This is a genomic window from Saccharomonospora sp. NPDC046836 (assembly GCF_040645195.1).
Classification (GTDB): Bacteria; Actinomycetota; Actinomycetes; order Mycobacteriales; family Pseudonocardiaceae; genus Prauserella_A.
Window position 1 is genome coordinate 487,116 of record NZ_JBEYXW010000001.1, and the last position, 57,671, is coordinate 544,786.

The following is a 57,671-nucleotide window of genomic DNA, read 5'->3' on the forward strand; positions in this document are numbered from 1 at the left end:
CTCGCGCACCCGAGCGGGGGACTCGCGCACCTGGGCGGGGGACTCGCGCACCTGGGCGGGGGACTCGCGCGCGGTCAGCGGGTGGCGCCTATCGGGCGGGGGCGACGGGAGAGTTCGGGCGCACCGGTCACCTTCACGACGCGCATCGGCCGCAGCCGGCGGGTGTCCAGCGGCGCCAGCAGACGGGTGACGTGCCGCACCACCTGTGCGGTGACCAGCGCGAGCGCGGCCGCCGACAGATCGGTCAGCCCGCTGAGAACCACCCCGTCGGCGTCGGCCTGCACGCCGTCGCGCATCCGCCACACCACGGTGAGCGCGAGCAGCACGGCGTTGAGGACCCACACGGCCCACCAGGCGAGCACCAGCCGGGACGGTCGGGGCCTGGCGTCCACGGGACGCCGCATGGCCGCATGTTCCAGCTCGGCCACGATCGAGCCGGCCAGCACCAGGTTCGGTCCCGGCACCAGCGTGCCGACCAGCACCTGCCACGTGGGCCGCGGCGGCTCCTGACCTGCCTCGTCGGCAGCAGCCGACCGCGCCACGAACAACCACCACACTGTGCCGGCGATCGCGAACAGCGCCATCACGAAGGACAGCAGCGAGAACGCCAGCACGAACGCATCGGAGGCACCGACCACGCCCGGGCTCAGCGCCGAATCACGGCTGCGCACCAGCAGCGCATATCGCCAGAACTCGGCAGCCCCGGCGATGGTGGCCAGCGCCGCCATCGTCCAGAGCACGGTCAGTGCGTTGCGCGCGATCATCCGCAGCCGCTGCAGTGGGACGAGCACCCCGGACGCGGTGCCCGGCACGGCTGTCGGCCAGCGCCACACCACGTTCGGGAAGCCCCAGCGCGGTGGCGTCGAGTACGACGGCGGCCCCGCGTAGTGCCCGTCCGGCCTCGCCCGCCGTCGCGGCACGCCACCACCCGGCACTGTCGCGACCCAGCGCACCCGCATCTGGCCACCGGTCTGCCCCGGCTGCATGGTTCAGAGCACCTCGGGCGGCACACCCTCGCGGTCGCCGACCATCGCGCGGCCCTCGGTGTGCCAGGACCTCATGCCACCGGCGACGTTCACGGCGTCGACAACGCCCGCGGCGTTGAGCCACGCGGCGGCCCGCGCGGAACGGCCACCCGAGCGGCAGATCACGTACACGGGCCGGTCGGCGGCGAGCTCGGCGAGCTCACCGGCGCGGGCGGGCAGGTCACCGAGCGAGATGTGCACGGCCTCAGGGGCGTGCCCGGCCACCCACTCGTCCGGCTCGCGTACGTCGAGGAGCACATAGCCCTGCGACGGCAGCTCGGAGATGGAGGCCGTCGGCACTTCGGCAGGATTCACCACGAATCCATCGTTGCACGAGGCTCCGTTACCCGCCGGTGAGAGATCCCTATTTGCGGTGCCGACCACGGCCGGTGCGCGCTCGCGCCTCCGCGCGGCCGAACCGGGCCACCGTGCGGTCCCGCATGAACCCGAGCGGGTCCGGCGCGTGCAGCCGCAGCATCACGGCATTGACGTCCTCGGGCACGCGCCGCGCGGTACCGAGGCTGACCACGATCGTCACCAGGAACGCCGCGGGCACGGTGAACAGCCCAGGCTGTTCGAGGAACCACGGTGCCCAGGCACCGGTCCGCGCGCTGATGGAGTTGAGCACGACGGCCGCGAGCACCAGCCCGCCGCCGGTGCACATGCCTGCCATCGCGCCGAGCCAGGTCAGCCTGCGCCACCAGATGCCGAGGACGAGCAGCGGGGCGAACGTGGACGCGGCGAGCGCGAACGACATGCCGACGCTCAGCGAGAGGTCCTCGACAGGCAGCAAAACGGCGAGCAGGGCGGGCACCGCCGCCACGAAGAGTGTCGCCGTGCGGAAGTCCCTTGCCTTACCTGCCAGCAGGTCGGTCGCGATCACCCCTGCCACGGTCACCAGCAGCCCGGACGCCGTCGCCAGGAACGCCGCGAACGCCCCCGCCGCCGTCACGGCTGTGAGGAGCTGGCCGAGGACGCCGGGCACCATCGCGCCGGGTACCTCCAGCACAGCCGCGTCAGTATTGCCCGTGACCAGCAGCTGCGGCACGTACATTCGGGACAGCGCGCCGATCATCACCGGGAACAGGTAGAACAACCCCAGCAGGAGCAGCACCTGCACGGTGGTGCGCCGGGCCGACCTACCGTCCGGGTTGGTGTAGAAGCGCACGAGTACGTGCGGCAGGCCCATCGTGCCGAAGAACGTCGCGAGTATCAGCGAGTACGTGCCGAGCAGTTCACTCGCCGTCTCGGTCGGCCGCAGCCAGCTCGCGTTGTCGAGCTCGCCGTCGCTCACCACCGGCACCTTGGCGTCCGCTGGGAACACGAGGGTGGTGCCGGGTTCGATGTCGTAGTCGGTGCCGGGCAGCCACACCGTCGTCTCGCGGTTGCCATCGCCGATGCGCACGGGGGTGGGCTCGCCGACGCGCAGCGTCGCCTCCGTCCTGATCGCGACCCGCGTCTCCTCTGTGAACCGCGGTGGCGCCGGATCGCCGAGCGAGCCCGCCGACCCGGCTCCATCGCTACCGAAGAACACCACGGCCAGCACGAAGGTCGGCACCGCCAGCGCGAAGAGCTTGAGCCAGTACTGGAACGCCTGCACCAGCGTGATCGCCCGCATCCCGCCCGCCATGACGTTGACCGCGACGACGACCGTCACGAGGACCGAACCCACCCACGCGGGCGCGGGCATGATCGCGGTCAGCGCGATGCCGGCGCCCTGCAGCTGCGGCAGCATGTAGAGGACGCCGATGAAGACCACGAACCACGTCGACATCGTGCGCAGGGACACCGAGCCCAGCCGGGCTTCGAGGAAGTCGGGCAGCGTGTAGGCGCCAGAACGCCGTAGCGGCGCCGCGACGAAGAGCATGAGCGCGAGGTAGCCCGCGGTGAAGCCGATCGGGTACCACAGCGCGTCGGCACCGTCCTTGAGGACCAGTCCGGCTACACCGAGGAAGGACGCGGCGGAGAGGTACTCACCGGAGATGGCGGCGGCGTTGCGCCGGGACCGCACAGTGCGGCGGGCCACCAGGAAGTCGTGGGTGCTGCGCGCGAACCGGGACGTGCGGTGACCGAGGTAGAAGGTCACCAGCATGACCAGCCCCACGCTGGTCAGAGCCCACGGGTTCCACACGGGCAGTTCCTCGCAAATGTCCGGTGCCGCTGGCTCAGTTCTCGATCATGTCGACGAAGTCGCGTTCGTGGCGCTCCGCCAGCCGGTTGTACCACAGGCCCACCCCGAACAAGAGCGGAAAGGGCGCCACGCCGAGCAGCAGCCAGGGCAGGGGGATGCCGACGAAACGAAGTTCGGTGAAGGCAGGCACGAAGTACGACAGCGCCGGCAGCGCGCCGAGCACCAGCACGACCAGCCCGCCCAGTGCGATCGCGGTACGCAGCTGAATCTTGATCAGGTCGTTGATGAGCAGTTCACCCCAGCTGGTCTGCTGCTCCAGCTCGACCCTGGCACGCAGCGAGCTCGGCGTGCGGCTCGGCTCGGCGAGCACGACCCGCTTCCGGCGGATCTTGGGCGGCGGTTCGGGGGCAACCTGTTCGTCGGGAACGGGCTCCGGTTCGGGCTCGGGTCTGACGTTCTTCCCGAGCGTCGGGTCCGGCACCCGGATGCCGTCGACGCTGCGGTAGAAGTCGTCGGTCATCGTGGGCTACCCGGGGCGGGACGAGCCGACCAGCCTGTCCTTGAGCTCGCGGGTGTGCCGTCTGCTGACGGGCAGGATCTTCTCCTCGTTGCCGATCACCACCTGGTAGCCGCCCTGGCCCATGCGCAGCTCGGTGATCAGCGGCAACGCCACCAGGAAGGAACGGTGGATACGCACGAAGCCTGCCTTGCCCCAACGCTCCTCGAGCTGCGCGAGCGGGATGCGGACGAGATGGCTGCCGTCGTTGGTGAACAGCCGGGCGTAGTCGCCCTGCGCCTCGACCCAGCGCACCGACGAGCGTGGGATGAGCTTGGTGGTGCCGGCGAGCTCCACCGGGATCACCTCGTCGTCGGTCTTGACCGACTCGGCGGCTCCACCCGCCTGCTGGCCCTGGCTGCTGCGCAGCTTTTCGACGACCCGGCTGACCGCCTTGTCGATGCGGTCCTGCCTCGCCGGTTTGAGCACGTAGTCCACCGCGCCGAGGTCGAACGCGTTGACCGCCTCTGTCGCGTGCCCGGTCACGAACACCAGCACCGGCGCCGGGTTCAGTGAGGCGAACACGCGCGACATCTCCATTCCGGAAAGGCCGGGCATGTTGATGTCGGCGAACACGGCATCGACAGGAGGCAGGCCGTGTTCCTTGCGCACCCTGATCTCGTCGTCTTCGGAGCCGAGCAGCCGCAGCGCCTCCGAGGCGTCGACCGCGGGGATCACGCGACCGACATGCGAGTTCGACTCAAGGCAGTGCCGCAACTGGTCCAGTCCGTGCAGCTCGTCGTCCACCGCAAGGACGAGGAGCCTACGGGTGTCGTCCTGAGTACTCACAGTGAACGCAATCCTGCCGGGCGGAGCGTCCAATGTCTACACCGCTAGCGGGGGATACGACCGCTACAGGCCGAAACGTGACCAAGCCACCCTGGTCTCGACCGCGTCCAGGAGCGCCGCCGCAGGCGCGCCAATGCCGAGCCGCGCGAGAAACGGCTTCTTCGGTTCGGCGAACACGATCTCGGCGTCGGGGTAGCGGGTACGCAGTACGTCACGCAGGTTGCCGAGCCCGTCGATCAGCCCGAGCTCGATGGCCTTGGCACCGAGCCACACGTCGCCGGTGAACAGGTCGTCGCCACCGGTGAGGCGATCGCCGCGCCGCTCCCGCACCCAGTCGACGAAGATCTCGTGGAGCTGGTTGTGCAGCTTGCCGAGCCACTCGACGTCCTCGGGCTTCTCGGGGCTGAACGGGTCGAGGCGTGACTTGTTCCTGCCAGCGGTGTGGAGCCTGCGCTCGATGCCGAACCGTTCGAGCAGACCGGTGAACCCGAACCCGCCGGTGATGACACCGATCGAGCCGACCAGCGACGTGCGGTGGGCGTAGATCTCGTCGGCAGCGCAGGCCAGCCAGTAACCGCCGGAGGCGGCGACGTCCTCGGCGAACGCGATGACCGGAACCTTCTTCTCGTCGGCGAGCTGCCGGATACGCTCCGCGATCAGGCCCGACTGAGTCGGCGCGCCGCCCGGCGAGTTGATCTGCAACGCGACGGCCTTGAGCTTGTCGTGGTCGAACGCGCGCGTCAGCGCCGACTCGACCGCGCCGAGGCTGATCACGCCCCTGGCCAGCGGCGAGGCCTGCGGGTTGATCACGCCATGCAGCTTCACGACCGCGACGACGTCCTTGCGGTCGGTCCGGTCGCCGATCTTCGGAATTCGCGAGGTCAGCCGCTGCGCGGTCGTGGTCTTCATGGCCTCAACCCTAGCCTGGATTCGCGACCCCGTTCGGCAGCGCGGAACGGGGGGCGCCGCCGTTGCGGCGGGCCGTCTGCTCGGGCACCTCGGCGGCGAACTTCAGCATGTCAGGGCGGACGCCGCGTACGAACTTGGGCACCCGCATGGTGACCTTCATCCCGGCACCCGGCGCCGTCTCGACCATGAGCGAGTACTTGTTGCCGAACACCTGGTGCATACGGCGGTTGATGCCGGTGAGTCCGATGTGCGCGCTGCTGCTCGAGTCGCGCATCCCGTCGAGCAGCTCGGGGTCCATGCCGACACCGTCGTCCTCGACGCTGATCTCGGCCTCGGTGCCGTAGTCCTGCGCGGTCACGGTGACCGTGCCGCCACCGGGCTTGGTCGCGATGCCGTGCTTGACGGCGTTCTCGACCAGCGGCTGGATGAGCAGGAACGGCACCACCACCGACTGCACCTCGGGTGCGATCTTGAGGCGAACGTTGAGCCTGCCGCCGTAGCGCGCGCTCTCGATGGTCAGGTAGCGGTCGATGTTGCGCAGCTCATCGGACAGTGTCGTGAACGTGCCCTCGGTCCGGAAGCAGTACCGGGTGAAGTCGGCGAAGTCCTGCAGCAGCTCGCGCGCCTCCTCCGGGTCGGTCCGGATGAGCGAGGAGATCGTGTTGAGCGCGTTGTAGACGAAGTGCGGGGAGATCTGCGCGCGCAGTGCCTTGATCTCGGCCTGGTGCAGCTGGTGTTTGGTCTCCTCGAGCCGGGCCGATTCGAGCTGGGTGCCGACGAAGCTGGCGACGGCGTCGGCCATCTGCACGATGCGCTTGCCGCGGGTGCGGCCGACGACGATCAGTACCGCCTCGGTCTTGCCCTCGACGATCAGCGGCACGATCACGGCCGTCCGCATCCGGCAGGTGCCGCGGTGGTTGCACGGCATCTTGTCGTGCGACACGACCTCGCGGCGGTGCTTGCGGATCGACGTCCCGACCGTGTCGACGAGGTCGACGTAGTGGTCGTTGGCCTCGCCGTCCCACGACAGGAGCGTGCCCTCGCCATCGGTGATGCCGACCGCAATGCACTTGAGTAGCTGGAGCAGACGGGTCGCGACCTTGTCGGCGACCATCTGGTCGAGGCCCTCCCGCAGCTCGACCGGTGCCGTGGACATCAGGTACACGGCTTCGAGGACCGCGTCGTCGATGGCGCCGCTGGGCTTGCGGTTACGGACGTACACGGCGACGAATGCGACGACCGCGACCGTGGCAACACCCCATGGGATGACTTGCGTGGTCAACAGCCCGGACACGGCGTCAATGCTCTGCGCTCCGCGTGCCCGGTGCAAGGGCTATCCGAGCACTTTCTGTGCGTATTTCGCGACGAAGGGTCGTCACGCGGTGTTTCCGGCTCTCATTTGAGCAGGCGTGACATGCGACGATCGGCCAGCGGCTTGCCCCCGGTCTGGCACGTCGGGCAGTACTGGAACGCCCGGTCGGCGAAGGAGACCTCACGCACGGTGTCACCGCACACGGGGCACGGGAGACCCGTCCTGCCGTGTACCCGCAGGCCGGAGCGCTTCTCGCCCTTCAGCCGGGCCGCGTCCTGGCCGACCGACCGCTCCACCGCGCTGGTGAGCACGTCGTGCATCGCCGCGGCGAGCCGGTCGATGGCGTCGTCGGTGAGCTTGGCAGGCGTCGCATAGGGAGACAGCCGCGCGGTGTGCAGAATCTCGTCGGAGTAGGCGTTGCCGATGCCGGCCATGATCCGCTGATCCGTCAGCACGGTCTTGAGCCTGGCCGTCTGCCCACCGAGGAGCCGGGCCAGCCCATCCCGGTCGAGCGCGAGCGCGTCCGGGCCGAGCCGCGCGATGCTCGGCACCTCGGCCGGATCCCGGACGATCCACACTGCGAGGCCCTTCTTCGTCCCGGCTTCGGTGAGGTCGAAGCCGGGACCGCCGGCCGCGAAGGCGCTCTCCCCTGCCGTGGCCGACAAATGCACCCGCAGGGCGATCGGGCCCTTACCGCCTGGCCGTGGCGGTGCCGGCGAGAGCGAGTCGGACCAGCGCAGCCAGCCCGCCCTTGCCAGGTGGACGATCAGGTGCAGGTCCCCGCATTCGAGGTCGAGATGCTTACCGTGGCGCCCCGCCCCGGTCACCTCGCGGCCGTGTAGCTCGGTCCACTGCGGAGTCACCGTCTTGAGCACGCTCAGCGAGGCCACGTCCACCCTGGTCACCGTCCGGCCGACCGCGTGCTCGCGCAGGTGGTACGCGAGGGCTTCGACTTCCGGTAACTCGGGCATCGGCTACTCCACGGGATGCAGCGGACCTTCGAAGTCCGGCAGGTCGTGGCGCTGGATGGATTTGGCGATGCGGTTGACCTCGCCCCGCACGTTGAAGATGCCGCGGATCGTGCCCACCCAGCGCTCGGAAGGGCGCTCGCCGGTGACGTCGCCCTCGGTCTCGGCGACAACCGTCCACGGCCTGCGCAGCACCCACCGCAGCGGGAAGAACAGCGCGATCAACAGGACCGCCAACGGCACCCAGCTAGGCACCACGACATCGTCGGGCATCCACACGATGAGCACAACAGCCAGCACGGTCGCCACGGTGGCCATCACGATGCCGGGCGCGTAGCTCGCGGCGACATCGTGCTCGAAATCGTCCGCCGTGGCCGGCTTGCGCCATTCCATCTGGCCGCGAATGACCCACTCCCGGCCGTCGGAACCCTGGACCAGCCGGTTCATTGCTTTCCTCCGCAGGCCTGTCCGAGCACGTTCCGTGACAAGTTACCGTGATCTTCAACCGGGCGGGAAGCCCGCATCCGGCTGCAACCCATGGCCCTGTTCGGGGGCCGGATCGGCAGCGCTCTCCCCGGTCGAGGTAGTCGAGGCGACCAACGCAGCCATGGTCGTCGGCTCCGGGCTCGGCGAGCCACGCCAGGTCGGCGTGGTGGGCTCGATGGACTGTGCCGGCTCGCTCGTCGTCGTCATCGCCGCCGTGCTGCTGTACGCCGGAATGGTGCTCTCGCTGAGCTCCGACGGATCACTACGCGGCGCGCCGTTCCCATTGCCGTTGCCGTTGTTGCCCTTGCCGTTGCCTTGGCCATTGGTCTTGCCGTTGTTCCCGTTGTTGCCGTACCCGTTCTGGCCCTTGGCTTCCCCGTTGTTGCCGTTGCCTTGGCCGTTGTTGCCATTGCCGTTGTTGCCACTGTTTCCCTTGGCCTGCCCTGGCGGCACATGCGTGCCCGGCAGCTGCGTCCCGGCCGCGGGCGTGCCAGCACGTGCCTCGCCTGCGATCTGCAGCCCGCCCGGGATCGTGTACTCCGTGGCCTCCAAATGCCCCGCGGGCTCAGCGCCGCTGGCGACCGAGACGTGTTCGCGCTCGGAGTAGCGGGCCCCCGGCACCAGGCCACCTGCCTCGAACGCCGACGACTCCAGCTCGGCCTGCGGTGTCGGTTCGGCGATCTGCAGTTCGACGCCGGCGCCCTCCCCCGGCAGGCCGACGATGTGCTCGTCCATCAGGTTCAGTGGGCCAACGGCGACCCCGACCGCGCCGACCGCAGCCGTGGAAGCGAGCGCCAGCCCGAGCTTGACGTGCGCACCGGCGGCCGCGAGAACACCGCCGCCTGCCCCGCCTACGGCAGCGCCGCCGGCCCCGGCCGCACTGGCGACGCCGCCTGCCGTGCCCACACCCGACATCGTGCCCACCGCCAGCCCCGCGGCTGGGACGAGCAGCACGACTACCCCGGCGTGAGCGCGCAGCGTCGAGCACACTTCGCGCAGCTCGTCGTGGGTGGACCGGCAGGAAGAGCAACTGCCGAGGTGTGCCTTGATCTTGCGCGCTTCGGCCCCGGTGACGCTGCCGGCCGTATAGCCGCCGAGCTTCTCCATCACCGTGCGGCAGCCGTCGGAGCTGCGGTTGACGGCCAGATGCGCCTGCAGGTAAGCGGCCCGCAGGCCGAGCCGGGCACGGCGGGCGAGCGCGGCGGTGGCGTTGGCGCTGAGCCCGAAGTGTTGTGCGGCGCTGGCCGGTTGCACACCTTCGACCTCGGTCTGCCAGAGCACGGTCCGCCAGCGTTCGGGGAGGCTGGAGAAGGCGCGGGTGATGAGCGTGGCCTCGGCGGTGCGGTTCTGCGCATCGCCACCGGCGCCGACCCGGTTGGTGAGCTCGTCGTCGGTGACCGGAACGTCGCGGCGGGCACCATGCCACTCCCACGACACGCGCCGCGCGACGGTCAGCAGGTAGGCCCGCACGTTGTCACGAGGACCGTTACCCCTGCGGACGGCCTGCAGGACACGGAAGAACGTCTCCGCCGTGATGTCCTCGGCTTCCGAACTGTCGGACGCGAGGCTTCGGGAAAGGCGACGCACGGCGGGCGCGTGGTGTTCGAAGAGCTCGCTGAATGCCGCGTCTTCGCCCAACCGCAACCGTTCGAGCAGTGCCGGCTCATCGGACCCGGGGACCGCACGATCCATCCAGCCTGGCACCCCCTCCGGGCCGTAGCCCTTTCGGTTGAACGTTGAACACCATACGGAGCCCCGCCACCCTCGTCACCCCCTGTACCACGGACGTGACCTACCGCCCACACTCCGGCATCGGCGGGTGCCTCGCAACCCCGGGCGACGATCGGTATAGACTCTCTCATGCACAGCGCGAACAATGCGGTGCATGCGGACGTAGCGCAGCTGGTAGCGCATCACCTTGCCAAGGTGAGGGTCGCGGGTTCGAGTCCCGTCGTCCGCTCTCGAATCCTGAAAAGGCCCCCAATCGGGGGCCTTTTTCGTTACTCCCCGCTGACCGTCAGCTCGGACCGGCGCCGCGGTCTTCGCGTCGCATGTCCCCGGTGCCCGGGGTCCCCGCACCCAGGCCGTAACGCAGGAGCACAGCGCCTGTGGCCGAGGCGACGGGCGGCTCGAGGAGCTCCAGATTGGCAGGCATCGCACCGCCGTCGAACACCTTCTTGCCCACGCCGAGCACGATGGGGAAGACCCACAGGTCGAGCCGGTCGAAGAGGCGCTCACGCAGGAGGGTCTGCACCAGGTTCAGACTTCCGATCACGTGGACGTGCTCATGCCTGTCACGCAGCTCGCGCACGGCGCTCGCCAGATCGGGTCCCAGCTGCGTCGAGCCTGCCCAGCGCAGATCCGGGTTGCCGCGCGAGGCGACGTACTTCGGGAGGCTGTTGAACAGCGTGGCGATCCCACCGTCGACGCCGTCGACCTGGTTCGGCCAGAACGCGGCGAAGATGTCGTAGGTCCTGCGGCCCAGCAGCAGGGCGTCCATGCCCTCCATTCCGGCACCGACGTGCTGGCCGACCGTCTCGTCGAACAAGGGCGCCTGCCATCCCCCGAACGGAAAGCCGTCGGGGTCCTCGTCGGGCTCACCCGGCGACTGGCCAACCAGGTCGAGCGTCGCGAACAGGTCGATGTGGATCAAGCCCATGGTGCCCCCATCGTCGGAAGCGAACTGAACTCGTCAGTCAGCCTGCGTCAGACCTACCGGACAGGCGACACCGGTCCCACCCAAGCCGCAGTAGCCGTTGGGCACCTTGTAGAGGTACTGCTGGTGGTAGTCCTCGGCGTAGTAGAAGGGTCCGAGCGGGGCGATCTCCGTCGTGATCCGGCCGTGTCCGGCACGGTCTAAGGCCGGTTGGAACGCGTCGCGGGAGGCCTCTGCCTCGGCGCGCTGTGAGTCGTCGGCGTAGTAGATCGCCGAGCGGTACTGGGTGCCGACGTCATTGCCCTGCCGCATGCCCTGCGTGGGGTCGTGCCCCTCCCAGAACACCTTCAGCAGCTTCTCGTACGACACCTGCCGCGGGTCGTAGACAACGAGCACGGCCTCCGTGTGACCGGTCAGGCCGGTGCAGACCTCCTCATAGGTCGGATTGGGTGTGTGCCCGCCCGAATAGCCGACCGCCGTCGAGTAGACGCCCGGCGTCTGCCAGAACAGCCGCTCCGCACCCCAGAAACAGCCGAGGCCGAAGACGGCAGTACGCATGCCGTCGGGAAATGGCGGCTTGATCCGCCGTTCGGGGTACACCGCGTGCACATCAGGGGTCACCAGCGGCTCCGTGCGGCCGGGGAGTGTCTCCTCAGCCGACACGAGCCGGGTCTTGTCTCGGCCAAACCACGACATGAGTCAATGGTAGGCGACACAATGTCCCTCCAAGAGGTGACGAAGTACTGTGCGAGTGCTCGCTCGTAGGCCAGGGGGTTGTGGATGACGTGGCAGGAACGGTTGCGCCGCCTCGACGCCGAGCTCGCCGCAGGAACCATCAGTCATGATCAGCACCGCCGCCGCAGGGAGGACATCCTGGCCGAGGCGTCCGGCAGCCCCCTCGTGTCGCCGCCTGCCACACCGCACGACAACCCCGACGGCGCCCCGCGCTGGCAGGCGGCGAACCCGGCGGCCAGCGCACAGCTGAACCCCCAACCGTCGGCGCAGGCCGCGGTCCCGCCCAGCCAACAGCCGACGACGCCTGCGCTGCCGCAGAAGGTGAACCCGGCGGCGCTGCTGGCCACGAGCAGGCCGACCACCGCGCCCAGCCCCGCCGACACCGAGCTCACCATGCCGATCAGCCGGCTGCATGTCCCGCCGCCGCCCATCCCGGCGGAGAACCGGGGTAGGACGCGGACGTGGCTACTGATCTCCCTCGGCGTCTTCCTCGCACTTGCGGCGATCATCGGCGGCGCGTGGTGGCTCGGCCGCGGTGACACCACCGACCCCGCACCTGGGCAGGAGACGAGCACGCAGCAGGACGTCGCCCTCGAAGACCGGCTCCCCGTACTGCCCGGCCAGCCCAACCCGCAGAACTCCACGGTCGCGGTCCGGCGGGGCGCCGACCTCGGGCTGTACACGGAACAGACCGCGGCACTGCTCACACGAAACGGTGCGCAGGAAGTCCTGTACCGGGCTTCCGCGGACGGCCCTACCGCATACTTCCTGCTGGCCATCCCCATGGCGAGCCCGGATGCCGCGAGGAACACCGCCCAGCAGATGCGTGACTCGGCACTGGGCGCGGGCTACACACGAAGCTCCGCCCCGGACGACACGCTGACCGGCGAACTCGGCGAGCGAACGCTTGCCGGTACCTGGTACGCCTCCGGCGACGTTGCGGTGAACCTGTGGGTGTCGCAGCCGCTTCCGGCTACCGCCGCCGATCTGAGCGAGCCATTGACGGCGGTCGTCGCTGAGCTGCGGCGGGTGCTGCCACCGGCCTGAACTCGATGGTGTCCGGCTCCACCCGCCGCGGCGTGACAAAGTACTTGCGCAGCCCACGCTGAGTCGGTGCCTCGACCAGGCACCAGGACAGGACCCCGCATAGGTATGCGGCAGGCACCGCCAGCGCCATGAGAACCCACTGATCGCGGACACCGGCAAGGATGATCAGCTGCTGTACCGGGAATGCCCAGATGTACATACCGTAGCTGCCGAAGAACCAGCGGCCGTCCACCTCGAGCCGCCGCGGCCAGCGATGGGCGAGAACGATGGCTCCGTAGGTCGCCATCAACGGCAGGACATAGCGGTCCGCCGGTGTCCAATGCAGAGCAATCCACGTTGCCAGCAAGCCCAGCGCGATAACCGGGCGCAACGGGATACGGTCGCGGAACTGGTGCGCGATCACACCGAGAACGAACGGAACGAGGAACGACACCAGAGAGCCGATCGGCACCTGCAGCAGCGAGCCGGCGTCGCCCTGGAAGCCGAAGGTCGCCTGGTACATCGTGTCGAGGACGAGTAGCCCGGCCAGTACCGCGAAGACGAGCAACCGGGTCACCCCCGCCGCGACGAGTAACCCGAGGACCAGCACGACGACATAGCCGACGAACTCCATCGGCAACGTCCACAGTGAACCGTTGACCGACCATGGGTAGGGGTTGTCCACGAACACACCGGGAAGCAGGTGTTGCAACAGGAACAGCAGTGAGGTGCCGACGAGGTAGCGCCAGGTCTGCAGATCGGACCAGTACTCACCGGCGGACATTGTCGTGAACAGCGGCCCGATCACGAAGGTGGTGAAGAAGACCACGACGAGCAGCGGCGGCATGATGCGCAGGAGCCTGCGGCCGGCGAACCGCCACCAGGACGGGTCCCGCTCCCAGCTGTCGCTGATCTGGAATCCGCTCATCCCGAAGAAGGCCATGAGCACCACGTAACCGGGGGAAGCCTCCCAGTTCGCGGGGAAAATGGTCAGTCTTTCCGGATGTACCAACGGTGAGCTGTGGTCGATGACGACCGTGATGGCTCCGAACAAACGCAGCCACGCGAACCCGATGTTCGGGTCAGCGTAGGTTTTGGACGGCTGATGCCGTCCCGTCCGCTGCTGAGCCATACGCACCCTCACCCCGAGGAGGATCAGTCCACACGCGACTGCGTCAGCAAGCCGGAGAGGGTCGTGCGGGCCACCTGAGGGCCGAACCGCCGGCTCACCGCCTCCTTGCCTGCCGCCGTGAGCCCAAGCCACAGCACGTCATCGCGCAGGAGTCTGACGATCTGTTCGGCCACCTGCTCGGCGGTTTCCCCCAGCAGGACGTCGTCGCCGTGGTTGAGATGCATGCCCTCGGCTGCCAGCGGAGTCGCCACCACGGGCACACCGAGCGCCAGCGCCTCACCGACCTTGCCCTTGACACCCGCACCGAAGCGCAGTGGGGCGACCACGACGCGCACCTGTTCGTACAGCGCCGCCAGGTCCTTGACCCAGCCGTGCACCACCACGGCGTCAGTGGCGAGCTCGCGGATCTCCGGAGGAGGGTTGGACCCGACGATGTGGGCGAGCGCGTCAGGACACTGCTCGCGTACCCGCGGCATGATGTCCTCGGCCAGCCACCGCGCGGCGTCCCGGTTGGGGATGTGGTCGAAGCTGCCGACGAACAGCACACCCGCACGACCATGCGGAATCGCGGGCATCACCGCGGCATCATGCACATTGGACAGCACATCGACCTCGGCCGCCGGCACCAGTTCGCCGAGCAGCTGACTCTCCACATCGGACACGGTCAGCGTGACGTCACAGGCGCGGACCAGCCCGAGTTCCAGCTCCTGCAACGCCTCGGCACGGCGCCGCAGAGACGCGTGTTCGGCCTTGTCACCGAGCTCGGCCGCGAGGTCCGCCTGCCGCCGCAGCCGCAGAAAGTGCAGGTCGACCGTGTCGTAGGCGATGAGGCAGTCCGGCGCGTGCTGGCGAATCGGTTCCAGCAGTTGCCACGCGACCTGTGGCCGGGACAGCACCGCGAGACGCAACGCGTCTCCCGCCTCCCGCAAGAACTCCGCCTGCTGCCCGTGATCAGCGATAACCGTGACCCCGGCCTCGTAGAGCGGAGTGGTATAGCTGTCGGGTACCGCCCCGTTCATGGGAAAGAAGACCACCCGCTCGCCAAGTTCGACCAGCAGCTCGAGAATTCGCGCCATGCGGACGGAACCGGAGTCCTCGTCGGTGCGCGGTACCTGGTGGTCGGCGACGAGAACGAAACCGCCATGGTGCCCGAGTGCCGTGCGGGCCTGGCCGAGCCACACGTTGCGCGGGCTGGCTTCGGGAAGGTGATCGGCCAGCGCCGTTGCCCACTTCTCCACGAAGACGGACCGGTTGAGGTCCTGGTATCGCTTGATCCCTGACCCGATGTCGGTGCCGTTGGAGACGCCCTCGTGGTGCACGACGACCGACTCCGGCTGCACGACGGTGCGGTACCCGGCCGCGCGGACGGCGAACGCGAGGTCGGTGTCCTCGTAGTACGCGGGCGCGTACCGGGTGTCGAAGCCGCCTATCTGCTCGAACAGGTCGCGGCGCACCAGCAGGGCCGCGCCGGAGCAGTAGTCGACGTCGCGCACCGTGCGGTAACGCGGGTCGTCCGCGTTCTGGCCGCGCCCGTAGTTCCAGCCGGTCCCGTCGCGCCAGATGATCCCGCCACACTCCTGCAGCCGGCCATCGGGGTAGACGAGCTTGGCACCGGCGAGACCCACGCCGTGGCTCGAGTCGAACGTCTCAACCAGACGGTCGAGCCAACCGGGCCGCACTTCTGTGTCGTTGTTCAGGAACATGATCAGGTCACCACGGGCGTGCTCGGCGCCGAGATTGCACGCACCGACGAAACCGAGGTTGCGCGGTGCGCGGACGAGCCGCACACCAGGGCATTGGGCCACCCGCTCCGCGGAATCGTCCACAGAGGCGTCGTCCACGACGATGATTTCGAACGGTGTGGCAGGCAGGTGGATTTCGATCGATTCGAGGCAGCGCCGGGTATAAGGCCAGTTGCCGTAGGTCGGGATCACCACGCTGACGATCGGCTCGCTGCTGGTGGTGACGCTGACAGGCCCGGGCACAGCGTCGGCCGAGGGAGTGGTCACCGGCGTGCGGCCCAATGCTGTTTCGTACGCTTCCCTGCGGCGGGTACCGCGAGGCGCGAGCCGCTCGATCGTCGTGCGGTAGCGGCCGATCAGCCGTTGTGCGAGTGCCGAATGTTCCGCGTTGAGGCGGGCGTTCTCGGTCGCGAAGTGGTGGATTGTCTGCCGCAGTGCGGTGTTGTTGTCCGACAGCCACTTCAGCCGCGCGGCGTCTCTTTCCACCTGCCTGCGTAGCCGGTCCACCTCAGCGGCTGACTTGCGGTAGCCCTCGCCGAGTGTCTCGACCTGTTGCCGTGCGGCATCGCGCTCGGCAGTCAAGGCGGCTGCCGCTGCCGCTGCCTCCGCCGCGGCGGTCTCGCTCGCGCGCTGTTGGTGGGCGAGTTGTTCCTCCAGTCCGCGCACGGCATCCGACAGTGCGGCCACCTCGGCGGCACGGCCCTGCTGGACGAGAGTCAGCTTCGGATCAAGCAGAACGGAGGTGTGCGCGGTGTCGAACGGCTGACCGGAGGCGATCCCGAGCAGGTAGGTGTGCGGCGCTCCCTTTTCGACCGACCAACTGTCCGCTGACTGTCGGCGCAGCAGGTGCGCCTCACTTCCGGTGCCCGCGCCGCCATCGTGGATCAGGGATCCGACGGCGACGCTCTGCCGCAGCAGAGTGACGTGCGGAAAACGTTCGCCCAGCAGGTCGCGGAACGCGTCCTCCCCCAGTTCCCTGACGTGGAAGGGATTCTGGTTGCCGTGGTCGTGGGTGTAGATCTCGACATCCGGCGTGCTGCACAGGAAGATCCCGTTCGGCGCGAGCCTGCGCAGGACCAGTTCCATCAACTGTTCCTGTTCCCGCACGTGCTCGATGGCTTCGAAGCACGTGATCACATCGAAAGCCGGTTCATCACTCAGGGCGTCAGGATCGGTGATCGACCCGAGTTCGAAGCGCACATTGGCGAGCGGATACGTCGTGCGGGCATGTTCGATCGTCTTCGGATCGATGTCGAGGCCGACCACCTTGCGCGCCGTGGTGGCGAGCAGGGCACTGCCGAAACCCTCCCCGCTCGCGAGGTCTAGCACGCGCTTGCCCTCGGTGAATTGCAGCGCGTAGGCGTACCGGTGGTAGTGCTCGTAGATCACCTGGAGGTCGTCGGCCCACGGCACGCACCGCTCCCCCGTCCACTCGATGAGCCGCTCAACCCCAGGTCGGTTACCCATGCGGCGAGACTAGCGGTTCACATACCCGCTGGTGGTGCCGGTTCAGCTTTCCCAGCTGACGCCCACGAGGACATAGGAAAGGGTGCGCCGATCATCCCCCGTGCCGGCGAGAGCGGGGTTCACCCACCAATCGCTCGACAGGGTGAGCTCGGCAGTGCGGTGCGCCGGTAGCGCAACCGGCACCGTTCGCTCGGTCAGCCCGTGTGCGATGTCGACAGTGGCCACGATCGTCCCATCGATACCGATGGCCAGGTTGCCGGTACGCGGCATCCAGTCCGGTACATAGACGCTCAGCCGGAGCGTGGCCACCGCCGCGGTGCTGAGGACGGGGAACTGGACGGTACGCCCGGCCCAGTGGTCCGGGAACACGCCGTTCATCCGCCCGACCGCGACACCCGATCCACTCACCAGCCCCGCGGGGTCGGTTCCGCGAGGCTGGAACGACACCCGGCCGGCGGGATCGAACACGGAGGTGTCGCGCACCGACCGCGCGGGTGTGCGGCTGCCGTATGCCCTGAGTGGCTGCGGTGTCGGATGAAACAGCGCGGTGAGCCGGGTCGGAGTAAGCACCCCAAGGTCGATCAGGGTGTCGTCGAGGGTTCCGATGTGGTCGATGAGCGAACGGTGCACCTCGTTGCCCATATCGAAGTTGTGCCCGTAGATCCGGTCCACGAAGGGATCGATCACATTGCCGAGCGCCAGGAAGAAGCTGGGGTGCAGGTAGTCGAGGAGCACGGGCAGCACGTCCTGCGCGCGGATGCCTTCGAAGCCCTCGATCGCACAGTCGACGTCATCGTAGGTGTCGTCGACCGCTCCGGTGATCGCGTTGCGCCGTAACTCGGCGGGCAGCGTGGCCCAGATCCGCTCCACGACCTCGAGTGCTTCCGGCCACCTGCGGTGCCCGTTGCGGCCGATCATGTCGTGGACCACCAGCACGCCGTCCGTGGTGAGGCTGTCGCGCACCTGTCCGTAGAGATGCTCGAGATCGAGCACGTGGTGCAGCACCTGATACGCCACGACGACGTCGTGGTCGGCATCGGCACGCCACACGTTGAAGTCGGCGACGACGTGCTCGACGCGGTCGCCGAACCCGAGTTCGGCGGCTGCGGCGGCAGCCCGTTTCTGCATGTCCGGGTTGAACTCGAGCAGCCTGATCCGCACATTGCGCACACCGGCCTCGCGCAGCGATCGCAACCAGCTGAGCTCCTGGTCGCCGTTGCCACTGCCGAGCGAGAGCACCACCGCGTCCCTGCGCAGGCCGGCGGCACGCTTCGCGATCTCGTCGACGATCAACTGGTCGATGCTGGAGACGCCGAGCGCATGCAGCTTCGGCACCATGTGCTGGGCCGACCACCGATGTGCCGACTCGGGCAGGCTGCCGTGCAGGTCGAGTTGAGCTGCGAAGGTCTCCTGCTCGGCCTGGATCCGCTCGTCGTAGCCAAGTCCATGCGCGCGATGCACCGCGTGCCTCCAGTTCCACCGACCGCCTGCGCGAATGTCTTCGCGTGAACCGGCCCGCCCGTACCGACCCCGCGATACGATACGGCGCGTGCCGTCCGGTTCCCGATCACACCTGCCCGGAGGCGAGCACCTCCCGCCGACACCGGAATCGTGGTTGCCACGAGAGCACAACCTCTACCGGCCACGGCACAGCCCCCGCCAGCGCACGGCGCTGGTCTGTGCCATTGCGTTCTTCCTCGCACCCGCCCTCGCCTTCGTGGCCGGTGTGCGGCCCGAGCCCTTCGAGAACAGGGCGCTGGCCGAGTTCCCCGGCCCCGGCGCGGGCTGGGGTTTCTTCACCGGGCTCTCCGCGTGGGCGACCGATCATCTGCCGCTGCGCGAGGCCGGGATCGATGCCGCGGAGGCCGTCAGCGCCGGCGTTTTCGGTGACTCGCCCGGTGCCGGCGGCGGAGCCCGCGACACGGTGGGCGTCAGCCCGGAGGACGAGCCCGAGCAAGTGCCGTACGACCTCTACCCGAAGGTGGTCTCCGGTAAGGACGGCTGGCTCTACCTCGGCGAGGACGCGCTCAGCAAGTGCTTCCCGACGACGGACATCGACGGCGTGATCAGATCACTCCAACGGCTCCGCGCGGCTGTCGAAGCATCCGGACGCCGGTTCGAGGTGGTGTTCGCACCGGACAAGTCCACCGCGATGCCGCAGTACCTGCCCGACAGCTACGTCGGCAAGGACTGCGCCGACGAACGCGCGCGCGAATTCTGGCAGCGCGTCCCTGCCGAGGCAGGCGCGATCGATCTGCGTCCGGCGCTGCGAACCGCGCAGGCCCAGGTCGGCGAGCCACTGTACGACCCGCTGGACAGCCACTGGACGTTCGCGGGCGGGCTGACCATGACGTACGAACTCGCCGAACGGCTGGCACCGGGCAGCACGTCGACCTGGAAAGTGGAACCAGCTGGCACGCAACCGTGGCCTGCCGATCTCCCCCGGCTGCTCGGCAGGAGCGAGGAATGGCACCCACACCGGTTCAGCCTCGCACCGGACGGTGGACGGGATCGCACCCGCTACATCGCCAGCGACTTCCGGACACCGCTCGAGGTGAAGCAGCACGGCAGCGAGGTGGACGGGACCATTGCGGGCCGGGTCGGCGTGATCGCCGACTCCTACACGCAGTTCGCGACACCGTTTCTGGCCGCGACGTGCCGGGACCTGACCGTGGTGCACGCTGACACCGTCGCAGGCGGTTCCGTCGACGAGATCGCGGGCGTTCTCGCCGACCGGGACGTCATCGTCATCGAGTTCGTGGAACGGATCGTGTCCGGGGGCGGCAGCGCGCTGCTGCGGGACGAGGCGATCGACAGGCTGGCCGCCGCGCTGGCGGACAATCCCAGGTAACGACCAGGTGACAGCGGCGATCACCGGGTGGTCAAGAGTGGCATCCCAGGAGCCGGGGTGCACAATGTGCACGGTTTCCATTGTCGTCAGCGCTCGCATACCGCGCGCGCAGACAAGCACTGTCCCGAAGGGGGGCCGGGGGTGACCTGGCAGGAAGAGCTACGCAAGCTGGACGAGAGTCTCGCGTCCGGCAGCCTGTCCGCCGACGAATACAGAACTCGCCGAGACCAGATCCTTTCCTCGGCAGTGACGTCGCCGGACCCGCAGCAGCAGCCGCAAAGCCAGGCAAGCGCCGACTCGACACAGGTCATCGAGCCGCTGTCGCCCTCGAGCGCGCCACAGCAGCCGGCCGCCGGCCAGGCCGGACCCGCCGACGACCCGGGTGCCGAACGCACCCAGGTCGTCTCCAACTGGCAGGCACAGCCGCCCCACCCGCAGGCTCAGGCGTCTCCGCCTGCCGGTTTCCCGCAACCGCAGCAGCTGCCTCCGGCGTCCCCGCCCGGTGGCTTCGCCGGCCCGCAGCAGCCGCAACCGCCCTACGGACAGCCGTGGAACGCGCCGCAGAGCGACACGAGCCCGCCGTGGGGTGGCGCAGACCTTCCCCCGGTCGCGCCACCGAGTCCGGCCGACTGGGGCATGAGCCAGGGACCAGAGTCGTTCGACGACGCTCCAGCGGAATCGCGGTCCGGCCGCAAGGTGCTGTTCTCGATTCTCGGTGTCGTGCTCGTCGCGGGAATCGGATTCGCCGTCTGGGCACTGTTCATCAACAACGGTGGTGGATCCACTCAGGCGGACCAGCCACCCGCCACGAGCCAGAGTGCGCCCCCACCGCAACCGACGACCCAACCGCTGCCGGAGCCGCCCGCGGCGAAGGCTGCACCGGAGGACAACGACGCCGCGATCATCGATCCGCCCGGCACCGAGCGCAACGGGGGCGGGCCGTTCGATCTCGACCAACTTCGGCAGAACCAGATGCTGCCCGAACCGGTGATCGAGGCCCTCGCCGACGCCAACATGACCGAAGGCCTGCTCAAGACGACACGCGACGGTGAGAACACGATCGGCGTGTACGCGATCGAGGTCGAGGACGAGAACGCCGCGATCGCCGTCGCTGACGAGTACGCCGTGACGCAGCAGGAAGGCGGCATTCCGGCGGTCCGCGACCACGCGATGCAGGGCGTGCGTGTGCTCGGCGCGGGCAGCCCGACGTCAGACAGCGTGTACCGGGCGGTCTACGTGCTCTACACGCGGGTGATCATCATCGACATCACCGGCCCGAGTCAGGATGCGATCGAGTCCCAGTTCGCCGAACTGCTCGACGAGCAGGTGAACCTGGCGCCGCCGACGCATCGCGAGTCCTGACGATCACTGCTCAGCCGCCCGGCCTGACGAGACCGGACTCGTAGGCCAGCACCACCAGTTGCGCCCGGTCGCGCGCCTGCAGCTTCGTCATGATGCGGCTGACGTGGGTGCGCGCGGTCGCCGCGGAAATGAACAGCTCGCCCGCGATCTCGTCGTTGGTGAGACCACCTGCCACGAGTGCCAGCACCTGCCGTTCCCGCTCGGTGATCTCACCGATCGCCGTCGGATCGATCCGCCGGTTCTCCGGTCTGCCGACGAACTCGGCGATCAGCCTGCGGGTGACGGTCGGTGCGAGCAGTGCCTCACCCGAGGCCACCACGCGCAGCGCCCGCAGCAGCTCAACGGGGTCGGTGTCCTTGAGGAGGAAACCACTGGCACCACCACGCAGGGCGTCGTAGACGTAGGAGTCGACGTCGAACGTGGTGAGGACCAGTACCTTCACCCCGGACAGTTCGGGGTCCTCCGCGATGCGCCGGGTGGCCGCCAGCCCGTCGACACCGGGCATGCGCACGTCCATCACGACGACGTCCGGCCGGTGCTCACGGGCGAGCGCGACCGCCTCCTCCCCGTCGCCGGCCTCACCGCACACCTCGAACCCGTCCTCGGTCTCCAGCAGCACCCGGAAACCGGCCCGCACGAGCACCTGGTCGTCGGCGAGCACCACCCTGATCGTCATCGCCGCCCCTCGATCGGTAGGACCGCCCTGACCTCGAAACCGGGGCTCAGCGGCCGCGCATCCACCTCGCCGCCGAGCGCCTCGGCGCGTTCCCGCATTCCGCGCAGCCCGTTGCCGGGCTTCGGCGCGGCGCCGCCGGATCCGTCGTCACGGACCGCGAGCTGCAGACCACCGTCGGCGCGAGTGAACCGTACCTCCACGGACCGTGCCTGGTCGGCGTGCCGGACGACGTTGGTGAGTGACTCCTGCAGGATCCGGTACGCCGCGGCGTCCATGGGCGCGGGCAGCTCACCGGCAGCACCGCGCACGCGTACCACGAGCCCGGCCGCGCGGGCGTGGTCGAGCAGCTCGTCGAGGCGGCGCAGACTCGGCGCCGGCGCACGGTTCTCGCCCGAGCGCAGGACGGCCAGCGTCGCGCGCAGGTCGGTGAGTGCCGCCGCGCTGGCCGCTTTGATCTCACGCAGCGCCTCGACGGCCTGCTCCGGCCTGCGATCGGCGACGTGCGCGGCGACCCCGGCCTGAACGTTGATCATGGCGAGGCTGTGCGCGACGACGTCGTGCACCTCCCTGGCGATGCGTAGCCGCTCCTGTTCGGCGAGCCGCTCTCGGTGCTCGGCCTCCTGCCTGCGCGCCGCGGCGAGCGCGACCCCGCGGTTGCGCACCGCGGTGCCGATGCCGATGAGCGCGGCCACCCCGGCAACGAACCCGAGCGCCCGCGGGTCGGGCACCCAGCCGAGCCCGGCCACCACGAACGCCACGTACGCGCCGGCAAGTAACACACCGCCCGCCAGGCTCGCGAGCAGCGGGCCACGCAACAGGGCCAGCGTGTAGAGCGCGAACGCGGGCAGCACGATCGCGGGGCCGCCCGGATACAGCGTCCAGTAGTACGCCACCGTGCAGGCCATCGACACCGCGAACACCGTGAGCGGGAACCGCCTGCGTACGAACAGCGGCAACGCGGCACCGACCAGCAGGCCGTAACCGAGCACATCGAGTGTCCGTGCCTCGGGCTGATGTGGTGCCGCAACGGTCGTGACGACCAGCACGAAGGCGGCCAGCACGAGGGGGCCGAGCACATCGGCCGCGAGCTGCCTCGGTGTGGACACGCACCGACGCTACCCCCGGCCCACGCGAGCGCGTGTCGGCTGAGAAGCGCGTTGTCGCCCTACGCCCCGGGCAGTAGACCTGCGCTGACTGCGCCTACGCGGTCAGCGGCCGACGGCGTAGCCCTGCATGCCACGAGCGTTGGCGGCGGCGTGCAGCAGGCCACTCGCCGGGTCGCGCGAGACGGCGGAGAGCCTGCCGAGCGCCCACGGCCCGGCATCGACCACGTCGTGCCCGCGCTCGCGTAGGTCGTCGAGCGCCGCGGCGCCGATGCGGGACTCGATCACCAGCTCCTTCGGCGTCCATGCACGCGGGTAGAAGGAGCTGGGGAACGCGGTGCTGTGCCACGCGGGCGCGTCGATCGACTCCTGCAGGTTCAGCCCGCCGATGGTGTGCGCGAGCCAGAAACACAGTTGCCACTGGTCCTGCTGGTCGCCGCCGGGCGTGCCGAACGCGATCACCGGTTCACCGTCGCGCAGGGCCATCGACGGCGACAGCGTGATCCGCGGCCGCTTGCGTGGAGCCAGCGAGTTCGGCAGGCCTTCCTCCAGCCAGAACATCTGCGCGCGCGAGTCGAGGCAGAAACCCAGCTCCGGGATGGTCGGCGAGGACTGCAGCCAGCCGCCCGACGGGGTCGCCGACACCATGTTGCCGCTGGCGTCCACCACATCGATGTGCACGGTGTCGCCACGTACCTGCCCCTGCGGGCCGACGGTCGGCTCGCCGAGCGCGCCGCTGCCGGTGGTCCTGCCGCGGGTCTCGGCGAGGATCTTCGGCAGCTGCGCGCCTGTACCGCCGGGGCGCAGCTCGCCGCTGGCCTCCTCGCCGACGAGCCTGCGCCGCTGCGCGGCGTAGTCCCAGGAGAGCAACCAGTCGAGTGGTACATCGGTGTCGCCGTACCAGGCCTCCCGGTCGGCGAAGGCCAGCTTGGCGCATTCGGTGGCCAGGTGGACCGTCCGCGCGGTCGGCACACCGTTCACATAGGACAGTTGGTCATGGAAACCCTCGAGTAGCCGCAGTTGTTGTGCCAGCACCGGTCCCTGCGTCCAGGCACCACATTTGGCGAGGCTCCACGTACCGAAGTCGGTGAGCACGGCGTCCTCATAGGACGCTTCCCAGCCCGCGAGGTCGTCGGCGGTGAGCAAGCCGGCGTGGTCGCGGCCGGAGTCGTCACGGAACGCGGTGCGGCTGAAGGCGTCGATGGCCTCGGCGACGAAGCCGCGCGACCAGGCGTTGCGCGCCGCGTCGATCTGGGCTTCCCGTCCCGGCACGGATTCCGCCTCGCCCAGCAACCGCTGCCAGGTGCGGGCCAGCGTGCGGTTGCGGTGCAGCGAACCGGGCGCGGGTGCCTCACCGTCGGGCAGCCACAGCCGCGCGGAGGTGGGCCAGTGGTTGGCGAAGAGATCCGCGACCGTGTCGATGGTCTCGGTGATCCTGCCGATGACCGGAACACCGTTCCACGCATAGGAGATCGCGTAGCCGAGAACGTCGCGCAGGCTCTTCGTGCCGTGGTCGCGCAACAACAGCAACCAGGCATCCCACGCACCGGGAACGGTCGCGGCCAACAGGCCGCTGCCCGGAATGAGGTCGAGGCCGAGGCTCGCGAAATGCGCGGGCGTCGCCGCGGCGGGCGAGACACCCTGGCCACACAACACTCGCGGCGTGCGGTCCCGCGCGGTCACGAAGAGCGCAGGCACCTGCCCGCCGGGGCCGTTGAGGTGCGGCTCGACGACCTGCAGGACGAACCCCGCCGCGACCGCGGCGTCGAAGGCGTTGCCACCGTCCTCGAGCACGGCCATCCCGGTGGCCGAGGCCAGCCAGTGGGTCGAGGCCACCATGCCGTACGTGCCGGCGAGCTCCGGCCTAGTCGTGAACACGCCCAGACATTACGGGTGAACGGTTTGTTCGCTCAACTAACGGATGTCGTCCGTGCAGCGGCTCTCGGGCGGCCGATTCCCTGCCAGCTCAAACCGACGGCAAGTATCGCGCGTGGTTCCAGCAGGTTACGGGTGTCCACCACGGAGTCGCCGTGCATGAGCTCGGCCATGTAGGCCCAGTCGAGCCGTTGGAACTCGGGCCATTCGGTGAGGACCACCACAGCGTCGGCACCCTTCGCGACCCGGTAAGGGGTGTCCGCCACCAGCATTCCCGGCAGGTCACCGGTGATCGCGGGATCGTAGGCGGTGACCTCGGCACCGTGCGCGCACAGCACGGAGGCCACCGACAGTGCAGGTGAGTCCCGCAGGTCGTTGGTCCCGGCCTTGAAGGCGAGCCCCAGCACGCCGATGCGGGCATCCGCGAGCCTGCCACCGACGGCAGCGGCGATCTTGGCGATGATCCGGTCGCGCTGGGCGAGGTTCTCCTCGATCGTCGCGTCGAGCAGCCCGAAGTCGAACCGCACCGACTCGGCGATCCGCAACAGCGCGCTGGTGTCCTTGGGCAGACACGAGCCGCCCCAGCCCGGCCCCGGCCGCAGGAACGAGCGTCCGATGCGGCGGTCGTAGCCCATTCCCCTGGTGACGTCCTCGATGTCGGCGCCGAGCCGGTCGCACAGCTCGGCGATCGCGTTGACGTAGGACAGCTTCATCGCGAGGAAGCAGTTGGCGGCGTACTTGACGAGCTCGGCGCTGGCGGCATCGGTGACCACAGCCGGGACGTCGAGCGTGGCGTAGAGGTTGGCGACCCAGTCCGCCGCGCCGGGAGTGTCGGAGCCGACGACGATCCGGTCGGGCCCGAGGAAGTCGGCGACCGCGCTCCCCTCACGAAGGAACTCCGGATTGGACACGACGGGCAGGTCCGAGCGGCCGAGCAGGTCCCGGATGCGCTGCGCCGTCCCCACCGGCACGGTCGACTTGGTGATCAGCGCACACCCGCTGGGCAACACATCGGCGATCTCGGCGACGACGGCCTCCACGGCACGCAGGTCGGCCGCCCCACCGGCGCCCATCGGCGTCGGCACGCACAGGAACACGCCATCGGCAGCGCGGACCGCCTCGCGTGCGCCGACCACGAACGACAGCGTTCCGCTGGTCAGGCCGCGTGCCACGAGCTCGGAGAGGCCCGGTTCCATGATGTCCACGCGCCCGGCGTTCAGCCGTGCGACCTTCGCGGTATCGACGTCCACGCACGTCACCCGGTGGCCCAGCTCGGCGAGGCAGGCACCCGTGGTGAGCCCGACGTATCCGGTTCCCACGACGACAATTCGGGCAGGTGTCATGGCCCCGACGGTCACACTCACAGTTGTCCGCTGTGCGAACGCCGGGGGAACCAGCAGGCGGCCATTCGTCAACGAATGGCCCCACACAGCCAGGCGAACGAGCGTTAACCTGAGCGGAGTTCCCCCCAACGTCAGAGAGGACAACGATGCAGATCATCGATACCGCGGCCATTGTCACGGGCGGCGCTTCCGGGCTGGGCGGGGCGACGGCCAGTGCACTCGCGGCGAAGGGGGCGCAGGTGTTCGCGCTCGACCTCGCCGCCTCGATCGAGAAGGCCGAGCAACTCGACGGCGTGACCTACGTCGAGGCCGATGTCACCGACCCGGACCAGGTCGGCACCGCCGTCGAGCGGGCAGCCGGCGCCGGTGCGCCGCTGCGCATCGTCGTCAACTGCGCGGGGATCGGTCCCTCGGCACGGATCCTGTCCCGCAAGGGCCGCCACGACCTCGACCTGTTCCGCAAGGTCATCGAGATCAACCTCATCGGTACGTTCAACGTCGTCACCATCGCCGCGGAAGCCATCGCGAAAACCGAACCGCTCGCCGACGACCAGCGCGGCGTCGTGATCAACACGGCGTCGGTGGCCGCGTTCGAGGGGCAGGTCGGCCAGATCGCCTACTCGGCCTCCAAGGGCGGGGTGGTCGGCATGACCGTGCCTGCCGCGCGCGACCTCGCCTCGCAGGGCATCCGGGTGATGACGATCGCGCCGGGCATCATCGACACCCCGATGCTGGCGACGGTGAGCGACGAGTACCGCGCGGGGCTGGCCTCCGGTGTGCCCTTCCCGAAGCGACTCGGCAGGCCCGACGAGTACGCCCAGCTGGCAGTCGACATCGTCGAGCACGACTACCTCAACGGCGAGGTCATCCGGCTCGACGGCGCCCTGCGCATGGCCCCGCGCTGACGGCGCCGGTCACAGGTCGCCCATGAAGGGGACGTCCCGCATGGCGGGACCCGTCATCCACTCCCGAAGGGTGCGGGTGGCCAGCACGTCGTCCTCGTTGTAGCGCAACAGACGCTCGCGCTGGGTGAGGTCGGGCACCCCACCGTCCATCCCCACCGCATCGCGGTACCAGCGCATCGACGCCTCGCCGCCGGCTTCCGGGTCCCGCCAGCGGAAGCCGGCGACGGGGGCGACGACCTTCAGTCCCTTGCCGTGCGAGCACAGGAACTGGTCGGAGACGCTGCGGAAGAGGTCGACCCACTCGTCGGAATCCACAAAGGACTGCATCTCTTCCCGGTCAGGAATGCCGTCGCTGCCTGCGAACCGCTCGATCGAGGCGTAGAGCCAGCGGTTCTCGGCAAGCGCGTTGTAGCAGTAGGCGCGGAAGGTCAGGCCGGCCGCGGCGGTGCGAGCGCGCACATCGGACAGCCACGCCCAGAACCCCGCGAACGAGCGCGCTTCATCGACAGTGGGCAGCGGTTCCCAGGTGACGAAGGAGCGATAGCCGGGCTCGGTGCCGATATCGGCACCGCTGAGCAGGCAACCCCACAGGTACGCACCCGAGTCGCCGAAGCTCTCCATGTCGATGTCGACCTCGACATCAGCACGCGGGACGCTGACCTCACCGACCCTGCGCACCACGGTGAGATCGGCAAGCCAGGCCCTGGCAAGCGCCACCGCGTCGCCGAACGTCGTGCCGGTCCACTGGATCGGCGACTCCTCCGCCGGGTTCAGCGCGGCCAGTTTGTCCACAGTGGAGACACCGCAGCGGCGCAGTTCCATCGCGTCCTCGCCGCGGACGACGAGGCTCACGTCCCGGATCCGCGTCAGCTCGGCCTCGCACACCGGCCACCACTGGCAGCGTCGGCACTCCAGCACCCGGGACGGCTCGGCAAGAGCCTCCTGCCTGCCGGCCGCGGCACGCGCGACGGCGAGCCGGTCGGCGAAGCGGGCGTCGTACTCCTCGAGCGTGCTGCGCCCGCCCGGCCAGGTCGGGGCGGCGAGGTCGTGCCACAGCACGACATCCGCGTCGAGCCCGATCACCCCGCCGATCGCCCGGACCGGCTCCGCGTCACCGGTGACCTCCAGCAACCGCCGGATGTGGGCCAGCCGCAACAGGTCCCGCGGATGCGAGCGAACCTTGCGTTCCGGGTCGGTGGTCGCCAGTGCGGGGTCCACCACCGTCATCGGCGTGGTGCGGGCACCCTCACCTGGATCGGTGATGCGGTGCCGCACGACGAGGACCGGCACGTACCCGTCGGCCGTGCGCACCAGCAGCTCGGCACCGCCACGCCTGCCACCCTCGTGATCGACCGGCAGCAGGCCGCCCCAGATGAACGGCACGCCCTCGTCCAGCGCGGTGCGCGTGAGCCCGACACGGTCCGCCGGCGGCAGCTCGACGGGGATCATCGCCCACGGTCCGCCAGTTGCCTCCCGCAGCCGTTCGGCGATGTCGGCCCGGTGCGCCCGCGCGTCGGCGATCCGCTGCTCGGCGGCCGGATCCGGCCGCGCGAGCGGGGCCTCCCGCATGGTCGGGTCGTTGTCGAGGTGCACCCGACGGCGACAGCGCGTGACCACGCCCGCGTCCAGCAGCACCTCGTTCGCCATGTGACCACTGTATGAGAGAGCACCGACACTCCAGAGCCGACGTGCCCCACCCGGTCACGACCAGTAAGTTCAACGTCAACCCACAGGTACGCGGAGGTGAGCACGGCGATGGCGCGCAAGGCCGGTAAGGCGGCGGACAAGGCCGCAGAGGAGTCGGGACTGACACCGCAGAAAGCCCGCAATGCCGTACGCGTGGCCAAGGTGATCGTCCCCGCGGCGCTACCCGTGCTCGCGCCGCTGGCGGTACGAGCTGCAGGCGTGGCCCGCGACGCCTACGACCACTACCAGGCACGCCGTATCGGAGTCGGTATCGAGCAGCTCGCCGAGTACGGCGGACGCGGCGGCGGGCTGCTCGCCCGCATCGCCGGCGCGGCCACCGGGCTCGACGAGCTGCGCCGCTCGCCCAAGACGGGCGAGGACGACGCAGCCTTCGCCGAGCGTAGCCAGGCCACACTGGAGCAGCTCGCCGCCTCGGTGCGGGCGGCCGAACGGATGCCGGCGACGCGGCGCAAGGCCGCGCACAAGGCGGTGGCCGCCGAACTCGACCACATCGAGAGCCAGCTCCTGCACCGCCTGGGCATCTAGCTTTTAGTCCCCCAAGGCCACCTTGGTCGCGTTGAACGCAACCAAGGTGGCCTTGGGGGACTTTTACTCAGCTGATGAAGCCCTTGTCGATCATCCACTCCCGCGCGACGTCCACCGGATCGCGTCCGTCCACATCGACCTGCTTGTTCAGCTCGATGATCTCCTGGTTGTTCAGCGCCGCCGCGACCGGTGCCATGACATCCGCGATCTGCGGGTACCGGTCGAGGAACTCCTTGCGCACCGTCACCGAGGCGTTGTACTGCGGGAAGAACTTCTTGTCGTCCTCCAGCACCCGCAGGTTGAGCCCGGCGATCCGGCCGTCGGTGGTGAAGACCTCGCCGAAGTTGCACGTGCCGCCCGCGATCGCGCTGTAGATCGCGCCGGTGCCGAAGGTCTTGGTCGTCGTCACCGGGAAGTCGTACATCTTGCGCACCCCGGGCATCCCGTCCGGCCTGCTGGCGAACTCGGTCTCCACACAGAACACCGCGTCCTGCGTGTTCTGCTTGAGGTAGTTGGCCATGTCCGTCGTGGTACGCAGGTTGTGCTGCTCGGCGAAGGCCTCCGTGGTGGCGAACGCATAGGTGTTGTTCACCTCCGAGTACGGCAGCCACACGATGCCGTTGCGCTCCAGATCCGCCTCGCGCACGGCCTCGTACTGCTGCGTCTCGTCCGGCAACGGCTTGTCGTAGCCCAGATAGGACAGCCAGCCGGTGCCCGTGTACTCCCACTGCAGGTCGATCTGCCCGTCCACCAGGGCATATCGGGCGCTGTTGGAGCCGTTGATGTTGGTGAGGTCGACGGCATTGGCCCCGGCGGCCTCCAGTGCGAGCTCGGCGATGTAGCCGAGCACGATCTGCTCGGTGAAGTCCTTGGAGCCGACCGTGACGTCGACCCCCTGCAGCTCGGGCACCGGCCGGATCGAGCCCGGCTGTACCTCGAACGGCAGTGCGGCGTTGACGGTCAGCCCGCAGGCCGACGTCGACAACATCAGCAGCGCGGCGCCGAGGACCGCGCGGAGCGTGCGCTTCATGACAGTCCCTTCGGTCCGAGGTACTCCTCCAGTACGGCGCCGAGCCAGTCGACCAGCAGCGCGAGCCCGACGGCCAGCACCGCGCCGACGACGAGCACCGGGACCCGGTTCAGCTTGTACCCGGTGTCGACGAGCTCGCCGAGCCCGCCGCCGTTGACGAAGAACGCCAGCGTCGCCGTGCCGACGGCCAGCACCAGCGATGTGCGCAGCCCGGCGAGGATCAGTGGTACCGCCAGCGGCAGCTCGATCCGCAGCAGCACCGCGGTGGCCGACATGCCGATGCCGCGACCGGCGTCGACGAGTGCCGGATCCACTGTCCGGATGCCGACGATCGTGTTGCGCAGCACCGGAAGCAGAGAGTAGAAGGCGATCGGCAACGCGGCCGCCCACAGCCCTTCCCAGCCGGTCCACAGGAAGAACAGCACGAGCACGCCGAGCGCGGGAGCGGCCTGGCCGATATTGGCGATGCCGATGAACAGCGGCGCCACCGGCCGTGCCCACGCCCGCGTGAGCATGACGCCGAGCGGCACGGCGACACCGACCACGATGGCCGCGACCACCAGCGCGATGAGCAGGTGCTCCCACGTCTTGGTGAGCAGGACCCCGGCCTGGATGGACTCGGCCTCGATGTCGTCGTTGTTACGGGTGAACGCCCAGGCGAGCACCAGGCCGACGATCACAACGACGGCGACGGGCTGGGCGAACAACCGCACGCGGTCGGCGCGGCGGGAACCCGACTCGGTGGAGAAGCCCTTGATCTCGGCGGTCCGGGTCACGAGACCTCGCTCCCCGCATCGTGCTCCTCGCGCAGCTGCTGGATGGTGGCCATCACCGTGTCGAGCTCGATCATGCCGATGTACTCGCCCCTGGAGCCGGTGACGGGCACCGCCCCGCCCTCGGCGAGCATGGCCTCCAGCGCATCGTGCAGTGTCGACTGCGTGGTCACCAGGTCGCCGATCGGCCTGCCGACCGTGCGCAGCGAAGCGGCGCTGCCCAGCTCACGGACGTGCACCCAGCGGAACGGACGCTTGCGCTCGTCGAGCACCAGCGCGAAGCTCCTGCGCTTGCCGGCCAGCTGCTCACGCAGTGCGGCAGGCGAGTCGTCGACGGTGGCCGTGATCGCCTCACCGGTCAGCTCGACCTCGCGGACCCGCAGCAGCGTGAGCTGCTTGAGCGAGGCGCCTGCCCCGACGAAACCGGCGACCATGTCGTTGGCGGGGTTGGCGAGGATGGCTTCCGGCGTGTCGTACTGCTGGATCGTGGACTGCTCGCCGAGCACCGCGATCTTGTCCCCGAGTTTGACGGCCTCGTCGAAGTCGTGCGTGACGAACACGATGGTCTTGCGCAGCTCGGTCTGCAGGCGCAGCAGCTCGTCCTGCAGGTTGCCGCGCGTGATGGGGTCGACCGCACCGAACGGCTCGTCCATCAGTAGCACCGGAGGGTCGGCCGCGAGCGCACGCGCCACGCCGACGCGCTGTTGCTGGCCGCCGGAGAGCTGGCGCGGGTAGCGGTCGCGGTACACGGCCGGGTCGAGGCCGATGAGATCGAGCATCTCGTCGACCCGGTCGCGGATGCGCTTGCGGTCCCAGTTGAGCAGCCCAGGCACGACGCTGATGTTCTGCGCGACGGTGAAGTGCGGGAAGAGCCCCGCCTGCTGGATCGCGTAGCCGACCTTGCGGCGCAACGCATCGGCGTTGAGCTTCAGCGCGTCCTCGCCACCGATCGTGATCGTGCCCGAGGTGGGCTCGATCAGCCGGTTGATCATTCGCATGGTGGTCGTCTTGCCGCAGCCGGACGGGCCGACCAGGATCACGATCTTGCCTGCCGGGATCGTCATGGTGAAGTCGCGCACCGCGGGCTCCCGGGTACCCGGGTAGCGCTTGGTGACGTTCGCCAACTGGATCTCGACGCCACTGACGTTCTCAGCCACGGATACCCCTTGAGACGGTGAAGCGAGCGATGAGGAAGTAGACGCCCTCGAGCAGCAGGGCGAGGACGACGACGCCGAGCGTGCCGGCGAGTGCCTGGTTGGTCGCGTTGGCGCTGCCGGCCCTGGTCAGCCCCGAGAAGACCTCACTGCCGAGGCCGGGTCCCTTGGCGTAGGCGGCGATCACCGCGATGCCCATCAGCATCTGCGTCGACACCCGCATGCCCGCCAGGATCGCCGGCCAGGCCAGCCGCAGCTCGACCCTGGTCAGCACCCCGAACCGGCTCATGCCAATGCCTTTGGCGGCGTCGGTGACCGCCGGATCGACCCCGGCGAGGCCGACGATCGTGTTCCGGGTGATCGGCAGCAGCGCGTACAGCACGAGCGCGATCACGGTGGGCAGCGCGCCGAGCCCGAAGAGCGGGATGAGCAGCCCCAGTAGCGCGAACGAGGGGATGGTGAGGATCGTGCTGGCCAGCGCCGTGGCAACCGCGGAACCAATGGGGCTGCGGTACACCGCGATCCCGATCAGCACCCCGATGGCCGCGGCGATGAGCGTGGACTGCACCACCTCGCTGACGTGCAGCCACGCCTGCAGTGACAGCCGATCCCACCTGTCGGCGACGTAGTCGAAGAGGTTCACGGCCTTCGGCCTCGCAGCCCGCGCCGCCTCGTCTTGGTCGCCGTACCCGTTCGTTCGGCGTGGATCTCCTCCAGCGCACGCATCATGTCGTCCTCTCTGAGCACCAGCGGATCGCGGCGCAGGTCGCGCCACAGCGATGCGCACAGCGCCACCATGACGAGCACGAACGGCACCGCGACCAGGATCGTCAGGTTCTGCAGGCCGGTCAGGGCGTCATCGCCGCCGACGAGCAACATCACCGCGGCCACGGCGCCCATGAGGACACCCCAGAACATCACCACGTTCCGGTGCGGTGCCACGGAGCCCCGCTGCGACAGCGTGCCCATCACCACCGACGCCGCGTCGGCGCCGGAGACGAAGAAGATGGACACCAGAATCATCACGAGCACCGCGATGGGGATGAACCACGGCAACTGCTCGAGCAGGGCGAACGTCGCGGCCTCCGAACCGCCGGCGCCCGCGATGTCGACGCCGCTGCGCTGCTGGTCGATCGCGGCACCGCCGAAGATCGCGAACCAGAGCAGGCTCACCACACTGGGCACGGCGATGACGCCGACGATGAACTGCCGAATGGTGCGGCCCCGGGAGATCCGCGCGATGAACATGCCGACGAACGGCGTCCAGGAGATCCACCAGGCCCAGTAGAAGATCGTCCAGCCGCCCAGCCAGGCCTGCATCTCATCGCCGCCGGTCACGCCCGCACGCCCGGACATCTCCGCGAGCTCACGGAAGTAGTCACCGATCGCGTTCGGAAGGAGGTTGAGGATCAGCACGGTCGGGCCGACGACGAGTACGAACAGCGCCACCACCGCGGCCAGAACCATGTTGATGTTGGAAAGCCATTGGATTCCCTTGGCGACGCCGGAGACGGCGGAGGCGATGAACGCCACCGTGAGGATCGCGATGATCGCCACCAGCAGCCCGGTGCCGGGCTCGTCGATCCAGCCGACCGCGCCGAGCCCGCCGCCCACCTGCAGTGCCCCGAGGCCGAGCGAGGCGGCCGAGCCGAAGAGCGTCGCGAAGATCGCCATCACGTCGATGGCCTTGCCGAGCGGCCCCTCGGTGCGGCGCTTGCCGATCAGCGGTTCGAACACCGAGCTGATGAGCTGGCTGCGGCCGCGGCGGAAGGTGCTGTAGGCGATGGCGAGGCCGACGACCGCGTAGATCGCCCACGGATGCACGGTCCAGTGGAACAAGGTCGTGGCCATCGCGGTGTGCACGGCCTCGTCGGAGTTCGGCGTCGCGGTGCCGGGTGGCGGCGCGGCCAGGTGCTGGACCGGTTCGTAGACCCCGAAGAACATCAGCCCGATCCCCATGCCGGCGCTGAACATCATCGCGATCCAGGAGGCCGTGCGAAACTCCGGCTTCTCCTCGTCCTGCCCCAGCTTGATCCGGCCGTAGCGGCTGATCGCCAGCGCCACCGCGAAGACGACGAACCCGCTCGCGGTGAGGACGAACGCCCAGCCGCCGTAGGGAATGACCGCGTCGTTGAGCAGCGTGTCCGCCACCGAGGCGAGGCTGCCGGGCGAGGCGATACCCCAGGCGATGATCGCCAGCGCGAGAACGGCGGCCACGCCGAACACGACGCGATCGGTCTCGGCCGGCTGATCGGCTCTGACCACGGGAGGCACGTGCTCGTCTGGGGCTCGACCGGCGGCGCCGGTCTCCCCCGGTGCGTTCGCACGGGCGGGCTCATCGACCACCGTCCGTGCTGCCAACCTGTCTTCTTCAGACTCTGCAGACATAGACACGCGCCTCAGGCAGGCGCGCCCTCCTTATCTATCTTTTAACCCGTTCGGGCCAGCACCCTGGTTTTTAATCGACCTACAGTTACGTATTGCTCGGAAATGAGCAACCTCGACTGAGCCGAACGCAGTCAGGATTTGACTGCAGATACCGGCCATCGCGAACCCTCTCGGACAACCTTCACGTGTGCCATACGCTGGGCCGGTGAGCAGGCGATCAGGACCCCGCGCCGCGTTGCGGACCGCGCGCGGAATCCTGCTCGCGACCTGCTCCGCTGCACTCTCCGTGAGCGCGCACGCACTCGGCGGCGGGCACCTGCCGGACGCACCCACAACGGTGTTGCTGTCGGCACTGATCGGCTGGGCCGCGACCGCGGCCGCGGACCGCACCCGCGGTGTGACCGGTGTCATGGCCGTGCTGGGTACGGGTCAGCTGCTCCTGCACGTCGCGCTCGCCGGCATGTCCGGGCACTCAAGCACCAGTGCCGCCATGATCGCGGCGCACGTGGTGGCCACCGCCTGCACAGCGCTGCTGATCGCGCATGCGGAATCGATGCTCGCCGTGGCTGTGGCTGCACTCGAACTGCTGCTGCCACGCGTGTCGGTAACAGTGCCGGTACCACCGGCCACGGCACGACCCGCAGCGGTCCGCCCCGTGGACCTCACTCCGTTGGCGCAACGACTGCTGCGCAGTGTGCACGGCAGGCGCGGGCCACCCCGGTACTCCTGAAACCCCGCTTCACCACTCGGATCACTTCATTTCAGGAGAACCACTCAACATGTCGACATATCGACTGCTGGGCCGTGCTCGCACGGTCGCAGCAGGCACGGGACCACTGCGCGTCGTTGTTGTCGCGATGATCGCGCTGCTGGCACTCTTCGGCGCCGCTGGCCCCGCCCTCGCACACAACACACTCGTCTCGTCCGATCCGGCCAAGGGAGCCCGGCTGGACAGCGCACCCTCCACGATCACGCTGACCTTCGACCAGGCGATGCAGGACGCGGACGTCAACCAGATCGCGCTCACCGCACCCGACGGCGCGCAGGTACCCGTGGGCCAGCCGCGCATCGAACGCAACGTGCTGAGCGCATCGATTCCCGCGCTCACCGCAGCCGGCGAGTACATCATCGGGTTCCGCATCCTGTCCGCCGACGGGCATCCGGTGACCGACGAGATCCGCTTCACGCTGACTACCGCGGCCGCGAGCAGCAGCAGTGCTCCGCAGTCGCAGTCGTCGCCTGCCACGACGCAGCCACCCACCTCGGCCCCGGTCGCGCCACAGGCCGACAACGGGGGTGACTCCTCGTCCGGCCTGCCCGTGTGGGTGTGGGTCGTCGGCGCGGCGGTACTGCTCGCCGTCGGGGTGACCGTGGCACTGCGGATGGGCAGGACGTCAGGGGACAAGCAGGAATGACCCGAGCCGAGACCACCTCGCAGACCAGTTACGGCGCACTGCTGAGCGTTCTCGCGGCCGCCGTCGCCGGTGTGCTCATCGGCATCGCGCTGACCGCGACCACGCCGGTCAGCGGCGTCGCCCAGGTCAGCGAGGTGGTCTCGGTCGGCATCCCGATCGTCCGCGTGCTGCTCGACATCGCGGCCGTCACCGCGATCGGGCTGGCACTGCTGGCGGTACTCGTCGGCTATGACCGGCCCAAGCTCACCGAGCCTGCGCTCGCCCGCGCCCGGCCAGTGGCCGTCGCGGCGGCATTGGTCTGGGCCGTCGCCGCGCTGATCACGCTGGTGCTGCAGACGGCGGAGTTCCGCCCTGGCTCCGGCACGGTCGGCCTCGGCGACATCTGGGACTACATCATCACGGTCGGCGCGGGCAAGGCCCTGCTGGTCGTCGCGGTGCTGGCACTCGGGCTGGCCGCACTGAACGTGCTCGCCATGCGGCACGGCGAGAAGGTACCCGCCGAGGTCAGGGTCGGGCTCGGGCTGTTCGCGCTGCTCCCGCTCCCGGTCACCGGCCACGCGGCGAACTGGTCGTTCCACGACTACACGATGATCTCGATGGAGCTGCACGTGATGAGCGCCGTCGCGTGGACAGGTGGGCTCGGCGCGATGGTCACCCTGCTCGCCACGAACCGCACGCTGCTGGCACACGCGCTGCCCCGGTTCTCCAAGCTCGCGACGCTGTGCCTGATCGTTTCCGCTGCGACCGGGCTGTTCAACGGGCTCGTCGAGATCAACCTCAACCCGACGATGGACCTGTGGACCGGGCTGTTCACCACGCCATACGGCCAGCTCGTGGTACTCAAGGTGGCGTGCACGGCCGGCATCGCCGCGTTCGGCGCGCACGCGCGCTGGCAGCTCCTGCCGCGGATCATCCGGCACCAGCGGACCGCGTTCGCCATGTGGGCGACGCTCGAGCTGCTCGTGATGGGCCTCGCCTTCGGCTTCGCCGTGGTCCTGACCCGCGCCGCAGTGGCCTGAACCGGCTCCGTTCGCCTTCACGCACTGCTCCACTCGGCGCAACTTCGCTTGATTCGTACGTCCCACCTCGGCCCCCTGCGCCATGATCACGCACGGCGAACGTGCGCTTCGGTGACAGGAGTACGTGTGACGACCAACCCGTCCTTGCCACGCCAGCGCAGCGGCCTCACCGCAGGCTCGCGCGCGCAGGCGCCGGTACCGCGGCAGTTGAAGCGACCACCCGCCTGGTTCACCAACCGCGCCACCGAGCTGCGCACACTGAACCGGCTACTCGACACCGCCGGTGATCGCCCCGCGGTGCAGGTCATCAGCGGGCCTGGCGGCATGGGCAAGACAGCACTCGCCCTGCGCTGGCTGAACGAATTCGCCGGGGAGTTCCCCGACGGGCAGCTGTACGCGAACCTCCGTGGGTTCGACCGGTCGGGCCCGGTGGAGACCGGCGAACTGCTGGGACAGTTCCTGCGCGCGCTCGGCGTGCCGCACAGTCAGGTGCCGCTCGACGTCGAGGAGCAAGGCGGGCTGTACCGCACGCTCACCGCCACCACACCGATGCTGGTCCTGCTCGACGACGCCGCGTCCGAGGCACAGGTGCGGCCGCTGATCCCGGCCGCGGCAGGCAGCGTCGTCGTGGTCACCAGCAGGCGCACGCTCGGCGGGCTGGCCGTCGACGAGGGCGCGGCACTGCTGACGCTCGAACCGTTCAGCGCCGACCACTCGATGACGCTCCTGCTGAACACTCTCGGTAGTGCTCGCGTGGATACTGAACGTGCACATGCCACGACAATCGTCCGCCTCACCGCGGGACTGCCGATCGCGCTGTGCTCGGTAGCGGGACGGCTGGCTGCGAAACCCAAGGCTTCGCTGGCCAGGACCGCCGGTGAGCTCAGTGCGGGCCGGCGCCGCCTCGCGGTGCTCTCGGCGGGCAAGGAGGAGGACTCGGTGCGGGCCTCGTTCGATCTCGCCTACCAGGCGCTGCCGGCACCGGCGGCCCGGCTGTACCGGCTGCTCGGCCTGCATCAGGGGGCCGAGTTCGGTGCCGGGGTAGCGGCCGCCGCCGTGCAGGGATCGGTGGCGGGCACGCTGCCGATACTCGACGAGCTCGTCGAGGTGAACATGCTGAGCGAGCCCGACGAGGGTCGCTACGCCTTCCACGACCTGTACCGGCTGCACGCCGTCGAGAAGGCCGAGGAGCACGACAGCGGCGACGACCGGGACGCGGCGCAGCGCCGGATCCTCGAGTGGTACCTGCACGCGGCACGGTCGACCGCTCATCTGGTGACGGCCGACCAGGACCCGATCCCCTACGAGTTCGCCTACCGGCGCGCGGACCCGGCCGCGCTGCCCGCCGAGGACGAGGCACTGGACTGGCTGGAGCGGGAACGGACCAACCTCATCGCCGCCGTGCAGGCCGCGGCTCAGCTGGGCATGCCGGCCCTGGCCTGGCAGCTAGCCGACTCGATGTGGCCGCTGTTCCTGCTGCGCAAGCACTACCGGGACTTCCTCACCGTGAGCCAGCTCGGTGTTCGCTGTGCTCGGCAATGGGGCAACAACGCCGCCGAGGTTCTCATGCACAACCGCTGCGGCGCCGCATGCCGGGGCGCGGGACGCTTCGCCGAGGCCGCCGAGCACTACCGTGCCGCACTCGCCGCACTGCCGCCGGACGGTGACCAGACAGCCGCCATCAGGTCCGTCGAAGGCCTCGGCCTGATCGCGCTCGCCCAGGGCAGGCACGCCGACGCGCTGGTGGAGTTCACCGACGACCTGCGCCGGTCCCGCGAGCTGGACCGGCCGCACGACGTGGCGCTGGCGCTGGTGAACGTCGGCGTCACGCAGACGAAGCTCGGCCGCATCGGCGACGCGGTCGACAGTCTCGAACAGGCCAGGACACTGCTGACCGGGCAGGGCGACTCCTACAACGTCGCCCGCGCTCGCATCGACCTCGCCCGCGCGCTGGCCCGCGACGGCCGGTTCACCGAAGCGACCGAGCATGTCACCTCGGCAAGGGAGGCCATGGGCACGCACGGCTCGGCCTTCGAGGAGGCACGCGCGCTCCAGGTGCTGGCCGAGATCGCGGAGCTCTCCGGGCAGGCGGAGGAGGCACGGCAGCGGTACGAGGCGGTGCTGCCGATCTTCACGGAACTGGGCAGGCCCGAGGCCGGGGAGGTCCGCGAGCGCCTGCGGCAGACACAAAACCCCAGCTAATCACGCGCTGTGGCTGCAAATTGCTCATTCGGACCAGGGAATGGGACACCCGGAGTGATTAGCCCCGCCGAAATTGTCACGCGCAGCCATCACATTTCGAGGAAACGGCGAGCGGTCAGTTCCTGTCGCTGAATGAAGTCGAAATGGAACGTTCAGCGGTACCGGAGCCAGCGCGTGTGGTTGCGGCCTGCCCGCAGGTCGTCCAGCCGGCGCCGCAGCTCCCACCGGACCGGCGGATGGCTACGCATGATCGGCAGCACGCTCGTGGTCAGCTTGAGCTCCCTGGCGGCCCGCAGCACGGGGAACCCCTCCCAGGTCGCAACGTCGAAGCCGTAGCTCTCGGCGAGCCTGCGGTACCAGTGGGCAGGGTCGCCGAACCGCTCCCTGCCGACGGCCAGCGGCGTCAGGTCCCATTCTGGCGGCCCGGCGCACGCGGAGTCGAAGTCGCACAGGACAGGGCCATCGGGACCGACGATGACGTTGCCGGGATGCGCGTCGCCGTGTAACAGCGCCGACGGCAACGGAAACGTCAGCTCGGTCAGCGCTGCCTCGACCTCGGCACACCGCCCCAGCAGGAACCGCCGGTCGGCGGCGCCGAGCTCCTCCGCATCGGACACGCGTGCCCGCACGTCGGCCAGCGGTGCCCACCGTTCGAGCCCTTCCGGTGGGGCGAGTGCGTGGACCTGGCGAAGCAGCGTGGCCAGTTGCGCCGCCGTGGCCTGCCCGCCCGTGCCGGGCACCTTGTCCCACACCGTCACCACGTGCTCGCCGATCCGCAGCGGCTGGTCGACACCGGAGACCAGACGGATCGCCGGCACACCATGGCGAGCGAAGTACTTGGCGACGAGAACCACCTTGCGTGCCCGGTGGCGCAGTGCGCGTGACCCGACGATCCGCACGACCACGGGGTCGGCAGCCAGCGAGTAGACGGCGTTGTTGGTGAACCGCAGCAGCGCCGCGCCACGCGGATCCAGGCCGAGCCGGGTGCACGTCTCGTGCAGCACCTGGTCCAGCTTCTCCCTGGTGAATCGCCCGTCCAAGGACGTCCCCGACGCACCCCCGCGCTGCTACGCGAAGAACGCGGTCATCCTTTCCCACAGCTCACGCGCATCGGCGTTGTTGCTGCGCCGGGCCGCCTCGTCCTTCAGCGGCTGCATCCGCTGCTCGATGCGGGCCGACTTGAGCCCCTCGGCACAGTCCAGCGCCTTACCGCCGACCTTGGAGCCCTGGTCGATGTCACCGTCGATCATGTGGTTGGTCGCCAGCATGCTGTAGCTGAAGGTCTTGCTGCGGGCCATGTCGTCGCCGTAGGCCTCGATCGCCCTGGTCAGTGCCGGGATCGCGTACTTGGTGTGCGAGGCGTCCGCCTGCTGCGCGAGGGCGGTGTGCACGGTGCCGATCATGGCGTAGACATCGGTCTCGTTGAAGAACTTCACCCAGGACTCCGCGTTGGCGAGGTCGGCGCGGGCGAACTCGTCCCTGGTCCGGCCCAGCAGCTTCACGGCCTGCTCGGCGTTGCCCATCATCGCGTAGGCCCAGGCCTCGTTGGCGCACAGCACGGCGACGGCGAGCTCGGAACCGGATTCCTGCGCCGCGATCTGGCCGAGCTGGAACAGCTTCAGCGCGTCGTTCGGGGCTTCCTGGTGCAGGTAGACGCGACCCATCCGGTACAGGATGTTGGCGACCAGCGGGTGGTTCTCGCCCTGCTTGGCGAGGTCGAGCGCGTTGGCGAAGTGCCCGCGCGCGGAGTCGATGAGCCCGATGTCGAACGACGTCCAGCCAGCGAGGCTGTGCAGGTCGGCGAGCGCCACGAACAGGCGGGACTTGACGGGGTCGGTGCCGTTGGCCTGCAGCATCTGCTGTCCCCATGACAGCTGTGCGACGACGGCGTCCCGGCAGAAACCGCCGCCGTACTGGTAGTCGAGTGCGCGCAGCGCGCGCGTTGCCGCTTCCACCTGGCGTACGTCAGTCAAACCGATCCGCCCAGGTGCTGGGGTCCTTGCGGGACTCGCCGCCCAGGCTTCGGACGCAGGCCCGAAGACTGCGGCCCCCATCGTCACCTGCGCGGCGTGCGCGAGGAACTTCCGCCGTTTCACGGACTCGTCCTCCTCAGCCTGCTTCTCGTCGGCCGCGCCGACGACCTGAATCTCCGTGGCCTCGTCGTAGGCGAGGCCCATGTATCCCCGTGGGATCCCGAGGCCTGCGGAGATCCTGGCCAGCACGTCGTAGGCCATCACCTGGCGTCCCTTGAGAATCTCCGAGACCTCGGACTGTGACTGGCCGGTCATCGCGGCGATCTGGCGCTGCGAGACACCGTGTTTACGCAGCTGGCGGTAGACCTCGCTGATGCTTCGACCAGCAAGCGCCTCCCGCATCTCCGGGACTTCCCAGAGCTTCGGGTTGATGCGGCCCTGCTTGGCGTCACCTGTGTCCATGTGCGGCCCTCCACAGTCCTGTCGGGCTTCGGTAAGCAGCGTAGGCACGAGTATTCAACCGTGCGAAACGCTGTTTGCGCCCGCTGATCGGCCCGGCCGAACTCCCCTGACCGCTTAACGTGGAACTCGGGCCGGTCGCCGCTATGACGCCCACCAAGCCTTCTTTCGTCGTTCTTTTCGTCGCAATGTAGTTCGCAGATCTCCGTGGTCGGACGAACACCGACCGCAATCACGGAGACCCACGAGAACAGGAACAGACTTGAGCGCCCGGCGCGCCGTCGCCCGGGACCAGAGCGGAGAGGACGTGAAGCTCGTGCACTCAATCACAGCAGGACGCGCTGCGACCAGCACGGCGTCCGTGTCCCGTGGGCCCGTCGGCGAGCGTGCGCGCCAGCCCCTGCCAGCAGCGTCGTCAGCGTCGGCAGCGTCGGTGTCGGACCCCCGCGCCACCAGTGTCCGCAGGTACGAGGGCGGGCAGGTCGTGTGGCGTGTGCAGTGCGGCGACCTGATCAGCCGCGAGCGATGCGTGACGGTGTTCGTGGACGACAACGAAGTGGTTCTCGTCGGGCCTCCCGGTGAGACCGCACGGCTGACGGCCGGCCAGCTCGGCCAGCTGCGGGCCGCTCTCAACGAAGCCGCCAAACTGGCGGAAAGGTGACGGTGAGTTTCCAGGTGGATCAGATCCTCGGGCAGGTTCTCCGCAACGCTGTGTGGGAACGCCTCGACATGCTCTCCGACCTCGCGAACCGCGCTGATGCCTCCTCCCTCGTCTCCGTGGCACGCTCCGAACTGCCCCGGCTGACCGAGGGCTGGCGTGCCATGCTGCGGGCGCACGAGCCGGATGAGCGCGGCGACTGCCCCACCTGCTCCACCAGGTGGCACCGCTACAAGGCGCCGTGTTCGGTGTGGCAGGTCGCGCACGAACACCTGGTCGCCGGAGGTTTGGCTCCCCAGCAGGTAACGCACCGCCGGGGACGCCGTCGTGCGGCAGCGGCCGCACAAACCCATACGGTCCCCGCTGCGGCCGAGAACCGGTCGGTCCCGCGGCAGGCGGGCAAGCACGCCCTGGTCCCCCCACCTGCCATTGCCGGCGGCCCCGCCCGGTAGCGCCCCGAGACGGCGAGTTCTCTCGCCAAGGTCGGCAGCCGGTTCGTCCGTACCCCCGAGCGCGATGAGCCGGTTGCCGGCCACCCCCGGTCCCCACCGGTCGGCGATTAATCGAAAAAAGGGTGGTTCAAACCCTAGCGAAGGCCGTAATCCGTCGTTAGGTTTGACCCGAATGTCCACCCCCATAACTTCAGATCGCGCGCTAGTGGAACCCCCGACCACGGCGCGCCCCAGAACTCCGCGGGCCGGTGCCGTTGCACTCCCCCTCCCCCGACCGGCACCGGTCCGCGGTCCTCAACACTGGCACCGGTCGGCCTGTCACTCGACCGGGAAGCGCTCCCTGGGCACGATAAAGTCGCTGGTCTGCACAGCGAGGGAGCACGACGTGTCCGAGAACCACGCAGCGACGACGCCCGAGAGCACCCCCCTGCGCCGGCAGCCGGTGCAGCAGCGCAGCGCCAAACGCGTTGAACGCATGCTGGACGCTGCCGCCGAACTCTTGCAGGAGATCGGGTACGACGCCCTGACCACGACCCTGATCGCCAAGCGTGCCGGAGTGGCGGTGGGCTCGCTCTACCAGTTCTTCCCGGACAAACGTGCGGTCGTGCAGGCACTCACCCAGCGGAACCTGGAACGGTTCGTCACGGCGGTCAGTGAGCGGCTCGGCAACATGGAACACGGCCACTGGTGGGACGTGGTGGACTCACTGCTGGACATCTACCTGCAGATGCACCGCGAGGTGCCGGGCTTTTCCCAGGTCCATTTCGGCGACGTGGTGGATGTGCGGCTGCTCGACGACCGGCGCACGAACAACCGGGTCATCACGGACGCACTGGCCAACTTGGTGACCAACCAGGTCGACCTGCCACCGGAGCAGCTGACCCTGCCCATCTCGATCGCGGTCGAAGCCGCCGACGGGCTGCTGAACTTCGCCTTCCGCAACGATCCCCATGGCGACCCCGAGGTGCTCGCCGAGACGAAGGCGCTGATCAAGGGATACCTGGCGAGCCGTTTCGGTGAGTGATCAGCCGAAGGACTGCCCTTCGCCCCGGTAGGTCGGCACGGTGCACTCGACCCGGTCACCCTGGACGAGGTGGTAGTGCGTGAACCGCTCGGCGAGCTCGCCGGCCTTGGCATGCCGGAACCACACCCTGTCGCCGAGCCGCAGTTGCTCTGCGGCCGCGCCGGTCACCGGTGTCTGGACCTCACCCGCACCCTCGACCCCGAGCAGCCGCAGGCCCGTGGGCAGGTACGGCGTCGGCAGCCGGGATGGGCCGGCCTGACCGGATGCGACGTAACCGCCGGAGTACAGCGTGGCGATCAGGCGGGCTGGCCTGTGCACCACGGGCAACGCGAACAGCGCCGCCGGCTTCGGGCGGAACCGCGAGTAGCCCGCGAACAAGGCAGGCCCGGTCAGCCCGGAACCCGCAGCGACCTCGGTGACCGACCGCTCCGCACTCGTGGTCTCCAGGCTGCCCGTGCCGCCACCGTTGACGAACTCCAGCGGCGCCACGGCACGCACCGCGTCGACGACCGCCGCGCGGCGTGCTGCCAGCTCCGTCGCCGATCGCCGCTGCATCCAGCGGATGACCTCGCCGCGCACGCCGGGCGCACCATCCGGAATGCCGGCGATCTGCCCCTCGTACGCCATGAGCCCGACGAGCCGGAAACCCGGCCGGGCAGCCACCTTTCGCGCGAGGTCAACAGCCTGGCGCGAGGTGAACACCGGCGAGCGGCGGGCGCCGACGTGCAGTCCCGGTAGTGGGCGCCAGGAAGCGTCGAGTTCGAGGCACACCCGGATCTCGGGATGGTGGCTGCCCAGCGCGGCGTCCACGACATCGAGATGGGCGGTGGAGTCGATCATGATCGTGATCGCCGCGCGAGCGGCATCGTCCGCCGCGAGCCTGCGCAGCGCGCCGTGGTCGACCGTCGGGTAGGCGACCACGAGATCATCGGTCGTGCCCTGCTCGAACAGCCACAGCGCCTCGGCGAGCGAGTAGCTGAGCACACCCGCGAACCCGTACCGTGCCAGTGCCCGCTCCAGCAGGTGCCGGCAGCGCACCGACTTGCTCGCCACGCGCACCGGCAGGCCGGCGGCCCGCCGCACCAGCTCATCGGCGTTCGCGTCGAAGGCCGCGAGATCCACGATCGCCAGTGGCGGATCGAGGTCCTTCGTCGCGACGTCGTACGCCGTGGCGTTTACTGAGGTCACAAGCTCAGGCTACGTCAGAAAACCTTGAAACACGAAACAAATTCACTTATTGTGGCGAAACGTTCTTCGGCGAATCATGGGGGCCGCCCGTGACAACCTGGACCAACTGGGCAGGCACGGCCGTGGCACAGCCGCGCCGTGTGCACCGGCCACGGAGCAGAGCCGAGATCGCCGAGATCGTGACACATGCGGCTGCCGAAGGGAACCGGGTGCGCGCGCTCGGCAGCGGGCACTCCTTCACCGACATCGCCGTGACCGACTCCGACGCGATCGACCTCAGCGGGTGGACCGGCATCGTCTCGGCCGATATGGAGTCCGGGCTGGTCACCGTGCGCTCGGGTACGACGCTGCGGGACCTCAACGCCGCCCTCGACGTGCTGGGGCTGGCCATGACGAACCTCGGCGACATCGACGCGCAGACCATCGCGGGTGCGATCTCGACCGGCACCCACGGCACCGGTGCCCGGTTCGGTGGGCTGGCCACGCAGGTGGCGGCGCTGGAGATCGTGCTGGCCGACGGATCGGTCGTGACCTGCTCCGCGCGGGAACGGCATGAGCTGTTCAATGCCGCGCGCGTCGGCCTCGGCGCGCTTGGCGTGCTGAGCACGGTGACCCTGCAGTGCGAACCCGCGTTCGTTCTTGCCGCGCGGGAGGGTCCCGAACCGCTCGACGACGTGCTGGCCAGGTTCGACGAACTCGCCGACGGCAACGACCACTTCGAGTTCTACTGGTTCCCCTACGGCCGCAACGCGCTCGTCAAGCGCAACAACCGGCAGCCACCTGCAACCGCGGCACAGCCACTGTCGAAGGCGCGGCGGTTCCTGGACTACACGATCATGGAGAACGCGGCTTTCGGGATGCTGTGCCGCATCGGGCGCGCGGCGCCCCGGCTCGTTCCCGCACTGGGCAAGCTGTCATCGGCAGCACTGTCGGCGCGGGAGTACAACGACACCTCACACCGCGTGTTCGTCACCCCGCGAGCAGTGCGATTCGTCGAGTCGGAGTTCGCGGTTCCACGTGAATCGGTGCACATGGTGCTAAACGAGCTGCGCGCGCTGGTGCCCCGGCTGCGCGATCCGGTGGCCTTCCCGGTGGAAGTGCGCGTGGCGGCCGCCGATGACATCTGGCTGTCCACCGCGTACGGCCGCGACTCCGCCTACCTCGCGATCCACCAGTACGTCGGCATGCCCTATCGCGAGTACTTCACGGCGTTCGCCGACATCGTCGGCGCGGTCGGCGGCCGGCCGCACTGGGGGAAGCTGCATGACCTGGACGCGGCAGCGCTACGCGAGCTGTACCCACGATTCGACGATTTTCTCCGCGTGCGCAAGGAAGTCGACCCCACCGGCGTGTTCACGAACCGCTACCTGGATCGCGTGCTGGGTCCCGTCAGCTGACGGCTTCGCTGATCGGGGTGTCCCCGGAGGTCAGCTCCAGCACCCTGCCCACCGCGACGTCGTCGGCGAGCAGTTCGACGAGAACGGCGGCGACGTCATCACGCGGCACCTGGGCCCTGGGAACGGACTCGGCGAGGTGGACCAGACCGGTGCCAGGGTCGTCGGTGAGCCGGCCGGGGCGCAGGATCGTCCAGTCGAGGTCGCGCGCACGCAAGTCTTGTTCGGCAGCGGTTTTGGCGTGCAGGTACGCCGCGAACACCTCGCCAACGGCGTTCGGGTCGACGGGGCTCGTCGTGCCCATGGAGCTGACCTGAACAAAACGCCGGACGCCTGCCTGCTCGGCCGCCTGTGCGAACAGCACGGCTGCGGCGCGGTCGACGGTGTCCTTGCGGGCGACACCACTGCCCGGACCCGCACCCGCCGCGAATACCGCGGCATCTGCACCGGCGAGCACCTGAGCGACCTCGTCGACGGAGGCGTTCTCGAGGTCGAGCACAGCCGGCTCAGCGCTCACATCGCGCAGATCGGCGGCCTGGTCGGCATTACGGATGATCCCGACCGCGGTGTCCCCTTGTGCCGCGAGCAGCTTCTCCAGCCGCAGCGCGATCTTCCCGTGCCCACCGGCGATGACGACTCGCATGCCTTCGAGCCTAGCGAGATCATTCGGCCCTGGCAGGGACCTCCACCGCGAGCAGCTGCTCGTACACGGCCTCGTTGACCCAGCGCGACACCGCGTCCTCCCCGAGCGTGATCCGCTCGCTGCGACCCGACACGTCGAGGTCCACGATCGCGTTCTCGTCGGCGGTGACCACGGCGAGGCCGTAGGCACGGGTGCGGGGCAGGCAGTTGTCCACGTAGTCGTGGCTCAGTGTGGCTGCACGCGGCAGCACCATCGCGGCGTCGCCGTAGCGGGCGAACGGCACTGTCGCGGCCAGCCCGGTCCGCCAGTGGCGCGCGACGGCGAGCACACCGACGATCTCAGCAGCGGCGGGCGGCGCGGAGGCCGCGAGCTCCGGCCACGTCCAGGTCGCCACACTCGCCCGGTCGGTCACCGGACCGATGCCCAGCGCAATGCGCTCGGCATGCGCCTCGGCACGCAGCCGGGCGACGACGTAGACGCGCCTGCCGAACAACGTCAGCTGTGGCAGGAGCACGCCGTCCCAGCCGAGCTGAGCGGCTGCCTCGGCAGCCAGCTGGTCGGCGCCCGCCGGCAGCTCGACAGGCGGGAGGATGCGACTCGAGGTCGACCGGCTTCCGTTCGCACCGCTCGTCACCGCGGTCTGCCCAGGTGTTGCCGCCACGAAGTCCGCCTCCCTTGCCGTTACTACTGCCGCTACTCGGTTCGTGCGTTCGACGCCACTCGAAATGGCGCCGGGCATTAGCTAACAACCGAAAAGCGGCGCAGTCTGCGGTAAAGCGCGTACCTGCGATCGACGGCGCCCAACGGTCGGTGATCGGTCGGTGGGCGGTCGAAAGAGTTCGGCCCGGCAGTGCCGCCGGATGGGTGACATGCGGGCGAGCGGTGCTGCACAGAGTGGCACGTGCTCACCGCGTGGGCTGCGGACCGGGGGCCAGCGCGGCGGCCGCATCCTCCGTCATCAGCTCCGTGACCTGGGCATACGGCACCGTGAAGGTGCGGTATCCACAGGCCATTTCGTACCCGAACGCCGGCGTGAAGACGAGGAACTCCACCGCATCGGCGCTGTAACCGGTCTGCATCACTGGATAACCGCCCACCGTGTACGGCATCCGCAGCTCATCGGGTGTCAACGAGCTCGTCGGGTTCAGCACGGAGGCGGGACAGTACCCACCGGGCGGCTGGTCGACGATGCGCTCCTCCAGCTCGGCCGCTCCGGACGGTGCGGTCGCCGCGGCCGCGAAGACGTCCGCCGCATGCAGCGGCCTGCCGCTGCGGAGGTCGACCGACACCAGCCGCAGGTCGTACCCGCCGTGATTGCCGAACTGTGCCGAGCGGATGTCGAGCCGGTAGCGCACCGAGATCACCCGGTCGTCCTGCCGGGCGAGTACGACTTGGCCGAAACTTCCCTCGCCGAGCGGTTTCACCTCGGTGAATCCCGGCAGAGCCCACGTACGGACAGTCAACTGTGAGGTGATCTCTGCCGCAGCGGTTCCCCACCGGCGCGGGTTAGGGTCGGCAGGCAATGCCCGCCAGCGCTGGAGGACGCGATGCGCTCGCCGAAGGATTTCTTCGCCCCGCTCGCACTGGGTGCGCCGGAACCGGTCCGGCAGATCCCCGCACCGCCCTCGCGGATGATCCACTTCTTCGACCCGAGCAACGAGAAGATGGCCACGAAGGTCCCCGAGCTCGCGAAACGGGTCGACGTCCTGCTCGGCAACCTCGAGGACGCCGTCAAGGCCGACCGCAAGGAGGCCGCCCGCAACGGACTCGTGCGGATCGCCAAGGAAACCGACTTCGGCTCCACCCAGCTGTGGACCCGGATCAACAGCCTCGACTCGCCATGGGTTCTCGACGACCTGATCACGCTCGTGACCGAGATCGGCGACCGGCTGGACGTGATCATGGTGCCGAAAGTCGAGGGCGCACAAGACATCCACTACATCGATCGGCTGCTCGCTCAGCTCGAGGCCCGCGCGGGTCTGACGAGACCACTGCAGGTGCACGCGATCCTGGAAACGGCGAGTGGCGTTGCCAACGTCGAGGAGATCGCCGGTGCCGGTCCGCGCATGCAGGGCATCTCGCTCGGCCCGGCCGACCTCGCCGCCAGCCGCGGGATGAAGACCACCCGCGTCGGCGGTGGCCATCCCGGCTACCTCGTGCGCACCGATCCCGTTGGCGAGGACCTGCACAGCGGCCGCACGACTTACCAGCAGGACCTTGGGCACTACACGGTCGCGCGCATGGTCGACGCGTGCGTGCTGAACGGGATCCTGCCGTACTACGGACCATTCGGTGACATTCGCGACGTCGTCGCGTGCGAGGACCAGTTCCGCAACGCGTTCCTGCTCGGCTGTGTCGGTGCCTGGAGCCTGCACCCGGTGCAGATCGACATCGCGAAGAAGGTGTTCTCTCCTGCACCCGAGGACGTTGCCTGGGCGCGCAAGGTGATCGACGCGATGGGCGATGGCACCGGCGCGGTCATGATCGACGGCAAGATGCAGGACGACGCCTCGGTCAAGCAGTGCCGGGTGGTCACCGAGCTCGCCGCGCGCGACCCCGAGCTGGCCGAAGCCTACGACGCAGCCATGAAGGAGGCTCGCGCATGAAACCGCGCCGTTCCGTTCTCTACCTGCCCGGCGCGAACGAGCGCGCGCTGGAGAAGGCAAAGACCCTGCCTGCCGACGCGCTGATTCTCGATCTCGAGGACGCCGTCGCGCCGGACGCCAAGGACGCCGCGCGCGATCGCGTGTGCGCCGTGGCCGCTTCCCGTGACTACGGCACGCGCGAGGTGGCCATCCGGGTCAACGGGCTGGACACCGAGTGGCACGACGCCGACCTGCGTGCCGCTGCCCAGGCGGGACCGGCAGCCGTCGTCATCCCCAAGGTCAACTCCGCCCGCGACGTGCACAACATCGAGCGCGCACTCGAACTCAGCGGGGCGCCGGACCACACCGCGATCTGGGCGATGGTGGAGACGCCGGTCGCGATGCTGCATGCCGAGGAGATCGCGGCGGCAAGCGAGCGGCTGACCGTACTCGTCATGGGAACCAACGACCTCGCCAAGGAGTTGCACGCGGAGTTCGTGCCCGGCCGTGCCCCCCTGCTCGGCGGCCTTTCGTTGTGTCTGCTCGCGGCACGCGCCACAGGCAAGGTGATCCTCGACGGCGTCTACAACGACGTGCGTGATCTCGAGGGCTTCGAGGTGGAGTGCCTGCAGGGCAGGCGGTTCGGCTTCGACGGCAAGACACTGATCCACCCGAGCCAGATCGAGCCCTGCAACGCCGTTTTCGCGCCGTCGGACGAGGAGATCGCGCACGCTCGCCGTGTCATCGAGGCGTTCGACGAGGCCCGTGCGGCGGGCAAGGGCGTGGCCACAGTGGACGGCAGGATGATCGAGAACCTGCATGTCGACAACGCACAACGGGTGCTCGACCTCGCGGCGGCCGTTGGCAAGCTCGGCTGAAAAGCCTTTGCCGCGGCGGCGGCGGGCCGACTAACGTGCCGCCGCATGAGGCCGCGCAGTGGTGGCAGGCCGCGGCTCGGCGCCGACTTCGCGAAGCTGTGGACGGCCAACGCGTTCACCAACATCGCCGACGGTGTGGCACTGGCCGCGGCGCCGTTGCTGATCGCCTCGCTGACGGACGACCCGGTACTGGTGGCTGGCGCGGTCTTCGTGCAGCAGTTGCCGTGGCTGCTCTTCTCGCTCATCAGCGGGGCCTATGTGGACAGGCTCGACCGGCGGCGGCTGCTCGTAGTGGTCAACCTCCTGCGCGGCCTGGTGATCGGCGGGCTCGCGGTCGCGGTGTGGTCCGGCACGGCGACGATCGCCATGATCTACGTGGCGTTCTTCCTCGTCGGCACCGCCTCCGGCGCCATCCTTCCGGCCATTGTGGACGACGCTGCACTGCCGAGCGCCAACGCGCGGTTGTTCGCCTTGTACTTCGTGGCCAACCAGTTCGTGGCTCCGCCTTTGGGCGCGGCACTGTTCGCATTCGCGGCGGCGTTGCCGTTCGGTGTCAACGCGGTCGCGTTCGTACTGGCAGTGCCACTGCTCGGCGCGCTCGCGAGGATAACGCCGAGCAGTGTCGAGCGCCGTCCCTTGTGGACGGAAATCGGCGAGGGACTGCGCTGGCTGTGGGGGCATCAGGTGCTGCGAATGCTGGCACTGTCGATCTGCCTGATGAACATCACGATGCTCGCGTCGTTCGCGATACTGGTGCTCTACGCGCGCGAGCGGCTCGGGCTGGGCGAGGTGGGCTACGGGCTGTTGCTGACGGCCACGGCGGCAGGCGGGCTGCTCGGCACCACGATCGCGAGCAGGCTGCGGGCACGCTTCCCGGATTCGGTACTGCTCCGGGCCGGGCTGGTCGTCGAGACGCTGACTCACGCGTCCCTCGCCCTTGCCGATGCGCCGTGGCAGGCGATCGCGACGCTGGTGATGTTCGGTGTACACGGTTTGCTGTGGGGTGTGGTGTCGACAACCTGGCGGCAAAGGGTGGTACCCGATCGGCTGCGTGGCCGGGTCAACAGCGTGTACCTGCTGTTCAGCGTCGGTGGTGCCGCGCTGGGTAGCCTCATCAGCGGCCCGCTAGCCGCCGCATTCGGTGTCACGGCGCCGTTCTGGTGCTCGGCGGTGGTGATGACCGGCATGACCGTAACCGCATGGCGAACCTTAGGCCGCAGACTACTAACCCGCCCCACCAGGTAGCCCAAACGCCGCGAGTCCCCCACCCAGGCCGGCGAGTCCCCCACCCAGGCACGCGAGTTGCCCGCTCCAGCACGCGAGTTGCGCACTCAGGCCGCCGAAGTGCCCGCTCGGGTCACCGAGTTGCCCGTCCGCGCACGCGAGTTGCCCCTTCCGGTCGTGTGTAGAGGTCCAGATGAACACCGGCCTGCACTGGAGAACCCGATCGATCGTCACTCCGCGAGCGGGCAACTCGCCGACCGGAGCGAACAACTCGTACCCCGGAACGCGGGACTCTGCCGACCAGAGCGGGGAACTCGCGGGCAGGAGCGGGCAACTCGGGCGCACGGACGGGCAACTCGCCGACCGGACCGGGGGACTCGCGAACCGGAGCGGGGGACTCGCGCGGAATTCGGTCAGGCCGTAGGCGTTGGACCTGGTGTGAACGCACTGAGGTTGCCGGTCCGGTTGTCCGTTCTCGACCGGTCTAGTACGCGGATCGGTCAGGATCCGGCGGCGGCTGTGCGTGACACCGTCCGTTTCGCGCGGCAGGCGGAAGTGCTCGGCTACCACCGGTTCTGGGTGTCGGAGCACCACAGCGTGCCCGGGGTCGCCGGCTCCGCGCCGACCGTGCTGGCGGCCGCCATCGGGGCAGCCACCTCACGCATCCGCATCGGCACCGGCGGCGTGATGCTGCCGAACCACCAGCCGATCGTCGTGGCCGAACAGTTCGGCACCCTCGAAGCGCTCTACCCGGGACGGATCGACATGGGGCTCGGCCGGTCGGTTGGCTTCACAGGCAGGGTGCGCGATGCGCTCGGACACGGCAAGGACGACGCCGACCGGTTCGCTGATCAGGTACGGGAGCTGCTCGGCTACTTCACCGGTGACCAGCAAGCCCATCCCGGCGTACACGGCATCCCGACGGAAGGGCTGCGTGTACCCGCTTTCGTGCTCGCCACCGGCGCGGGTGCCGGGCTGGCAGCTGAGCTGGGCCTGGCGCTGGTGATCGCGCTGATCAACGGGCTGGGCGCGGTGGCGGAACGGATCGCGGCCTACCGCGCGCGGTTCCGCCCGTCGCCGCTGTGGCCGCGTCCGTATGTATTGGTATCCAGCGCGGTCGCCGTCGCCGACACCCGGGAACGGGCGCGGGAGCTGCTCCTGCCGGAGGCGTGGTCACTGGTGCATGCGCGCACGCGCGGGGTGTTCCCGCCACTGCACGCGCCTGCCGACCTGCCGGAGCCGACCGAACGCGAAGCCAAGTTACTGGCCGAGTCGCTACGCGGGCAGATCCACGGCACCGCCCCGGACGTGGCTGGTGAGCTTGCGGAACTCGTCGCCCGTACCGAAGCCGACGAGCTGCTCATCACCATGAGCACCTACGACCGCACCGACATGCTCGACTCGTACACGCGCCTGGCCGAGCTGGCCCATCCGCAGGGCGTTTGAAAGCCCCCAAGGCCACCTTGGTTGCAGGAATCGAACACTGCGGCGCGAAGCGTCTCCGTTTGGGTGGTGGTGGGAGACGGGTGGGCGCAACCAAGGTGGCCCTGGGGAACAACTACGAAGGGTCAGGAGTTGGCGCGGCGGCGCTGGAGCAGCAGTGCTCCGACACCGGCGGCGACGAGCACAGCGCCGATGATGATCGGCGTGGTGATCGAAACACCGGTCTCGGCCAGGTCACCGGAGTTAGCCTGCGGCGACACCGAGGTCTCGGTGGGCGTCGGCACGACCACCTCGGACGTGGGCGCGCTCGTCGGCGGCGCCTCGGTGGGCGTGCTGGTCGTCGGCGGCGCCGGGGTAGTCGTCTCCACCGGAGCGGCCTGCCAGCTCACACCCGCACCCGTGGACAGGGTCGTCTTCTCCGACTGCGCGACGATCAGCGACTGCGCGGGCTTGGCGTCGTAGCCCTTGGTGACGAACAGCCGTCCGGTGTCGACGTGCCCGCTGCCGGTCAGCTCGAAGCGGCCTTCGCCGGCTTCCGCATCGGCCGGCACGTCGACGTAGAGCTCGGTGCCGTTGGTGATGTCCTCGACGGCGAGCTCGGTGCCGTCGGCGTCGGTCAACGTCACGCCCTCGGGCAGCTCGCTCGTCAACTCGGTGATGGCGCCGGTGGTCGCGACCGTGAACGGCCCCAGCCGCTCTCCCGCCTCGCCCGCGATGTCGTCCGGGCTGATGTCGAGCGTCGGCTTCGGCTGCTCGCCGATTCCCACGTTGTCGTCACCGGTCAGGTAGTCGTAGAGACCAAGGACATCGCCGGCGGACTCGGCTTGACCGGGCGCCGGGTTCTCCCGGTCGAGGTCCTTGCCGTCACTGAAGTGCCAGACAGCGGCCTGCGTCGCCGCGATCGCCTCGGCCTTGCCGAGTCCATTGTGGAGCTCCACGCCGGCTTCGGTCAGAGTGCCCTCGAGCGCGTCGGTGTCCGCGGACGGGTAGCCGTTCTGCAGCACCCAGTGGATCTGGTCGCGGTTGTCGTGGAACGGCGAGTCCGGATTCGGGAACTCGTCCCACGGCTTCTCGGAAAGGTCTCGCTTCGGATCGACGCGGACATCGATCTCGACGCAGTAGGCCCGCAACGAGTTTCCGCCGTCCAACTCGAGCCGGAACAGGTTCGTCTGCATCGACTCGTATCCCTCGCCGAGGTTGACACGCAGGCCGGCTGATGCGCCCTGCGAGTCGATACGAGCGACGACCTCGTCGGCTGTTGCCGGCAGCGCCGTCAACACCACGGCGGCGGACGCGCCGAGGAGGACAGCGCCCGCTCGAGCGAACGCGGTTCTACTGTGCATGAGACTCCTAACCCCACAGAAAAAGAGCAGTTCCCTAGTTCGGGTGAAGATCACACTTCTCAGTGAAAGCGGAGCATACACAGGGCAGAAAATTGGTGTGAACCGTACTCGTGCGAGTGGTTTAGGCCAGCAACCGAGTACGCGTTGTTACCGGCCGCTCAGTGCTTCGTCGAGATCCCGCCACAGATCCTCGGGATCTTCCAGGCCGACGCTGAGTCGCAGCAGTCCCGCCGCCACATGTGCGTCCCCTGCCCTGGCTGCCCTGCGCTCGACCGACGTCTCCACCCCGCCGAGGCTCGTGGCATGCCGGATCAGCCGCAGGCCGGAGCAGAACCGGTCGGCGGTGGCCGCGTCGGCCAGTTCGAGCGCGATCATGGCGCCCGCAGCCGGGTACCGCACACGGGTCACCGCGGGCTGCTTGGCCAGCCGCTCGGCGAGCAGTGCTGCCGTGCGGGATGCTTCGGCGTAGCGCACGGGCAACGTACGGAGCCCGCGCAGCGCGAGCCACGACTCCAGCGTCCCCGGAGTCGCACCCCCGCGGGTGCGTGCGTCCCGCAGTTGCTGTGCCAGGCCCGAATCAGCCGTGACCGTCAGCCCGAGTAGCAGGTCACTGTGCCCGCCGATGAGCTTCGTCGCGCTGTGCACCACTATGTCGGCGCCCTGCGACAGCGGCTGCTGGCCGAGTGGTGTCGCGAACGTGTTGTCCACGACCACCCTCGGCTTACTCGGCTGAGCCGCGGCGGCCTGCGCGATCGCTGCGATGTCGATCAGCTCGAGACTCGGGTTGGTTGGCGATTCCAGCCACAGCAGGTCGACCTCAGCGGCGGCCGCGACCCAGGCGGCGGTGTCGGCCGGTGCGATCCGGCGGCTGCGCAGCCTGCCCATGCGCTCGGCGTGTTCGATCGCAGCGCGCGTGCCGGCGTAGCTGTCGGCGGGCACGGCGATCTCGGCTCCGGCCGGCAGCAGGTCGAGCACGGCGGAGAGTGTGGCGATGCCGGAGGCGAACGCGGTGGCCAGGCCACCTTCCAGTGCGCCGATCGCCTCCTCGAGGGCTGCCCAGGTCGGCGTACCGTCCTCCCGGGAATAGCCGAGTCCGAGTGTGCTTGCCGGCACCATGGGCACGTTCATCGGCTGCCCCGCGCCGGAAGGCCGACCGGCAACGATGGCACGGGTCCGCGCCGACCACTCAAGATTCACAACACCCTCCACATGAGCATGCCCCTAATCTGCAAACCAGCCCACAATGACGGGGGCCACGCTGCTGGTCAATCGAGAAGAGACAACGCCGGGTCAGGTGGAGCTGGCACCGTGGGGGGGTATGGGGGCTCGGCCCCCCAACATCATCGAAACCCGATGGAGGCGAAGTCGCAAAGCGACAAGCAGGATCGGGTCAATCGGGTGGGCGAGGAGGGAGTTGAACCCTCACGTCCTTTCGGACACACGGACCTGAACCGTGCGCGTCTGCCATTCCGCCACTCGCCCGAGTAACTGCGACAGCTCGCAAAGCGTAGCAGGGACCTCAGACGGGTTTCACCGGCCCCAGTGTTTAACGCGCCAAACCCGGATACGATCTATTCGGAGGTACACGTGGAAGGAGGAGGTTGTCCCGGTGGGCCGCGTTCAGCGCTTCGATCGGCGCCTTGAGAGCCTCGTGGGCAACACCTTCGCGCGGATGTTCGGTGGCAACGTCGTCACGCAGGAAGTGGCGCTGGATCTGGAGCGTGAGAGTGAGGACAACGTCCGTGAGCTCGCGGGCGGGCGCAAGCTTGCTCCGAACCACTACATCGTGTCCTTGGGTGCCACTGATCACGACCGGATGGCGGGGGACGAGCACCGGGTCACCCGACTGCTCGCCGACGCCGTCGCACAGCACCTCGCCGAGCACGGCTGGGACACCTATGGTGACGTCGTAGTCTCGCTAGAGCGCAACGACGCGCTGCATACTGGACAGTTTAAGACCCGCTCGACCGTCGATCCCGACGTCAAAGCACCAGGCGCCGGGGGTCAAGCACGGCCAGCACGAACCAGCGACGCAGGAGACCGACCAATGAGCCAGCCCGGCGGATACGGCCAATACGACCAGGGTGACCCGTACGGCCAGCAGGGCCAGTACGGCTACGGACAGCAGCAGCCCGGCGGCTATGACCAGGGCTACGGCCAGGGCCAGCCCGGTGGGTACGACCAGGGTTACGGCCAGCAGCAGCCCGGTGGGTATGACCAGGGCTACGGCCAGCAGCCTGGCGGGTACGACCAGGGTTACGGCCAAGGCCAGCCCGGCGGCTATGACCAGGGCTACGGCCAGGGCCAGCCCGGTGGGTACGACCAGGGTTACGGCCAGCAGCAGCCCGGTGGGTATGACCAGGGCTACGGCCAGCAGCCCGCCGGCTATGACCAGGGCTACGGCCAGCAGCCCGCCGGCTATGACCAGGGCTACGGGCAGCAGCCCCCGGCTCCCGGTTACGACCAGGGCTACGCCGCACCGCCGAGCCCGCCCGGTGGCTACCCCGCTCAGGCTCCGCAGGCGGACCCGTACGCCCAGCAGGGCTACGCACCGCCGGGGGCTCCCGGGGGCAACCGCCAGCTGAGCGCCAGCCTGCAGCTCGACGACGGCTCCAACCGTGCGTACGCCCTCAAGCAGGGCGGCAACGTCGTGGGCCGTGGCCAGGACGCCGACTTCCGGCTGCCGGACACCGGCGTATCCCGCCGGCACCTGGAGATCACCTGGGACGGGCAGAGCGCCACGCTTGCCGACATCGGCTCCACCAACGGCACGACGGTCAACGGCACCCCTGTGCAGACCTGGCAGCTCGCCGACGGCGACGTCATCAGGGTCGGTCATTCCTCGCTGGTGTTCCGTACGCAAGGCTGAGCCTGACTCTGGAGAGCCTGTTCGGCGACCTGGACTGAATCTGCACTGGCGAGCGCTCACGCGCGCCCGCCGAAGTCCGGTCGCGCGTTCAGGACGAGCACCGAGCGCGGCTTTTCGGCCATACCGCATGGCCCGCTGATGCGGGTCCCGCATAATGGCGGCCATGCGGGGACCCGTGACGCGCTCGTCACGGGGTGGGCACGAAAAGGCGGGAGCTGACACAACAGGTGCCAGAGCTGGTCGTTCAACTCACCAGAGCAGGGTTTCTTCTCCTGC

Annotated in this window: 52 protein-coding genes and 2 tRNA genes (1 of these 54 only partly in view); 20 read left to right on the forward strand and 34 right to left on the reverse strand. The window is 69.1% G+C overall.

Annotated features, from left to right (window positions below):
* Positions 1–74: 74 nt before the first annotated feature.
* The 10 genes from ABZ863_RS02465 to ABZ863_RS02510 form a co-directional block, all read right to left on the reverse strand.
* The gene (locus tag ABZ863_RS02465) at positions 75–986 is read right to left on the reverse strand and encodes a DUF4328 domain-containing protein (RefSeq protein ID WP_358530076.1); all 912 of its coding nucleotides are present in this window, start codon (positions 984–986) and stop codon (positions 75–77) included.
* 3 nt (positions 987–989) lie between these two features.
* A complete protein-coding gene (locus ABZ863_RS02470) occupies positions 990–1,343 on the reverse strand; it encodes a rhodanese-like domain-containing protein (RefSeq protein WP_358530079.1) in 354 nt (117 codons plus the stop codon).
* A 46-nt stretch (positions 1,344–1,389) separates the two neighbouring features.
* Positions 1,390–3,117: a cation acetate symporter gene (locus ABZ863_RS02475; RefSeq protein ID WP_358530498.1), complete on the reverse strand. Its 1,728-nt coding sequence runs from the start codon at positions 3,115–3,117 to the stop codon at positions 1,390–1,392.
* Between the two features lie 73 nt (positions 3,118–3,190).
* Complete coding sequence (locus ABZ863_RS02480) at positions 3,191–3,676, reverse strand: hypothetical protein (protein WP_358530081.1); 486 nt, start codon at positions 3,674–3,676, stop codon at positions 3,191–3,193.
* A gap of 6 nt (positions 3,677–3,682) precedes the next feature.
* Positions 3,683–4,513: a LytTR family DNA-binding domain-containing protein gene (locus ABZ863_RS02485; protein ID WP_358530501.1), complete on the reverse strand. Its 831-nt coding sequence runs from the start codon at positions 4,511–4,513 to the stop codon at positions 3,683–3,685.
* 51 nt (positions 4,514–4,564) lie between these two features.
* Positions 4,565–5,410, reverse strand: a complete 846-nt coding sequence (locus ABZ863_RS02490) for a S49 family peptidase (RefSeq protein ID WP_358530082.1) — start codon at positions 5,408–5,410, stop codon at positions 4,565–4,567.
* Positions 5,411–5,420: 10 nt separating this feature from the next.
* On the reverse strand, positions 5,421–6,713 hold the full coding sequence (locus ABZ863_RS02495) for a histidine kinase (protein ID WP_358530504.1): 1,293 nt from the start codon (positions 6,711–6,713) through the stop codon (positions 5,421–5,423).
* Positions 6,714–6,805: 92 nt separating this feature from the next.
* Positions 6,806–7,693: a DNA-formamidopyrimidine glycosylase family protein gene (locus tag ABZ863_RS02500; RefSeq protein ID WP_358530084.1), complete on the reverse strand. Its 888-nt coding sequence runs from the start codon at positions 7,691–7,693 to the stop codon at positions 6,806–6,808.
* Positions 7,694–7,696: 3 nt separating this feature from the next.
* Entirely contained in the window at positions 7,697–8,137 is a 441-nt protein-coding gene (locus ABZ863_RS02505; protein ID WP_358530087.1) for a DUF983 domain-containing protein, read from the reverse strand.
* A 54-nt stretch (positions 8,138–8,191) separates the two neighbouring features.
* Positions 8,192–9,868 carry a sigma-70 family RNA polymerase sigma factor gene (locus tag ABZ863_RS02510; protein WP_358530090.1) on the reverse strand — a complete coding sequence of 559 codons (1,677 nt, stop codon included), beginning with the start codon at positions 9,866–9,868 and terminating at the stop codon, positions 8,192–8,194.
* Between the two features lie 195 nt (positions 9,869–10,063).
* Between ABZ863_RS02510 and ABZ863_RS02515 the strand changes: the two genes are divergently transcribed.
* A tRNA-Gly gene (locus tag ABZ863_RS02515) sits at positions 10,064–10,136 on the forward strand.
* A 57-nt stretch (positions 10,137–10,193) separates the two neighbouring features.
* Here ABZ863_RS02515 and ABZ863_RS02520 read toward each other — a convergent pair.
* Both ABZ863_RS02520 and msrA read right to left on the reverse strand, forming a co-directional pair.
* Positions 10,194–10,835 carry a dihydrofolate reductase family protein gene (locus ABZ863_RS02520; RefSeq protein ID WP_358530092.1) on the reverse strand — a complete coding sequence of 214 codons (642 nt, stop codon included), beginning with the start codon at positions 10,833–10,835 and terminating at the stop codon, positions 10,194–10,196.
* Between the two features lie 33 nt (positions 10,836–10,868).
* Positions 10,869–11,528: a peptide-methionine (S)-S-oxide reductase MsrA gene (gene msrA, locus ABZ863_RS02525; RefSeq protein WP_358530094.1), complete on the reverse strand. Its 660-nt coding sequence runs from the start codon at positions 11,526–11,528 to the stop codon at positions 10,869–10,871.
* A gap of 84 nt (positions 11,529–11,612) precedes the next feature.
* On the opposite strand from msrA, the gene ABZ863_RS02530 reads away from it, so the two are divergent.
* The gene (locus tag ABZ863_RS02530; protein WP_358530097.1) at positions 11,613–12,614 is read left to right on the forward strand and encodes a hypothetical protein; all 1,002 of its coding nucleotides are present in this window, start codon (positions 11,613–11,615) and stop codon (positions 12,612–12,614) included.
* Here ABZ863_RS02530 and ABZ863_RS02535 read toward each other — a convergent pair.
* From ABZ863_RS02535 to ABZ863_RS02545, 3 genes are read right to left on the reverse strand one after another with little or no spacing between them, the layout of a single operon-like run.
* Positions 12,541–13,725 carry an acyltransferase gene (locus tag ABZ863_RS02535; protein WP_358530100.1) on the reverse strand — a complete coding sequence of 395 codons (1,185 nt, stop codon included), beginning with the start codon at positions 13,723–13,725 and terminating at the stop codon, positions 12,541–12,543. The genes ABZ863_RS02530 and ABZ863_RS02535 overlap by 74 nt on opposite strands.
* 23 nt (positions 13,726–13,748) lie before the next feature.
* Positions 13,749–16,934, reverse strand: a complete 3,186-nt coding sequence (locus tag ABZ863_RS02540) for a glycosyltransferase (protein ID WP_358530103.1) — start codon at positions 16,932–16,934, stop codon at positions 13,749–13,751.
* 42 nt (positions 16,935–16,976) lie between these two features.
* On the reverse strand, positions 16,977–18,395 hold the full coding sequence (locus ABZ863_RS02545; RefSeq protein ID WP_358530105.1) for a methyltransferase domain-containing protein: 1,419 nt from the start codon (positions 18,393–18,395) through the stop codon (positions 16,977–16,979).
* 88 nt (positions 18,396–18,483) lie between these two features.
* On the opposite strand from ABZ863_RS02545, the gene ABZ863_RS02550 reads away from it, so the two are divergent.
* Both ABZ863_RS02550 and ABZ863_RS02555 read left to right on the forward strand, forming a co-directional pair.
* The gene (locus ABZ863_RS02550) at positions 18,484–19,785 is read left to right on the forward strand and encodes a hypothetical protein (RefSeq protein WP_358530107.1); all 1,302 of its coding nucleotides are present in this window, start codon (positions 18,484–18,486) and stop codon (positions 19,783–19,785) included.
* A 141-nt stretch (positions 19,786–19,926) separates the two neighbouring features.
* Entirely contained in the window at positions 19,927–21,147 is a 1,221-nt protein-coding gene (locus ABZ863_RS02555) for a flagellar basal body protein FliL (RefSeq protein WP_358530109.1), read from the forward strand.
* Between the two features lie 10 nt (positions 21,148–21,157).
* Here ABZ863_RS02555 and ABZ863_RS02560 read toward each other — a convergent pair whose 3' ends face one another.
* The 4 genes from ABZ863_RS02560 to ABZ863_RS02575 form a co-directional block, all read right to left on the reverse strand.
* Positions 21,158–21,823: a response regulator transcription factor gene (locus tag ABZ863_RS02560; RefSeq protein ID WP_358530112.1), complete on the reverse strand. Its 666-nt coding sequence runs from the start codon at positions 21,821–21,823 to the stop codon at positions 21,158–21,160.
* Positions 21,820–22,929 (reverse strand): sensor histidine kinase, encoded by a 1,110-nt coding sequence (locus tag ABZ863_RS02565; RefSeq protein WP_358530115.1) that lies wholly within the window; start codon positions 22,927–22,929, stop codon positions 21,820–21,822. Before ABZ863_RS02565 ends, ABZ863_RS02560 begins: the two co-directional genes overlap by 4 nt.
* 102 nt (positions 22,930–23,031) lie before the next feature.
* A complete protein-coding gene (locus tag ABZ863_RS02570) occupies positions 23,032–24,804 on the reverse strand; it encodes a gamma-glutamyltransferase (RefSeq protein ID WP_358530117.1) in 1,773 nt (590 codons plus the stop codon).
* 32 nt (positions 24,805–24,836) lie between these two features.
* Positions 24,837–26,198, reverse strand: a complete 1,362-nt coding sequence (locus ABZ863_RS02575; protein ID WP_358530506.1) for a UDP-glucose/GDP-mannose dehydrogenase family protein — start codon at positions 26,196–26,198, stop codon at positions 24,837–24,839.
* Between the two features lie 92 nt (positions 26,199–26,290).
* Here ABZ863_RS02575 and ABZ863_RS02580 point away from each other — a divergent pair, with 92 nt between their 5' ends.
* Complete coding sequence (locus ABZ863_RS02580; RefSeq protein ID WP_358530120.1) at positions 26,291–27,049, forward strand: SDR family NAD(P)-dependent oxidoreductase; 759 nt, start codon at positions 26,291–26,293, stop codon at positions 27,047–27,049.
* A gap of 9 nt (positions 27,050–27,058) precedes the next feature.
* On the opposite strand, the gene ABZ863_RS02585 is transcribed toward ABZ863_RS02580, so the two are convergent.
* A complete protein-coding gene (locus tag ABZ863_RS02585) occupies positions 27,059–28,696 on the reverse strand; it encodes a TM0106 family RecB-like putative nuclease (protein WP_358530122.1) in 1,638 nt (545 codons plus the stop codon).
* Between the two features lie 108 nt (positions 28,697–28,804).
* Between ABZ863_RS02585 and ABZ863_RS02590 the strand changes: the two genes are divergently transcribed.
* Positions 28,805–29,281 carry a DUF6474 family protein gene (locus ABZ863_RS02590; RefSeq protein WP_358530508.1) on the forward strand — a complete coding sequence of 159 codons (477 nt, stop codon included), beginning with the start codon at positions 28,805–28,807 and terminating at the stop codon, positions 29,279–29,281.
* Between the two features lie 67 nt (positions 29,282–29,348).
* Here the strand turns inward: ABZ863_RS02590 and ABZ863_RS02595 are convergent, their stop codons facing one another.
* The 5 genes from ABZ863_RS02595 to ABZ863_RS02615 are packed head-to-tail and all read right to left on the reverse strand — an operon-like array spanning position 29,349 to position 34,626.
* The gene (locus ABZ863_RS02595) at positions 29,349–30,311 is read right to left on the reverse strand and encodes a glycine betaine ABC transporter substrate-binding protein (protein ID WP_358530124.1); all 963 of its coding nucleotides are present in this window, start codon (positions 30,309–30,311) and stop codon (positions 29,349–29,351) included.
* A complete protein-coding gene (locus ABZ863_RS02600) occupies positions 30,308–31,087 on the reverse strand; it encodes an ABC transporter permease (RefSeq protein WP_358530127.1) in 780 nt (259 codons plus the stop codon). Before ABZ863_RS02600 ends, ABZ863_RS02595 begins: the two co-directional genes overlap by 4 nt.
* Entirely contained in the window at positions 31,084–32,241 is a 1,158-nt protein-coding gene (locus ABZ863_RS02605; RefSeq protein ID WP_358530129.1) for an ATP-binding cassette domain-containing protein, read from the reverse strand. Before ABZ863_RS02605 ends, ABZ863_RS02600 begins: the two co-directional genes overlap by 4 nt.
* Complete coding sequence (locus tag ABZ863_RS02610; RefSeq protein ID WP_358530131.1) at positions 32,234–32,881, reverse strand: ABC transporter permease; 648 nt, start codon at positions 32,879–32,881, stop codon at positions 32,234–32,236. Before ABZ863_RS02610 ends, ABZ863_RS02605 begins: the two co-directional genes overlap by 8 nt.
* A complete protein-coding gene (locus ABZ863_RS02615) occupies positions 32,878–34,626 on the reverse strand; it encodes a BCCT family transporter (protein WP_358530133.1) in 1,749 nt (582 codons plus the stop codon). The genes ABZ863_RS02610 and ABZ863_RS02615 overlap by 4 nt, the downstream gene beginning before the upstream one ends.
* 205 nt (positions 34,627–34,831) lie before the next feature.
* On the opposite strand from ABZ863_RS02615, the gene ABZ863_RS02620 reads away from it, so the two are divergent.
* The 4 genes from ABZ863_RS02620 (at position 34,832) to ABZ863_RS02635 (ending at position 39,262) form a co-directional block, all read left to right on the forward strand.
* The gene (locus ABZ863_RS02620; RefSeq protein ID WP_358530135.1) at positions 34,832–35,356 is read left to right on the forward strand and encodes a hypothetical protein; all 525 of its coding nucleotides are present in this window, start codon (positions 34,832–34,834) and stop codon (positions 35,354–35,356) included.
* Between the two features lie 49 nt (positions 35,357–35,405).
* Positions 35,406–36,041 (forward strand): copper resistance CopC family protein, encoded by a 636-nt coding sequence (locus ABZ863_RS02625; protein WP_358530138.1) that lies wholly within the window; start codon positions 35,406–35,408, stop codon positions 36,039–36,041.
* The gene (locus ABZ863_RS02630) at positions 36,038–37,060 is read left to right on the forward strand and encodes a CopD family protein (protein WP_358530141.1); all 1,023 of its coding nucleotides are present in this window, start codon (positions 36,038–36,040) and stop codon (positions 37,058–37,060) included. Before ABZ863_RS02625 ends, ABZ863_RS02630 begins: the two co-directional genes overlap by 4 nt.
* A gap of 126 nt (positions 37,061–37,186) precedes the next feature.
* Positions 37,187–39,262, forward strand: coding sequence for a tetratricopeptide repeat protein (locus ABZ863_RS02635; protein WP_358530143.1), 2,076 nt, complete (start codon positions 37,187–37,189; stop codon positions 39,260–39,262).
* A gap of 152 nt (positions 39,263–39,414) precedes the next feature.
* Here the strand turns inward: ABZ863_RS02635 and ABZ863_RS02640 are convergent, their stop codons facing one another.
* Both ABZ863_RS02640 and ABZ863_RS02645 read right to left on the reverse strand, forming a co-directional pair.
* Complete coding sequence (locus tag ABZ863_RS02640; protein ID WP_358530146.1) at positions 39,415–40,302, reverse strand: aminoglycoside phosphotransferase family protein; 888 nt, start codon at positions 40,300–40,302, stop codon at positions 39,415–39,417.
* Between the two features lie 27 nt (positions 40,303–40,329).
* Positions 40,330–41,697 carry a helix-turn-helix transcriptional regulator gene (locus ABZ863_RS02645; RefSeq protein ID WP_358530148.1) on the reverse strand — a complete coding sequence of 456 codons (1,368 nt, stop codon included), beginning with the start codon at positions 41,695–41,697 and terminating at the stop codon, positions 40,330–40,332.
* A gap of 304 nt (positions 41,698–42,001) precedes the next feature.
* Between ABZ863_RS02645 and ABZ863_RS02650 the strand changes: the two genes are divergently transcribed.
* From ABZ863_RS02650 to ABZ863_RS02660, 3 genes are all read left to right on the forward strand, one after another.
* Complete coding sequence (locus ABZ863_RS02650; protein WP_358530510.1) at positions 42,002–42,355, forward strand: hypothetical protein; 354 nt, start codon at positions 42,002–42,004, stop codon at positions 42,353–42,355.
* A gap of 14 nt (positions 42,356–42,369) precedes the next feature.
* Positions 42,370–42,804, forward strand: a complete 435-nt coding sequence (locus ABZ863_RS02655; RefSeq protein ID WP_358530512.1) for a hypothetical protein — start codon at positions 42,370–42,372, stop codon at positions 42,802–42,804.
* Between the two features lie 385 nt (positions 42,805–43,189).
* Positions 43,190–43,828: a TetR family transcriptional regulator gene (locus ABZ863_RS02660; RefSeq protein ID WP_358530151.1), complete on the forward strand. Its 639-nt coding sequence runs from the start codon at positions 43,190–43,192 to the stop codon at positions 43,826–43,828.
* Here the strand turns inward: ABZ863_RS02660 and ABZ863_RS02665 are convergent, their stop codons facing one another.
* Entirely contained in the window at positions 43,829–45,016 is a 1,188-nt protein-coding gene (locus tag ABZ863_RS02665; protein WP_358530153.1) for an amino acid deaminase/aldolase, read from the reverse strand.
* Between the two features lie 89 nt (positions 45,017–45,105).
* Between ABZ863_RS02665 and ABZ863_RS02670 the strand changes: the two genes are divergently transcribed.
* Positions 45,106–46,413 (forward strand): D-arabinono-1,4-lactone oxidase, encoded by a 1,308-nt coding sequence (locus tag ABZ863_RS02670; RefSeq protein ID WP_358530156.1) that lies wholly within the window; start codon positions 45,106–45,108, stop codon positions 46,411–46,413.
* On the opposite strand, the gene ABZ863_RS02675 is transcribed toward ABZ863_RS02670, so the two are convergent.
* The 3 genes from ABZ863_RS02675 to ABZ863_RS02685 form a co-directional block, all read right to left on the reverse strand.
* Entirely contained in the window at positions 46,406–47,053 is a 648-nt protein-coding gene (locus ABZ863_RS02675) for an NAD(P)H-binding protein (RefSeq protein ID WP_358530159.1), read from the reverse strand. The two genes, ABZ863_RS02670 and ABZ863_RS02675, sit on opposite strands and share 8 nt — an antisense overlap.
* A gap of 19 nt (positions 47,054–47,072) precedes the next feature.
* Positions 47,073–47,714, reverse strand: a complete 642-nt coding sequence (locus ABZ863_RS02680; protein ID WP_358530161.1) for a hypothetical protein — start codon at positions 47,712–47,714, stop codon at positions 47,073–47,075.
* A gap of 244 nt (positions 47,715–47,958) precedes the next feature.
* Complete coding sequence (locus ABZ863_RS02685; RefSeq protein WP_358530164.1) at positions 47,959–48,516, reverse strand: hypothetical protein; 558 nt, start codon at positions 48,514–48,516, stop codon at positions 47,959–47,961.
* An 84-nt stretch (positions 48,517–48,600) separates the two neighbouring features.
* Here ABZ863_RS02685 and ABZ863_RS02690 point away from each other — a divergent pair, with 84 nt between their 5' ends.
* The 4 genes from ABZ863_RS02690 (at position 48,601) to ABZ863_RS02705 (ending at position 53,186) form a co-directional block, all read left to right on the forward strand.
* Positions 48,601–49,659 (forward strand): CoA ester lyase, encoded by a 1,059-nt coding sequence (locus tag ABZ863_RS02690; protein WP_358530167.1) that lies wholly within the window; start codon positions 48,601–48,603, stop codon positions 49,657–49,659.
* Positions 49,656–50,516 carry a CoA ester lyase gene (locus ABZ863_RS02695; protein WP_358530170.1) on the forward strand — a complete coding sequence of 287 codons (861 nt, stop codon included), beginning with the start codon at positions 49,656–49,658 and terminating at the stop codon, positions 50,514–50,516. Before ABZ863_RS02690 ends, ABZ863_RS02695 begins: the two co-directional genes overlap by 4 nt.
* A 45-nt stretch (positions 50,517–50,561) precedes the next feature.
* Positions 50,562–51,761 (forward strand): MFS transporter, encoded by a 1,200-nt coding sequence (locus ABZ863_RS02700; RefSeq protein ID WP_358530173.1) that lies wholly within the window; start codon positions 50,562–50,564, stop codon positions 51,759–51,761.
* 417 nt (positions 51,762–52,178) lie between these two features.
* A complete protein-coding gene (locus tag ABZ863_RS02705; RefSeq protein ID WP_358530175.1) occupies positions 52,179–53,186 on the forward strand; it encodes an MsnO8 family LLM class oxidoreductase in 1,008 nt (335 codons plus the stop codon).
* A gap of 122 nt (positions 53,187–53,308) precedes the next feature.
* On the opposite strand, the gene ABZ863_RS02710 is transcribed toward ABZ863_RS02705, so the two are convergent.
* From ABZ863_RS02710 to ABZ863_RS02720, 3 genes are all read right to left on the reverse strand, one after another.
* Positions 53,309–54,526: a thioester domain-containing protein gene (locus tag ABZ863_RS02710; protein WP_358530178.1), complete on the reverse strand. Its 1,218-nt coding sequence runs from the start codon at positions 54,524–54,526 to the stop codon at positions 53,309–53,311.
* Positions 54,527–54,673: 147 nt separating this feature from the next.
* Positions 54,674–55,723, reverse strand: a complete 1,050-nt coding sequence (locus ABZ863_RS02715; RefSeq protein ID WP_358530180.1) for a PLP-dependent transferase — start codon at positions 55,721–55,723, stop codon at positions 54,674–54,676.
* A gap of 202 nt (positions 55,724–55,925) precedes the next feature.
* Positions 55,926–56,008 (reverse strand) — tRNA-Leu (locus ABZ863_RS02720).
* A 127-nt stretch (positions 56,009–56,135) separates the two neighbouring features.
* On the opposite strand from ABZ863_RS02720, the gene ABZ863_RS02725 reads away from it, so the two are divergent.
* Positions 56,136–57,395 carry an FhaA domain-containing protein gene (locus ABZ863_RS02725; RefSeq protein ID WP_358530182.1) on the forward strand — a complete coding sequence of 420 codons (1,260 nt, stop codon included), beginning with the start codon at positions 56,136–56,138 and terminating at the stop codon, positions 57,393–57,395.
* Positions 57,396–57,622: 227 nt separating this feature from the next.
* Positions 57,623–57,671, forward strand: partial view of an FHA domain-containing protein gene (locus ABZ863_RS02730; protein ID WP_358530514.1) — the 5' portion only. 416 nt of this gene lie beyond the right edge of the window; only the first 49 of its 465 coding nucleotides appear in the window; its start codon is at positions 57,623–57,625; the stop codon falls past the right edge of the window.

Bases quoted from the DNA above. Each gene is read 5' to 3' on its own strand.
- ABZ863_RS02475 (WP_358530498.1), bottom strand. From the start codon at position 3,117: ATGCTGGTGACCTTCTACCTCGGTCACCGCACGTCCCGGTTCGCGCGC.
- ABZ863_RS02700 (WP_358530173.1), top strand. From the start codon at position 50,562: ATGAGGCCGCGCAGTGGTGGCAGGCCGCGGCTCGGCGCCGACTTCGCG.
- ABZ863_RS02520 (WP_358530092.1), bottom strand. From the start codon at position 10,835: ATGGGCTTGATCCACATCGACCTGTTCGCGACGCTCGACCTGGTTGGC.
- ABZ863_RS02465 (WP_358530076.1), bottom strand. From the start codon at position 986: ATGCAGCCGGGGCAGACCGGTGGCCAGATGCGGGTGCGCTGGGTCGCG.
- ABZ863_RS02535 (WP_358530100.1), bottom strand. From the start codon at position 13,725: ATGGCTCAGCAGCGGACGGGACGGCATCAGCCGTCCAAAACCTACGCT.
- ABZ863_RS02675 (WP_358530159.1), bottom strand. From the start codon at position 47,053: ATGCGAGTCGTCATCGCCGGTGGGCACGGGAAGATCGCGCTGCGGCTG.
- ABZ863_RS02500 (WP_358530084.1), bottom strand. From the start codon at position 7,693: ATGCCCGAGTTACCGGAAGTCGAAGCCCTCGCGTACCACCTGCGCGAG.
- ABZ863_RS02480 (WP_358530081.1), bottom strand. From the start codon at position 3,676: ATGACCGACGACTTCTACCGCAGCGTCGACGGCATCCGGGTGCCGGAC.
- ABZ863_RS02615 (WP_358530133.1), bottom strand. From the start codon at position 34,626: ATGTCTGCAGAGTCTGAAGAAGACAGGTTGGCAGCACGGACGGTGGTC.
- ABZ863_RS02710 (WP_358530178.1), bottom strand. From the start codon at position 54,526: ATGCACAGTAGAACCGCGTTCGCTCGAGCGGGCGCTGTCCTCCTCGGC.
- ABZ863_RS02560 (WP_358530112.1), bottom strand. From the start codon at position 21,823: ATGACGATCAGGGTGGTGCTCGCCGACGACCAGGTGCTCGTGCGGGCC.
- ABZ863_RS02630 (WP_358530141.1), top strand. From the start codon at position 36,038: ATGACCCGAGCCGAGACCACCTCGCAGACCAGTTACGGCGCACTGCTG.
- ABZ863_RS02505 (WP_358530087.1), bottom strand. From the start codon at position 8,137: ATGAACCGGCTGGTCCAGGGTTCCGACGGCCGGGAGTGGGTCATTCGC.
- ABZ863_RS02490 (WP_358530082.1), bottom strand. From the start codon at position 5,410: ATGAAGACCACGACCGCGCAGCGGCTGACCTCGCGAATTCCGAAGATC.
- ABZ863_RS02510 (WP_358530090.1), bottom strand. From the start codon at position 9,868: ATGGATCGTGCGGTCCCCGGGTCCGATGAGCCGGCACTGCTCGAACGG.
- ABZ863_RS02580 (WP_358530120.1), top strand. From the start codon at position 26,291: ATGCAGATCATCGATACCGCGGCCATTGTCACGGGCGGCGCTTCCGGG.
- msrA (WP_358530094.1), bottom strand. From the start codon at position 11,528: ATGTCGTGGTTTGGCCGAGACAAGACCCGGCTCGTGTCGGCTGAGGAG.
- ABZ863_RS02595 (WP_358530124.1), bottom strand. From the start codon at position 30,311: ATGAAGCGCACGCTCCGCGCGGTCCTCGGCGCCGCGCTGCTGATGTTG.
- ABZ863_RS02645 (WP_358530148.1), bottom strand. From the start codon at position 41,697: ATGGACACAGGTGACGCCAAGCAGGGCCGCATCAACCCGAAGCTCTGG.
- ABZ863_RS02625 (WP_358530138.1), top strand. From the start codon at position 35,406: ATGTCGACATATCGACTGCTGGGCCGTGCTCGCACGGTCGCAGCAGGC.
- ABZ863_RS02690 (WP_358530167.1), top strand. From the start codon at position 48,601: ATGCGCTCGCCGAAGGATTTCTTCGCCCCGCTCGCACTGGGTGCGCCG.
- ABZ863_RS02590 (WP_358530508.1), top strand. From the start codon at position 28,805: ATGGCGCGCAAGGCCGGTAAGGCGGCGGACAAGGCCGCAGAGGAGTCG.
- ABZ863_RS02695 (WP_358530170.1), top strand. From the start codon at position 49,656: ATGAAACCGCGCCGTTCCGTTCTCTACCTGCCCGGCGCGAACGAGCGC.
- ABZ863_RS02585 (WP_358530122.1), bottom strand. From the start codon at position 28,696: ATGGCGAACGAGGTGCTGCTGGACGCGGGCGTGGTCACGCGCTGTCGC.
- ABZ863_RS02540 (WP_358530103.1), bottom strand. From the start codon at position 16,934: ATGGGTAACCGACCTGGGGTTGAGCGGCTCATCGAGTGGACGGGGGAG.
- ABZ863_RS02530 (WP_358530097.1), top strand. From the start codon at position 11,613: ATGACGTGGCAGGAACGGTTGCGCCGCCTCGACGCCGAGCTCGCCGCA.